Below are 55,640 nucleotides of genomic sequence, written 5' to 3'. Positions count from 1 at the left end.
AACCCATTGCGCAAAGCCTGCTGGAGGCGATGGGCATGGGCCCGATCACCACCGGCGCCGTCTGCGTTTATCACGAGATGATCCCGGCGGCGGTACGTGCCCTGAACGGCTCCGGCATTCCCGTGGCCGCCGTCAGCACCGGGTTTCCGGCGGGCCTGTCCCCCTTGCACCTGCGCCTTGCGGAGATCGACGAAAGCGTCAAGGCCGGAGCCGCAGAGATCGACATCGTGATCTCCCGCCGCCACGTACTGTCCGGCAATTGGCAGGCGCTCTACGACGAGATGCGCGTCTTCCGCGCCGCCTGCGGAGACGCACATGTCAAGGCGATCCTGGCCACCGGCGAATTGGGGTCGCTGCGCAATGTCGCACGCGCCTCGATGATTTGCATGATGGCGGGTGCCGATTTCATCAAGACCTCGACCGGCAAGGAAAGCGTAAATGCCACGTTGCCCGTCACGCTGGTGATGATCCGCGCGATCCGGGATTATTTCGAGCGCACCGGCTTTCGCGTTGGCTACAAACCGGCAGGCGGGATTTCAAAAGCCAAGGATGCGATCACCTATCTGGCGCTGATCAAGGAGGAGCTGGGCGACCGCTGGCTGCAGCCTGACCTCTTCCGCTTTGGGGCCTCGTCGCTGCTCAATGACATCGAACGGCAGCTCGAACACCATGTGACCGGCAATTATTCCGCCAGCTATCGCCACCCGACGAGTTAGGAAACACGAATGACTTCACCAAGAGAAACACTGAAACCGATGGTGGCAAAAGTTTTGGCGAGCAGTGGTCGACGTATGACTATTGTTGAGGTTGCACAAGAACTCTGGCGGAAGCACGAATTGGACTTCAAAAAAGAAGGAGACCTTTTCTATATCTGGCAATATGAAATGAGGTGGGCAGCTCAATTGCTTGTCGATGAGGGTAAGGTCGAGAAATCCAGAAAAGGATGGATTTGGCTATGACCATCTCCGAGATTTTTGAAACGATGGATTACGGGGTCGCCCCGGAAAGTGCCGCCGAAGCGCTGGCGTGGCTGGTGGATCAGGGGGACCGCTTTGGCCATTTCATCGACGGGGCCTTTACCAAACCCGGCAAAGGCTTCGACAGCCGCAACCCCGCCACTGGTGAGGTCCTTGCGACGCTGACACAGGCCACGCAGGCCGATGTGGATACGGCGGTCAAGGCCGCGCGCAAGGCGCAGCCTAAGTGGGAGGCTTTAGGGGGACCGGGCCGCGCGCGCTACCTCTATGCGCTTGCACGGTTGTTGCAAAAACACAGCCGCCTTTTTGCTGTGCTGGAGACGCTGGACAACGGCAAGCCAATCCGGGAAAGCCGCGACATCGATGTGCCCCTGGCACAACGGCATTTCTATTTCCACGCAGGCATGGCGCAGCTGATGGAAGAGGAATTGCCCGACCGCGAAGCGCTTGGCGTCTGTGGTCAGATCATCCCGTGGAATTTCCCGCTGCTGATGCTGGCGTGGAAAATCGCGCCCGCGCTGGCCATGGGCAACACCGTGGTGCTGAAACCGGCAGAATATACCTCGCTCACCGCCCTTCTCTTTGCCGATATCTGCCGTCAGGCGGGCCTGCCAAAGGGCGTGGTGAACATCGTGACCGGCGATAGCGCCGTGGGCGAGATGGTCGTGGCGGCAGAGGTGGATAAAGTCGCCTTCACCGGGTCGACCGCCGTGGGGCGCCGTATCCGCGAGGCGACCGCAGGCTCCGGCAAGGCGCTGAGCCTCGAGCTGGGTGGGAAATCCCCCTACATCGTTTTCGATGACGCCGATCTGGATTCCGCCGTCGAGGGCCTTGTCGATGCGATCTGGTTCAATCAGGGACAGGTCTGCTGCGCGGGCTCACGCCTTCTGGTGCACGAACCGGTGGCAGAGGTGTTTTACGCCAAACTCCGCGCCCGCATGGACAAGCTGCGCGTCGGCAGCCCGCTGGACAAAAGCATCGATGTCGGCGCCATCGTCGATCCGGTACAGCTCAACGCCATCGCCGGTCTGGTCGCGGCCAACACTGCGGGCGAGACGCATGTCGCGGCCACCGAACTGCCCTCCGAAGGTTCCTTTTATCCGCCCACGCTGATCACCGGGCTGAACCCTGCCGACACGCTCATGCAGGAAGAGATCTTTGGCCCCGTGCTCGTCTCCACCACCTTCCGCACACCGGAAGACGCCATCGCGCTGGCCAACAACAGCCGCTACGGCCTTGCCGCCACGGTCTGGAGCGAGAACATCAACCTCGCCCTCGACATCGCGCCCAAACTGGCCAGCGGCATCGTCTGGGTCAACGGCACCAACCTGATGGACGCCGCCGCCGGATTTGGCGGGGTGCGGGAAAGCGGCTTCGGCCGCGAAGGCGGTTGGGAAGGTCTGTCCGGCTACACCAGAGTAAAAGGCACCAAAAAGCCCCTCAAGGACATCCAGCCCAATCAAGGGGATGGTGCACCAACCGACCCGATAGACCGCACGGCAAAGCTCTACATCGGCGGCAAACAGGCCCGCCCGGACGGCGGCTATTCCGCCCCGATCTGGGGCAAATCCGGCAAACTGCTGGGGCACGCCTCCCTTGCCAACCGCAAGGATGTCCGCAACGCGGTTGAAGCCGCTCATGCCGCGAAAGGCTGGTCCAAAACAACCGGTCACCTGCGCGCACAAATCCTCTATTACATCGGCGAAAACCTCTCCGCCCGCGCGGATGAGTTCGCGAGCCGCCTCGACGATATGATGGGGGGAAAACAGGGCGCAAAAGAAGTCGAGGCCGCGATCAATCGCCTCTTCACCTATGCCGCATGGGCAGACAAATACGACGGCCAGGTACATGGCGTGCCGATCCGCGGTGTGGCACTTGCGATGAAAGAACCAGTGGGCGTGATCGGCGTGGTCTGCCCGTCCGAAGTGCCCCTCCTAGGATTGATTTCCTGCATGGCCCCCGCCATCGCCATGGGCAACCGGGTCATCCTCAGCGCCTCGGAACCCTACCCGCTGGCCGCCACGGATTTCACCCAGGTGCTGGAAACCTCAGACGTCCCGGCGGGCGTGGTCAATATCCTGACGGGCCCGCAGGCCGACGTCGCCACTCCCATGGCCGCACATATGGATATCGATGCGGTCTGGAGCTTCGGGACAAAATCGCTCTCGGGAGAGATCGAAAAAGCCAGTGCCGCAAATCTCAAACGCACATGGGTCAACAACGGCCTGGCCCGCGATTGGATGGGAACCGCCGGTCAGGGACATGAGTTCCTTGAAGCGGCAACGGAAGTCAAAAACATCTGGGTGCCCTACGGCGAATGACGCCTGACCGAGGCGACAGCACTCGACCCAACCGGGTCGAGGACATGGCGTGGCGCGTCAGCGCCTCATTCTGGCAACGGCAGCTCAGTTGGCGGGCGTACTCTCCAGCCCGGTGGGCTGGCCCACAACAACGAAGTGGAGCCCCGCGGGGTCCAGCAGGTCGGCTGCCACACGCTGCACATCTTCCAGCGTGACCGCCTCCACACGATCATTCCGGGTCGCGATGTAGTCAATGGGCAGGCCCAGCATCTGCATACCCACCATGATCTGTGCGATCGGCCCGTTCCCGTCAAAGCGCAGCGGATAGGCGCCGGTCATGTACGTTTTTGCATCATCCAGCTCGGTCTGGGTAAGACCCTCCACGGCAGCTTTCGCCCATTCGTCACGGATCACCTCAATCGCCTCTGCGATCCGGTCATTGGCCGAGCTCACCGACCCCAGGTAGACCTCCGCCAGATCCTTGGCCAGCAGGTAGGAATAGACACCATAGGTCAGCCCGCGTTTCTCCCGGACCTCATCCATCAGGCGGCTCTCGAAACCGCCACCGCCCAGAACCTGGTTGAGCACAAGCGCGGTGAAGTAATCAGGATCGTCCTGTGCGATACCACCATGGCCGAAAATCGCCACGGATTGCGGCGTATCGAAGGGGACCACCGTCACCCCACCGGGGATCTGAACCTCCGCACGCGGCGGGATCGGGGCGCCCGTTTCCGGCAATGCCGCCAGCAGGTCATCCATCAGCACGCCCAATTCCTCCGGCGTGATGTCCCCGACGGCGCCGATATAGATCCGGTCCCGCGCCAGTACCGCGCGGTGCGCGGCCAGCAGATCATCCCGGGTCAGCGCCGCAACGCTTTGCTCTGTTCCACTGAGCGATGTGGCATAGGGATGCCCGGGAAAGGCGATCTGGTCAAAAGCCCGCGACGCGATCTCGTTCGGGTCCTTGGCGTCTGACCGGATGCCCGACAAAACCTGCTCCCTCACACGATCAATGGCATCCTGATCAAAACGCGGCTCTTGCAGCGCGGCCCGCAGCAAGGCGACAGATGCCTCCTTGTTTTCGGTCAGAAAGCGGGCGGAGACCGAAAGCGAATCGTCGCTGATATCAAAGCCAAAAGAGGTCGCCAGCGCCTCGGTAGATCGCGCAAAATCGCGCGCGTCCATGTCTGCCGCACCCTCCTCCAAAAGCCCGGTCATCAGGTTGATGGCCCCGCGCTTGTCCGGCGCATCCAGCGAGGCACCGCCCCGGAACCGGATTTCCAGCGCCACGAAGGGAATGGAGTGGTCCTCGACCAGCCAGGCGGTCAGCCCCGCGTCGGATGTCACCTCCTTGATGTCCACCTCGGCTGAGGCGGGCAGCGCGAAACCGATGACAATACAAATCGACAGGAAAAAGCGGATCATTGGGTGACCTCCTCACGCATCAGCCAACCGGTGACCGAGGCCCGTTTATCAAAGACATCGCGGGCGGCTTCGATGATATCCTCAGCCGTGACGGCCTCCAGCACATCCGGCCACGCCTGCACGTCCTCTACCGTCAGCCCCGACGACAGCGCCTGACCATAACGGTTGGCAATCCGGTCCACATCATCCCGCGCATAGATCTGATCGGCACGGATCTGCAGCTTGATCCGGTCCAGCTGCTCCGGATCCACGCCATCGATCAGGAATTGCGCCACCGCCGCATCCAGCGCGTCTTCGGCTTCCTGCAGGCTGACATCCGGGCGGGGAACAACGATGAGGTTGAACGTCGTGTCATCCAGCGAAACCCCACGGTAGAAAGCCGCGGAATACGTCGCAATCTGTGTGTCGAACTGCAGCGCATCCGTCAGATAGGATGTCGTACCACCCCCCAGAATCTCCGCCAGAAAGGTGAGCGCGGCGGCCTTCTCCTGCGCACCGGGATCGCGTTCCGGCGCCAGATAGGACCGGCGCACATAGGGCTGGGCGACGCGCGCATCGCGGAAGATCAACCGGCGCTCGGCGGTCTGCGGTGGCTCTTCGGTGCGAACACGCTCCGGCAGGTCGGGATTTGCAGGGATCACGCCGTAATACTTCTCTGCCAATGTCCGGACTTCTTCGGGCGTCACATCGCCCGACACCACCAGGATCGCGTTGTTGGGCGAGTAGTAAATCTCGTAGAAGCCCAGCGCGTCCTCCATATCCAGCGTCTGCATCTCATGCATCCAGCCGATGATCGGCACAGCGTAGCGGTGGTTGAGGTATTGCGCCGCTGCGATCTGTTCGCCGAAAAGCGCGTTCGGGTTGTTCTCCGTCCGCTGGTTGCGTTCCTCGATGATCACATCGCGCTCGGTCTCGATGTTCTCGTCGGTCAGACGAATATTGCGCATCCGGTCGCTTTCCATGCGCATCATCAGTTCCAGCCGATCCGCCGCAACCCGCTGAAAATAGGCGGTGTAATCGTAGGAGGTGAAGGCATTGTCCCGTCCACCATTGCGCGCGACGGTCGCCGACAACTCACCGGCTTCCAACGTGTCGGTGGCCTTGAAGAGCAGATGTTCCAGAAAATGCGCCACGCCGGACGATCCCTTGGGCTCATCGGCGGAGCCTGCCCGGTACCACAACATATGTTGCACAACCGGGGCCCGATGATCCTCGACCACCACAACCTGCATCCCGTTGTCGAGGGCAAAGGTCGTCACGGCCTCATCATCAGCGGCCAGCAGACCGGGCAGAAACGAAAGGATGGCAGCAAGCGCAGGCAGTCGTATCATGATCTGTCCTTCCAAAGGTCAAGCACATCGGGTCTGGGCAAGAAATACGCCCCAAGCCGCGCGGTTCAAGTCACGCTGTCACGAAAGTGAGGTGCGCGGCTTGCGCACCATGATCAGTTCGGCGGATAGCTCGGCGTTCGGGCCCCGGCACGACGCCACCGCTCCGCCACATCGCTGGCGTCCAGCGCCTGACGGCGGTAGGCTTGCAGGTAGCGGTCTTCCCGGAACAGGCGGTACTGCGTGAACCGCGACTGCCTGCGGCGGAAATCCGCATCTTCTTCGGCAAGGTTCTGCCGGATGTTCGGTGTCACGCCAAACCGGCTGGCCGCGGTGACCAGAGCACCATCCGTGGCAGGCACCGCGGTTGCGTTCGACGGACGACCGCCCAGTGCCACCACCACATCAGACAGCGGATCATTATCGGTCAGATTGCCCTGACCCGGCGTGGGCGCGGGCAGGCTGGTCAGATCATCAGGCGTCTGCAGCGGCGCCTTTGGCTCAATGATGAATTCATCGGGCCCACGCGTGTTCGACCGCAGATCGCGCAGCCCGGTATTGGCGCAGGCGCCAACAGATGCTGTGATCAGAATGAGGGCCAAAATACGGCTCATGTCAGGTCTCCTCGCGGTCTGCCTGTTGATACGCCATGCAAGCAGGCAATGTCACTGGCCTTTTTTTGGTGTGTCCTTGGGATCGGGTGACAGGAAAACCAATGCGATGGCCCCCCCGAAAATGAACACATCCGCCAGGTTGAACACAAAGGGGTTTTCGATCCCGCAGCAGGACATGTTCAGAAAATCCAGCACATAGCCATAGATCAGCCGGTCGAGCACATTGGCCAGCGCCCCGCCGATCAAGAACCCGGCACCAACCTGCGCCCAAAAACCAAGCTCCTGCCGCCATGCCCAGATCAGAACCGCCGCGCAGATCACAACCGCCAGCCCAATCAGGACCCACCGGCTGGCGTCAGACGCATCGCCAAAAAGGCCGAAATTGATGCCCCGGTTCTCGCCATAGCGAAAATTCAGCACCGGCGGCAGCACGTCAATGGCGCGGACACGCCACAACTCCATCCCATGGATCACCAGATACTTGCTGAGCTGGTCGATGACAAAGGCGATCAGGGCCGCCAGAGCAAGGGCACGCATGACGGCTCCTCTCTCAGTGGCGGAAGTGGCGCATGCCGGTAAAGACCATGGCGATCCCGGCATCATCCGCCGCGGCAATCACCTCGTCATCCCGCATCGACCCGCCCGGTTGAATGAGCGCGGTTGCACCCGCCTCTGCCGCCGTGATCAACCCATCGGCAAAGGGAAAAAACGCATCCGACGCCACGACCGATCCTTGGGTCAGCGGCGCGGGCAAACCCATCGCCTCCGCCATATCCTGCGCCTTGCGCGCGGCAATGCGCGTGCTGTCCACCCGGCTCATCTGGCCGGCGCCGACACCCACAGTAGCGCCATCCTTGACGTAAATGATCGCGTTCGATTTCACATGTTTCGCTACGGTCCAGGCAAAAAGCAGATCGGCCATCTCCTGCTCGGACGGCTGGCGCTTGGTCACAACTTTCAGGTCCTCCACACCCACGTGACCCACATCCTTATCCTGTACCAGATATCCGCCTGACACCTGCCGCACGGCCAGACCCGCTGCGCGCGGGTCCGCAAGGCCGGATGTGGTCAACAGACGCAGGTTCTTCTTCTGGCTGAAAATATCCATTGCGCCCTGATCGGCTCCAGGCGCAATCACGACTTCGGTAAAAATCCCGGTGATCTCTTCTGCCGTTGCGGCATCCAAGGGCTGGTTCAACGCGATGATCCCGCCAAAGGCCGAAGTGCGATCACAATCAAAAGCGCGCGTGTAGGCCTCTTTCAGCGTGGCCCCCATCGCGACACCGCAGGGATTGGCATGTTTGATGATCGCACAGGCCGGACCTTCCGCCGGATCGAAGGCACTCACCAGTTCAAAGGCCGCATCGGTGTCATTGATGTTGTTATAGCTCAACTCTTTGCCCTGATGCTGCTTGGCTGTGGCCACGCCAGGCGCGCTACTGCCATCGGTGTAGAAGGCTGCGGCCTGATGCGGGTTCTCGCCATAGCGCAGAGTCTGTGCCAGCGTGCCGCCAAACGTCCGTCTGCGCGGTGTTTCACCCACCTCTGCCGCCATCCACGTGCTGACAGCCGTGTCATAGGCCGCCGTGCGTGCATAGGCTGTCTGCGCAAGCCGCTGGCGCAGCGCATAGCCGGTCTGTCCGTCCTGCGCGTCCAGTTCCGCCAGCACGGCATCATAGTCTTCCACATCCACGACCACCGTCACGAACCCGTGGTTCTTCGCCGCCGAGCGGATCATCGCGGGGCCGCCGATATCAATGTTCTCGATTACTTCGGCATAGGCCGCGCCCTTGGCCACGGTCTCCTCAAAGGGGTAGAGGTTCACCACCACCAGATCGATGGGCCCGATGCCGTGCGTCTCCATCGCCGCCACGTGATCGTCGTTGTCCCGCAGCGCCAATAGACCACCATGCACCACCGGGTGCAGGGTCTTGACCCGCCCATCCATCATCTCGGGAAATCCGGTCACCTCGGCCACATCGCGCACCTGCAGCCCCGCGTCCCGCAGCGCCTTCGCCGTCCCCCCGGTAGAGAGCAGTTCAACCCCCCGTGCCGCCAGTACCTTGCCAAAATCCACCAGCCCGGTCTTGTCGGATACGGACAGCAGGGCGCGGCGCAGCGGGGCGAGATCGGTCATGGGCAGGATCCTTTAAGGCTCGTCAGTCAGGTCAGGCGCATCTTGGCTGAGATCCCGAATGCCAACCGCAGTTTCCTGCGCCTTGGAGAGAGACCAGCGGACACGCGTGGCGTATGACATAGCCTTGCCCGAAAGAACAATCTGATTTGCGCCCCGGGGCTTCAATCTTCCGGTTTCCAGGTAGACCGACGGCTGCAGGGTCAGATTTTGCGCCCCATCGTGGCGGAACACCCAAATCTCACCGCTCTTCAGCGCCATGGACACCGCGGCCCCGCCCAAATCCAGGGTCGCGTCCACCTCCGGATGCAGATGAAACCGGATGTCAAAGGCGATACCCTGCAGTTTGGTGGCATCCAGCGCCAGATCAAACCGCCGCTTTTCCGCATCATCCAGCGCCAGCAGCATATCCTCGCCCGCCATGGCGCGACCGTCAAAGGTCATCTCCAGCGTGCGGGCATGCGTCAGACCGTGGGTGGCAACAAACCCGTCATGTCCCCCCTGAAATCGCAATCCATCGCTGACGTGACCGATCTCAATCGGTACCTTGGTGGGCGATTCAATCAGCTCCTCGCGGCCCGTGGAGCCCTCTGCATTGCCCAGTCGCGCACTGGAATAGCCATCCAGCGACAGTGTCGAATGTGAGGGTGTGGCCCGACCCGCACGGCGCCAATCCGGCCCGAAGGACCGGCCAGAGCCGCAATTTACGACCAAAGGACGCCGCCCCGAGGTCAGTTCCACCGCCAGTGTCGAGGCATGCGCATTATAGGACGCGCGCCCTGTCGGCGGCTTGCTGGCATCGACGATCACGCTGGTGCGCCCGGCAGAGAGGCGCGCGAACCCCATCGACAGCCCATCGGGCTGACGTCTTTTGACCCTGGCCTGCGCCAGCGCATGGTCCAGCCACCCCTCCTGCCCACGCCCGCCTCCGTGAAAACGCGCAAGCCCCCCATCGGAATGGCGCAGGGTGCGCAGCGTTGGGGCGATACGCTCGATCGCCTCCAGATGCTCCGGCGGCGCGGCCTGACCCGCGTCCGACAAGGCCGCCGCCGCCCAGGTCAAAAGCGTGAAAACCTCCAGAAGCTCCTCCGGATTGCGTGTCGGCAACCCGCCCTGATCATCGATCTGGGTGCGACATTCCTTTGCCAAAGCCTTTACCGCCGGCACCGCCATGCCTTCCATACCCTCCAGCGAGAGACCCGCATAAATCAGACCGGTCAGTGCCTCGAAACGGGGCAGGCCACTGGCCGCGCCCTGCCAGCGCTTGGACAGAAAATACGTCTGTTGATGCAGGCTGCGGTAAAACGCATCGCTGTCCGGCGCATCATTGCCGCGCAGCATAAAGAGCGCATGGTTGATCCAGCGGATAAGCCGCCGCCCGGTCAGATCCGGCGTCCAGCCCGGCCCGCGCCCGCGCCCGTAGCGCTCGATCCAGTTCCAAAGCCAGCGTTGCGCTGCGACGCGGGCGGGCAAATCGCCCACGGCGGCCAGGTCGTCCAGCCAGGCAAACCCATGGATTTCCTGCTCATAATCGGCATTCGGCGCCGGCAGATCCCAAAGATCGCTGTCTTGATGCTCCAGCAAATGACCCGCAAACAGGAAGTTGCCCGCCAGCAGCTGCCGCCCCCGGGCAAAGCTGCCAATGGTGCGTGGTTCGGGGGACGACACAAACCCGACGGCCCGCGCGCGCATCCTGCCCGCGCGCGCGGCATGCCAGCGGTTTAGAAAATGCACCTTGCGGGCGGCCAAACTTCTGTTTTCGGACATGGGGTTCTCTGCCTGAGGACGCTCTGACGGCGCTTTGGCACATGTTACCCCGACTGATGACGTGAGTCACCGCATTATATTGCGCGGATCAGCCGAGAAAACTATCGCGTCTGCTTGTGCAGGCAGGCGATGTAGAAACCATCCATACCCCCGAGATCTTCCCAGTAGTCGGGACGCAGCCGCAGCCCGCCCTCAGCCGTGTGCCAGTCCTTCTCGACACCCGGCAGGTCCAGCGCCGCCGCGTCCACTCGCATGTCGGGGTGACGCAACAGCGCCTCATCGATCTGCACCTCGCCTTCATCAGGCAACAGGGAGCAGGTGCAGAACACCATTCTGCCGCCGGGTTTGAGCAGGCTCCACGCGTGATCGATCAATGTACCTTGCAAATCGATCAGGGCGCCGAATTCGGACCCATCCTTGGCATGGGGCAAATCGGGATGACGACGGATGGTGCCGGTTGCGGAACAGGGCGCGTCGAGAAGGATGGCATCGTACGCGCCCGCATGCGCCAGCGCATCCTGCACGATCAACTCCGCACTCAGCCCGGTGCGTTTCAGGTTTTCCGTCACCCGTGCCATGCGTCCGGCGGAATCGTCCACCGCCGTGACCCGCGCCCCGGCGGCCGCCAATTGCATCGTCTTGCCCCCCGGCGCGGCACAGAGATCAAGCACCTCCTCCCCGGTCTGCGGCGCAAGCACCTGCACGGGCAAGGCGGCGGCGGCATCCTGAACCCACCAGTCTCCCGCCTCAAAGCCCGCCATGGCAGAAACCTGACCCGGATCCGCAATGCGCACTGACCCGCTGGGCAGCACGGTGCCTCCGGTGGCAGCGGCGACGGCTGCAGGGTCACTTTTGACCGTCAAATCCAGCGGCGCCCCAGCGAAATGCGAGCGTTCTATTGCCGCCATTGCGTCCGGCCCCCAGGCCGAAACCAGCGGCCCCCTCAACCACTTTGGCAAGCGCGGCGCGCGCAGGGCATCCCATGCCTCCGGTCCCTCAGCCGCGACTTTGCGTAACACCGCATTGGTCAGGCCTTTCAGATGGCCCAGTCTTTTGTGACGCGCCACCAGTTCGACCATTGCATTGACCACACCATGCGCCGCCTGCCCCTGACACAGCTCCACCGTGCCAACCCGCAAAGCGTTGCGCACGGTGAGCGGTGGATACTTCGACAGGTGCTTTTGCAACAGACGGTCTGCCCGTTCCAACCCCCGCAGCGTGTCCTGCGCCAAGCGCGCCGCCCGCGCCCGATCCGCCACCGGCAGAGCGTCCAGCGCCCCCGCGCCCAACAGCTCTGACATCAGACGCCCTTCACCAAGGATCTGGTCGAGCAGGTAGACCGCGCTTTTTCGGGCGGGAACGCCGGTATCGGACATGCACAAGGCTCCATTGAATGCTGGCGGGTTGTCTGCGCCAAAGAGCGGCGTATATCAAGGTGGCAGATCAAAGAGATGTAGCAATGCCAGACGACGCGCACAGACCGCAGGAAAAACCAAAGCTCCCGCCCGCCGCACAGCGGGCGTTGGCAGAGGCTGAGGAACGGCGACAAAAGGCCAAAGCGCTTGATTTGCCAACCGAACTGGGTGGGCGGGACGGCCCGGAACCCGTGCGCTATGGCGATTGGGAAAAGAAAGGCCTCGCGGTCGATTTCTGATCAACCCACTTGATAAAGGCGCCAATTGCCCGGAACGGGCGTATGTCGTACGCGCGCAGCGCGTGCCTTTGGATCAGGCGGCGACAAAGATTACTTGAGACGAAACTCCGCCGAATCGCCACGCCCCTTGTCGGACGTGAAGCGGATGCGGTTGTCATGCGCCTCGACAGCCTGGCAATTATATCCGAGCGGATCGCCACCCCAGAAGAGATCCCGGCAGAAGTACCCTTCGCGCCAGGTCCAGTTCCCGGTCACAGTCCAAGCCGCACCAATGCCGGAGATATCCCCCTGCGGCGATACTTCGAGCTTCACAAACGGACGTCGCAGCTCTTTGCCGGAGATAAGCGATAGAAACTCTTGCTGACTGTCGACCTTGGTGAACTCAGCCGCCACGGAGGTTGCGGTCAAGACTGCTACACCTGTCACAAGGCTCAAAATCAAGCGCATCGCACATCATCTCCTTTAAGCGTCATGAAAGTACTACGCAGCAGCACGCGACTTGGATGACTCAAAGGACGACTCTCGGCAAGTTATTGCTCAGAGAGACCCAGGACGTCGAGCATATCATAGGCGCCCGGTCGCTTTCCGGCGGTCCAAAGCGCGGCTTTCAAGGCGCCCCGCGCAAACACGGACCGGTCAGAGGCGACGTGCCGCAGGATAATCCGCTCCCCATCGGCAGCGAACATCACGTCATGCTCTCCGATGATATCGCCGCCACGGATGGCGGTGAAACCGATACGCCCCCTGTCACGCGCGCCGGTAATGCCGTCGCGTGCGCGGTCGGACACATCATCGAGATCAACACCACGCCCCTCTGCCGCTGCGTCGCCCAGCATCAGTGCCGTGCCCGAGGGCGCGTCCACTTTCCGGTTGTGATGCGCCTCGATCACCTCGATGTCGTAATCATCGTCGAGGGCGGCCGCGACCCGCTTGGTCAGCTGCACCAGAAGGTTGACCCCAAGGCTCATATTGCCCGCCCGCACAATAACGGTCTGCGTCGCTGGGGCCTCAAGCTGCGCGATCTCCTGCGCTGTCATGCCGGTGGTGCCAATCACATGCGCAACACCCGCCCGTGCTGCCGCCTGCGCAAAGGCGATGGTGGCCGTCGGTGCCGTAAAATCAATGACAACATCCGCGTCCGACAGGGCCGCGTCGATATCATCCGTGACAACAACACCGCTACTTGCCCCGCCCATGGCGACACCCAGATCCCGCCCGATCCAGCCATGCCCCGTCCGCTCAATGGCCGCCGACACCACGGCCCGGTCAGAGGCTTCGATTGTCTCCACCAGCATCCGCCCCATCCGGCCCGACACACCCGTGATCGCAATTCTCATCGGCTTGTCCATTCTGCAATCCCCGCTTGCCTGCCCCGCGCCTTGCTTATCGCGACAGCGCACGCTTGGCAAAGCCCCGGTGACCCCTTAGATGGGGCGCATGGGAAAGAACAAGTTTCACGAGGGCGCAGGTCCGTCGCAACGACAACTCAGGGTAGGCGAGTTGATCCGCCGGGCGCTATCGGATGTGCTGGCGCGCGGCGACGTGCATGACCCTGATCTGAACCGGATGTCGATCACCGTCGGCGAAGTGCGCACGTCGCCCGACCTGCGCATTGCCACGGCCTATGTGCTGCCCCTGGGCGGGCGGGGACAGGAAGAGGTCATCAGCCTTCTCGCCCGCAACAAGGGTGAATTGCGCCGGGTCGTGTCCAAGAAGCTGTCGCTGAAATTCGCGCCTGACCTGCGGTTTCAGCTTGATGAGACCTTCGACCGGATGGATGAGACACGCGAAATGCTGAACCGTGACGACGTGCGGCGCGACACCGGCGCAAGCAGCAGCGAGGAGCCCGATTCGGAATGATCCGCGTGCTGCTTTCCACCGCTGCTTTGTGCCTTCTTGCGCATGACGCGGGGGCGGTGGAGTGTGAGCCCGTGACATTTCAGGACACGCGCTACACCGTCTGTGAAGTGGATGCCGCCACCGAAGCGCTTGAGCTCTTTCTCTATGACGAAGGCGGCGCCCCGTTGGGCCAGTTTTCAGAGGTGGACAGAAAGCTCGCAGCACAGCAGCAAAAGCTGGTTTTCGCCATGAATGCGGGCATGTATCACGACAACCGCGCGCCCGTCGGGCATTACGTCGAAGACGGGCAGGAGATCATGCGGGTCATCGACACCGCAGGCCCCGGCAACTTCGGCCTGCTGCCCAACGGTGTGTTCTGCCTGCGCGAAGATCGGGCGGATGTCTTCGAAACGCTGGCTTTCCTTCAGGCGCAACCCGAGTGCCGGGACGCCACGCAATCCGGGCCAATGCTGGTCATCGACGGCGCGCTGCACCCGCGATTTCTGGAAGACGGCACCTCTGAGTTCATTCGCAACGGTGTGGGGACGTCGTCAGATGGCCGACGGGTCGTCTTTGCCATTTCGGATGAACCGGTGAATTTCCACAGTTTCGGACTGCTGTTTCGCGATCATCTGGGCCTGCCCAACGCGCTTTACTTCGATGGCAAGGTGTCGCGGCTTTATGCGCCTGCTCTGGGACGCAGTGATTTCGGGTTCAATCTAGGGCCCATCGTCGGCGTCGTGACACCGGCAGAGTAGCGGCATCCTGCAGCGCATAACGATTTTGCGGCAAGGCCGCAAAAGAACACTGGCGGATAGCGGCACAGACCGTTATGGCACCGCGCGCAGGAGCACGTGAGGCATCATGGGACGCAGAAAAAACGGCAGAGAGATTTCGGGGTGGCTCGTGGTGGACAAACCTGCGGGCCTGACCTCCACGGCGGTGGTCAACAAGGTCCGCTGGGCGCTGGACGCCAAGAAAGCGGGACATGCGGGCACATTGGACCCCGACGCCACCGGTGTGCTTGCCGTCGCGCTTGGCGAGGCGACCAAGACGGTACCTTATGTCACCGATGCGCTGAAAGCCTATGAATTCACCATGCGGCTTGGCCAGGCAACCAACACCGATGATGCAGAGGGTGAAGTCATTGCGCAAAGCGATCTGCGCCCGGATGACGAGACAATCAAACAGGCGCTCGGGGCGTTTGTGGGTGATATCGAGCAGGTCCCGCCCCAGTTCTCAGCTGTCAAGATCGATGGTGAACGCGCCTATAAACGCGCCCGCGACGGCGAAACGATGGAAATCGCTGCCCGCCCCCTCTATGTCGAAAGCCTTTTGCTGATCGACCGTCCGGACCCGGATCACGTCACCCTTGAACTGGTTTGCGGCAAGGGCGGATATGTCAGGTCCATTGCACGCGATCTGGGAGAGGCTCTGGGCTGCTTCGGGCACGTGCGCGAATTGCGCCGCATCTGGTCGGGTCCCTTCGATGCCAGCGACGGGCTGACCATGGACAAGATCGAAGCGCTTGCCAGGACCCCCGACCTCGATGAACATCTGCGCCCCGTGGCGGAGGCCTTCATCGCGCTGCCCGAAGTCAAGGCCACCCCCGAAGGGGCCGCCCGGTTGCGCAATGGCAATCCCGGCATGGTTCTGGCCAGTGATGTCGACTATGGCGAGGAGGTCTGGGCCTCTTTCGAAGGTCAGGCTCTGGCCATCGGACGCTATAAATCGGGGGAGTTGCATCCCACCCGCGTGCTGAACATTAAGAACTGATCAGTTCCGAATATTTCAATCTGACGCAAACCTCGCGCCGATGTCAGCGAGATCGGGGGTTTGTTACAAAGAATGTTACGAAAATCCGCGCGAAGGTAAGCCTTGTGTGAGGAGGCTGCACAAGACGCGCCAGCACTGCCATATCGGGGTCAGAAGTCGAACCCGTTCCAACATGGAGACCCTGATATGAAACGCACAGCTCTGACAATCCTGACCGCCGGCGCCTTTGCAACCATCGCTTTTGACACCTTCGGACAGGCGCTCAGCCCGCTCTTAGGCTACGCGAAACTGGCACCTGTCGGTCTTGCCGGTGCCACACTGAAATCCGTCTTTGGCGCTGCCCCATCCGGTGCCGCCTATCTGCTGCACACCCTGACCGGCCTCATCTTCTATGTCGTGGGCTATTTCGCCATTGCCCGCCCGGTACAGCGCGCCGTCCTGCCGCAGTTGCACTGGGGCATCACCGCCGTGGTCTACGGTATCGCCCTCTGGGTCTTTGCCCTCTACGGCATGGCGCATCTGGTGGCAGGCATGAAACCCTTCCTGGGCTTCACCGGCATCACCTGGGTCGCGCTCTGGGGTCACATCGTCTACGCCGTGGTTGCCGCCGCAATCCTGGAACTGCGTGGCGAAGTGCTGGAGCTGCCCCGCAAGAGCATCACCGCAGCCGCTTGAACGCAAACATACTTTTCGAAAAGGCCGCCTCACCGGGGCGGCCTTTTGCATGTCTGTCTTGCGGCGCTGCCGACCGGCTGGCATGAAGCCGCATGCTCACCCGCACCCATCAAAGCGCCGACAGCTGGTCCGAAGCGGCCTATTCAGCGTGCAGTGCGTATCGCTACAGCCTGCGCAGGATCTGGCAACCCGAAGGCAGGCGCGTGAACTTCGTCATGCTGAACCCGTCGAAAGCCGATGAGATCAGAAACGACCCGACGGTGGAACGCTGCGAACAACGTGCTCGTAGGTTGGGGTTTGGCAGCTTTCAGGTGACCAATATCTTTGCCTGGCGGGATACTGATCCGCAGGCGATGCGTCGCGCCGACCGTCCCATCGGACCCGAGAACGACGTGGTATTGATTGAAGCTGCGCGACAAGCGGATCAGGTCATCGCCGCCTGGGGTGTGCACGGCGCGCATCTGGCGCGGGGCACGGCGGTCGCCAATCTGCTGATTGATGCGGGATATGACCTCTTTCACCTGGGCCTGTCCAAGGACGGACATCCGCGACATCCTCTTTACCTGCCCTATTCCCGGCAGCCGGAACGCTGGGACAGGCCAGGCTGACGTTAACACATTGGTCAGGATTTGACCCTAAACCAATGTGGATTGCGACGCGGCCCGTGGCGGGTGAACAGTCGGCGTGCCGCAGATGAACGGTAAAAGGTCTTGATCTGATGTTATGGCTGGCCGGATTGATGGGTGTTGCGGGTGTTGGCGCCGCTGCCTTCGTGGGCATCAAAGCTGACGTCGGTGAGGAAGAAGAACACGAAGAGGAACTGCTGTCGGAAGAGAGTGAGCAGACCTCGGACATCGGGAACCTTCTCAGCCAGATCAAGGATCACAGCGAGGCCGGTGGATTGCTGCAGGCCGACACGCAAGTGGCGTTCAACACATCCTCCACAACCGATGCTGCCGGTGGTTGGGGAGATGACGTTCTCAACGAAGTCATGGCCGAAACAGAAGAGGCGACACCGGAAAACCCGGCAGATGCCGCATCTTCGCAAGAGGTCGTCTACAGTTCCGCCATGCTTGAAACGGATGACGTGGCACTGGACACCCCGGCACAGCAGGACGAAATCCTGCTCAGCGACTGGATTGAACAGCGGGACGGTTCCGAAATCCTGGACTACGAATCACAGACAGAGAGCCTGATGCTGGTCTGGGATGACACGCATGAAGACGCGTCAGAACCGGATGTCGGCGTGGCACCGGACCCGGATGACCCGGAGGTGATGCAGGTTTCCATGAACGGAGAGAATGTCGCCGAAGTCTATGGGGACGTTGAATTGAGCGTTGCCGACCTGACCCTGATCCCCCTGAGTTCGGCGATGGCAATCGGCTTGGAAGCCGTTTGAACGAGGGCTAGTGGCGGTTGACGGTCGGTCTGCTGCCCCGTATCGAATTCAACAATTGCCATTTTTGATCAGGGCGCTTATACGCCCGCATCGCCTTGGGGATTCTCTTTCTCACAGGCGGTATCTCCATCGGCCTGTGCTGGACGACATCCCGGCCTGCGCCTTGACCCAAACACTTATTGTATAGGAGCCCCCGATGTCGATCACTGCTGAAGACAAAGCCCGCGTCATGAAGGAATACGGAACCAAGGAAGGCGACACCGGGTCGCCCGAAGTTCAGGTCGCCATCCTCAGCTCGCGCATCGCGACCCTGACCGAGCACTTCAAGACCCACAAGAAAGACAACCATGGCCGTCGTGGTCTGCTGAAGATGGTGGCCACGCGCCGCAAGCTTCTCGACTACGTCAAAGGCAAGGATGAGGCCCGTTACCAGGACCTGATCAAACGCCTGGGCCTCCGGAGATAATTCGCAGAGCGATTTTCTCCGCCTGCGGACAAGTGGGTTTGTACAGCAAACCTGCGGTCCGGCACCCCGCCGCAGCAATGCATTCCAAACCGCGCCCTACCCGGCGCGGTTTTTCTTTACCCGCGCCACTGGCTGCATAGAGTGCCCCCATGCTCACCTTCGCCGCCGCCGTCTTCTTCCTGATCATCACGCCCGGCCCCGGCGTGCTTTCCACTGCGGGTGTGGGCGCTGCCTTCGGGGCCGCGGCTGGCACCCGCTATGTGCTGGGTCTCTTCATCGGCACGAACCTCGTCTCCCTTGCAGTTGTGTCCGGCGTCACCGCTGCCATCCTCGCGGACGACCGTCTGCGCCTTGTGCTCTTCACAGCCTCTGTCGCCTATCTGGCCTACCTCGCCCTGCGCATCGCACTGGCGGGCAGCAAGGTCGCCTTCATCGAACGCGCAAAGCCACCCGGCATCGGCGGTGGCATTCTGCTGCAGGCCATCAACCCCAAAGCCTATGCGGTCAATACCGCGCTCTTCAGCGGGTTCGGTTTCTGGCCGCAGAGCTTTGCCGTTGAAATCGCCCTGAAATTCCTGATTATCAACGCCATCTGGATCCCTATTCACTTCGCTTGGCTCTGGCTCGGCATTGCCCTGCAACGGATGAACCTGCCGCAGCGGACGCAGCGCGCCATCAACATCGCCATGGCCGCCTCGATGATGGCGGTGGTCCTGCTCGCAGCCCTCTCGCAAGCCTGATCGCAGAGCATTGGACAAGCGTCGCGCCGACACGTAAACCATTCCAAACTCTTGTCAAAACCAGTGCGGGGCGCGCCATGCCTGTCCTTCTCGAGATCACCTTCGGCAGCACAGTGCTTTTGGTCTGCGCACTGCTGCATATTCTCAGCGTCGCGCGGCTGATCCGCCATCTACGCGAGAACGACCACTTTCAGCCTGGCCGCACCACGCGTCATCAATTGCTGACCGTCTGTGCTCTGTTTCTGCTCCTGCTGGCCTCGCACACTATCCAGATCTACATCAGCGCCTTTTCCTTGTGGGTCATCGGGGCACTGCCGGGCTATGAGGCTGCGATCTACTATTCACTCGTCACTTACACCACCGTGGGCTACGGCGATGTCGTGCTGGAGCCGGGCTACCGCATCGCCGGGGCGATGATCTCGGTGACCGGCATCCTGATGTTCGGGATGACCACCGCCTTTGTCGTCGGCCTCTTCACCCGCATCCTCGGCGAAAAGGATCTGTGATCGCACGGCCCGCGCGCTAGCTTTGCCGCATGGATGATCTGCCCCGCCTCGCGCTCTCTGTCCGCCAGCCCTCCGCCTGGGCGATCATCCACGGCGGCAAAATCATTGAGAACCGCTCGCTCGGGTCCATCCGTGCGGGCCGCATGACCCCGGGCCCGATCTGTATTCACGCCGCCACCGGCATGAAGGAAGACGAATACCGCTACCTGCACTGGCGCTTTGCGCAGCACGGCACAACCTGTCCGCGCCCGGAGGCCCTGATACGCGGTGCCCTCATCGGCACCGTGGATGTGGTAGAGATCATTACCGAGAGTGACAGCCCGTGGTTTGGCGGCGAAGCGGGACTGCTGCTGGAAAACCCACGCCCCATTGACCCAATCCCCGCCAGCGGCGCGCTGGGATATTTCGAATGGTCCCCAGGCGGCGAGATTGCCCCGCCCAAACCGTGGATGATCCGCTTTGGTCATGCGGAGGGCGCCACCGGTGACCTTTTCCCCGATGCGCCACCCGCCTACAAAACCCCACCCAAAAAGCCATGGGGCTAGGCTCGAACGCTGCGTAAACCCTCCCTTTCCAATGGCTGCGATCTCGTGTACGTACGCGCAATCTGAAAGCCGGCGCCCGGACCTCAGCGCCGCCAAAAGAAGATACCGGGGTCAGGGGGAATACGCCCCCTATGCAAATGGCCAATGGGCCAACTTGAGGAACCTAGATGTTCAACGAAACGAAAAAATCGATGCAGTGGGGCGAAGAGACGCTCACACTGGAAACCGGAAAAGTGGCCCGTCAGGCGGACGGGTCGGTGATTGCGACGCTGGGCGAGACCAGCGTGATGGCAAACGTCACCTTTGCCAAGAAACAAAAGCCGGGTCAGGATTTCTTTCCGCTGACCGTGCACTATCAGGAAAAATACTACGCCGCCGGTAAAGTGCCGGGTGGCTTCTTCAAGCGCGAGGCGCGCCCGACCGAGAAAGAGACGCTGACCGCGCGTCTGATCGACCGTCCGATCCGCCCGCTGTTTGTCCCCGGCTTCAAGAACGAAGTGCTGGTGATGTGCACCGTGCTTTCCCACGATCTGGTCAATGACCCCGACATGGTGGCAATGATCGCGGCCTCCGCGGCGCTGACCATCTCCGGCGCGCCTTTCATGGGCCCGATCGCCGGTGCCCGCGTGGGCTTCGAAGACGGTGAATATGTGTTGAACCCCACCGTGGACGACATGCAGGATCTGCGCCTCAACCCCGAGCAGCGGCTCGATCTGGTTGTTGCCGGCACCAAAGACGCCGTGATGATGGTCGAATCCGAAGCCTATGAGCTGACCGAAGAGGAAATGCTCGGTGCGGTGAAGTTCGCGCATGAGAACATCCAGCCGGTGCTCGATCTGATCATTTCGTTGGCCGAGGAAGCTGCAAAAGAGCCCTTCGACTATCAGCCAGCGGATTATTCCGAGCTGTCTGCGGCAATCGCGGCGGCTGGTGAGGCCGACATGCGCGCGGCTTTCGCGATCTCCGACAAGCAGGAGCGCACCACCGCCGTGGCCGCCGCCCGTGAGAAGATCATGGAAGCGCTGAGCGAAGAGCAAGCCGAAGACCCGAACCTCGGCTCCGCCATGAAAGGCCTCGAGGCCTCCATCCTGCGCGGCGACGTGGTGAAAACCGGCAAGCGGATCGACGGACGCAAAACCGATGAGATCCGTGACATCGTCTGTGAAACCGGCCTGCTGCCCCGCACGCACGGGTCTGCGCTCTTCACCCGTGGTGAGACGCAGGGTCTGGTTGTGACCACGCTGGGCACCGGCGACGATGAGCAATTCATCGATGCGCTGCACGGCAACTTCAAATCGAACTTCCTGCTGCACTACAACTTCCCGCCCTACTCGGTTGGCGAAGCGGGTCGCGTGGGCCCTCCCGGACGCCGCGAAATCGGCCACGGGAAACTCGCATGGCGCGCGCTGCAGGCAGTTCTGCCCGCAGCAACCGACTTCCCGTACACCGTGCGCGTGGTTTCCGAAATCACTGAATCCAATGGCTCGTCTTCCATGGCGTCTGTTTGCGGTGGCTCCTTGTCCATGATGGACGCAGGCGTGCCGCTGAAAAATGCGGTTGCAGGTGTGGCCATGGGTCTGATCCTGGAAGACGACGGCTCCTACGCAATCCTGTCCGACATTCTGGGTGACGAAGACCACCTCGGCGACATGGACTTTAAGGTCGCGGGCACCGAAAACGGCATCACCTCGCTGCAGATGGACATCAAGGTCGCGGGCATCACACCCGAGATCATGGAGAAAGCTCTGGCGCAGGCGAAAGACGGCCGGATGCACATTCTGGGCGAGATGAACAAGGCGCTGACCGGTGCTGCGGACTTCTCGATCCACGCACCGCGCATCGAGACCATGCAGATCCCGACGGATAAAATCCGCGAAGTGATCGGTTCCGGTGGCAAGGTCATCCGCGAGATCGTGGAAGTTTCCGGCGCAAAAGTGGACATCAACGACGAAGGCACCATCAAGATCGCGTCCCCGAACGGCGATTCGATCAAGAAGGCATACGACATGATCCACTCCATCGTGGCCGAGCCGGAAGAAGGCATGGTCTACACCGGGACCGTCGTGAAAATCGTCGACTTCGGTGCCTTCGTGAACTTCTTTGGCAAGCGCGACGGTCTGGTACACGTGTCCCAGATCGAAAACCGCCGCCTGAACCATCCGTCGGATGTGTTGAAGGAAGGTCAGGAAGTGAAAGTCAAACTGCTTGGCTTCGATGACCGTGGCAAGGTCCGTCTGTCGATGAAAGTCGTCGATCAGGAAACCGGCGAAGAGATCAAAAAAGAAGAAGCGCCTGCAGACGAATAATCTGCGTAGCGTTTGAAAGTCAGGGCCCCGGTGGAAACGCCGGGGCCTTTTTCGTGACGTAGCGTCCAGGACACTTTCCGTCAGGTCAGGCTAGGCGGAGGGCCAAACGGTGGTACCCTTTCAGTCGATTCCGGCTTGGGAGGGCCATTATGAAACAGCAGATATTATCCTTTGGGCTGGCCGTGGGATTGGCCACTGGCGCGCACGCCGGTCCGCTCGATTTCACCAGCTACTACGCCTTTGGCGACAGCCTGTCCGACGATGGCAAGCTGGTTCAGCTTGCGCCGCCCAGTGTCGGCGGGCGCTTTTCCAACGGCCCTGTCTGGACCGAAATCATCGCCGACAGATTCCGCGACGCACGCCGGGAGACACAGAACTATGCACTGGGCGGCGCGACCGCGGGTGATACCAATACCACCGACTACAGCGCTGGCGGCACCGTGCCACCGGCACAGGTTGCGGCTCTGACCGCACTCTCGACCTTCAAGAACCAGGCCGCCAGCTTCGCGGCCACGGTTGGCAACGCCGGGTCCAACCCGCTGATATCCGTCCTCTTCGGGGCCAATGACTTCTTCCAGCAGTTGGGCACGCCGGAGTTCAACCCGATCAGAACCGCCAGTGAGGTGATCGACGGCATCCGCGCCGTGGCCGCAACCGGGGCGCAGTTCGACGATTTCCTCGTTTCCAATCTGCCGGACATCAGCCGCACACCGGCGTTCAACGCAGAGCTGGTCTTGGCGCAGGCAAGACTTGCCGCCCTTAAACTGGACCCGGCAGCCGACCCTGCGGAAATCGCCGCAGCCGAGGCTGCCGTGGCCGCACTTAGCGGTGTCGCGGCGGCCATTCAAGGCGCATCGCTTCTCTTCAACGCGGAGCTGGAAGCCGGCCTACAGAAACTGGAAACAGATGATGGGTTGACCATCATGCGGATCGACCAGTTCTCGTTTTTCAATGAACTGATCGACCGGGCAGACAGTCTGGGGATTGTCGATACGATTTTTCCCTGCACCACAAGCCTGCGTGTTCTGCAGATTGAAGGAAACTGTTCCTTTGTCGGCTTGAATGGCGATGGCCAGCCAATCTTTGACCCAACACGCGCCGATCAGGTGCTTTTTGCGGATGGCGTGCATCCGAACCGGATCGCGCAGTCTGAATTTGCCGAATTCGCGCTTTCCCGCATCGAAAGCCAGATACCGGCAGCTGTACCGCTGCCTGCAGGTCTGCCCTTGATGCTTGCGGGGCTGGGTGCCTTCGGGGTGATCGCGCGACGCCGCCGCGCGGCCTGAACCGGTACGAGACAAGGAAAGCCCCGGTTTTCAATCGGGGGCTTTTTTCGCGCCACGCGACAGGTTACGAGTAATGATCTCGAACTTGGGTGCGAATATGAAAATTTCTGGCACGGATGCCCAGTTGTTGAAAGAAATCCAGCGTGATGCTGCCTTGTCTCTGGCGCAACTGTCAGAGCGGTGCGGCATGGCGCAAAGCACAGTCTGGCGAAGGATGCAGGAGTTCGAAGCCAACGGGTTGATCACAGCGCGGGTGGCCTTGCTTGATCCGGCCAAGCTCGGGTGCAAACTCTGTGTTCTGGCGTCTATCACCCTGCGGGATCACGCAGAGGAAACGGTGTCCGGCTTTGCCCGCCTGATCGAAGGTCACCCGGAAATCGTCGAATGCTATGCGACGTCAGGCACTGCCGACTACCAGCTGAAAATACGCGTCGCAGATGTCGAAGCATATGAAGCCTTCATGACCCACACATTGCTGCGCAACACCATCGTCCGCGAGGTGCATTCCAGTTTCGTCCTGAAAGACCTGAAGTCCACCACTGAGCTGCCGATTTGAGGCGACGCCCGAAAGCGCCGCCTCAAGGTTGATTACTCGGGTGCCTTTGTCGTGCGCAGATAGGGAAGGATCTTGTTGAATTCGCCGAATTTCGCCTTGGCGTCTTCATCGGAAACCGTTGCCGGGATGATCACATCATCACCCACGTTCCAATTGGCGGGTGTCGCCACCCCTTTGCCAATGGACATCTGCAAGCCGTCCAGCGCGCGCAGCACTTCGGCAAAGTTACGGCCCACCGTCATCGGGTAGGTCATGCTCAGCTTGAGCTGCTTGTCCGGCCCGATGATGAAGACCGAACGCACCGTGGCGCTGTCGGCGGGGGTGCGGCCATCCGGCAAATAGGCTTCCGCAGGCAGCATGTCGAAGGCTTTCGAGACCTCCAGACCATCATCCGCGATGATCGGAAAACCGGCCTTGGCGCCGCCGAAGGTCTCGATGTCGGTTTTCCACTTCTTGTGATCCTCGACGCCGTCCACCGACACGCCGATCACCTTGGTGCCCCGCTTTTCCCATTCATCCGCCAATTGCGCCACGGCGCCAAATTCGGTGGTGCACACGGGTGTGAAGTCCTTGGGGTGCGAGAACAGGATGGCCCAGCTATCGCCGATCCAGTCGTGCAGTTGTATCGTGCCATGGTCTGTTTCGACCGTTAAATTCGGCACAGTGTCGTTGATGCGCAAGCCCATAGTGTCCTCCGGTGCAATGCTGTGAGTGACTCGTGCCGTTAACCTAATACCTTCGCCCGCGTCTTTCATCCCCTCTCTTGCAGAGGGTCGTCCCCGGTGACAGAGTGCCGCTAAATGATCCGCGCCACAGGGATCAGCGCCACAAAAACAGGAGAGAACCCATGTTGGAAAAACGTGATTTCTATATCGACGGCCAATGGGTCGCGCCCGCCAAAGCAAATGACTTCGCCGTCATCGACCCATCGACGGAAGAGCAATGCGCCGTGATCTCGCTGGGTGATCAGGCGGACACAGATGCGGCCGTCGCGGCCGCCCGCAGCGCTTTCGAGAGCTGGTCACAGACCAGCAAAGAAGAACGCACAGCCCTCATGCAGCGCCTGTTGGAGGTGTACAAGGCACGGTCCGAGGAAATGGCGCAGGCCATGTCGATGGAAATGGGCGCACCGATCGATCTCAGCCGGGCACAGCAGGTGGGGGCGGGCAGCTGGCACCTTGAAGGTTTCTTGAAGGCTTTCGAGGATTTCAGCTTTGACCGAGACTTCACCGCCACGGAAAAGACTCTGCTCGAACCCATCGGCGTTTGCGCGCTGATCACGCCGTGGAACTGGCCGATGAACCAGATCATTCTCAAGGCGGTGCCCGCGATGGCGACCGGTTGCACCATGGTGCTGAAGCCGTCGGAAATCGCGCCGCTCTCCGGTCTGCTGTTCGCCGAGTTCGTGCATGAGGCGGGCTTTCCGGCGGGCGTCTTCAACCTGGTCAATGGCGACGGTGCGGGCGTCGGCAGCCAACTGTCCGCGCATCCCGGCGTCGATATGGTCAGCTTCACCGGCTCCACCCGCGCAGGCATCGCCATCTCGAAAGCCGCGGCTGATACGCTCAAGCGGGTCAGCCTCGAGCTCGGCGGCAAGGGCGCCAATATCATTTTCGAAGACGCGCACCCCAAGGCCGCCAAGGCCGGGGCCATCCGCTGTTTTCGCAACACGGGACAGTCCTGCAACGCGCCCACCCGGATGCTGGTGCACAAATCGCGCTATGATGAAGCGGTCGAAATGGCGGCCGAGACGGCGCGGAATACGCATGTGGGCCCCGCCTCGGAAGAGGGCAAGCATATCGGTCCATTGGTCTCCAAGGCGCAGTTCGACAAGGTGCAGGCATTGATCGAGACCGGTATGGGCGAGGCACGCCTGGTCGCCGGGGGTCTGGGACGCCCCGATGGGCTGAACCGCGGCTACTACGCCAAACCGACGGTCTTTGCCGATGTCACTAACGAGATGACCATCGCGCGCGAGGAAATCTTTGGCCCAGTGCTCTCCATCATTCCTTTTGAGAGCGAGGAGGAGGCGGTCGCCATCGCCAACGACACCCCCTACGGTCTCACCAACTACGTACAGACGGAGGATGATGAGAAACGGCGGCGCGTGGCGCGGCGCCTGCGGTCCGGCATGGTGGAAACCAACGGTCAGAGCTTTGCGCAGGGCTCGCCCTTCGGCGGTTACAAGCAGTCCGGCAATGGCCGCGAGGGCGGCACCTACGGGCTGGAGGAGTTCCTCGAGGTTAAAGCGGTGTCAGGCTGGGCGGCGGAATAGTTCAACGCTAGCTTACGGACATGCGTGCGCCTGCCGCGCTACCGTCCTGACACCCTGCGGGATATCAGGATGGTACCCAACCAAGCCGCACAGCCCCACATGGGGACCGGAAGCGGCCCATAGACTTATGCGTGTATCGGCGATGCAATCTTGTACCGCCGATACCGTGCAGGTCGGATGATTTCAGCTGAGATCAGCGGGATAGAGCACGACGCGGCTGTTCATTGGCACGCGGTTGTAGAGGTCGATCATCTGATCATTCACCAGCCGCGCGCAGCCGTTGGAAACACGCTGACCAATGGTCTTGGGTTCATTCGTGCCGTGGACGCGCAGGAAGGTGTCGCCAATGCCAGGCTGGAAGAGGTACAGACCGCGTGACCCCAATGGATTGTTGATACCGCCCGCCATACCATCGGCAAAACGCGCATAGCTTTCTGGATCCCGCTCGATCATGTCAGGCGTCGGCGTCCAGCTGGGCCATTCCTTCTTTGCACCGACGTAAAATTCGCCTGCCTCATACAGCCCAGGACGCCCGATACCAATTGAATAGCGGATCGCCTTTTGGTCGGGCAGCGTCCAGTAGAGCGCAAACTGCGCCGGATCCACGTGGATTTCATTGGGAGCAAAGTCGTTCTTGATCCGCACTTCCCGCGGCAAGAACTCTTCCGGCATGTTGTAGTCCGGCAGGCTGGCCGGAACAGAGGCAAGCGCACGACCGGCACCGATGGTCACAACGCTGGCACTTGATGCCAAGATAAAATCACGACGTTTCATAACAATTCCCTCACTATACATTCCCCTACACGCCAAAGCCTGGCTGGTTTGAGTATATCGCAAAGCCTTACAAAAAGGTTCCCTTGAATATTCAACTTACCAAAGCGTTACCAGATCTGATCCGGCGATATTTCCCCTGAGAGCGTCAAAGCCACAATTCGACCACATTCCGAGATCGACAATATGTCTGCGATCACCAGAAAGCGTCTCCAAAAACAAGCAGTTGATTCGCTCGCATCGTCGTTTTTCCACCGTCACGCGAAGTTTTTTAGCGCAGTCAAAGCCCCTGCTTAAGTATTTACGAAATATGAATTTTAGAGGCTTTCCACCACTAGTTGCACGCCTGTTAATCATCCCCCACGGCCCTAATCCGGCCCACGGCGAGGGAGTGTTTCCAGGGCGGAGACGATCTCGACCTTGTGTTGAATTCGAGCAGAAATATGGCATAAGTTGGGCACAGTTGGCGTGTCGCATCTATTTGGGACGCCCGCTGCAATCGACATCTGGGTGGGGCAAGCTTGGGAGTTGGTTGAATGCCAAAACGGATGAAACAGACCTGTCGGGCTGGTACGGCGATAGAATCGTCGGCAGTTTTTATCGATGGATTCGGTGCATCCGGCCTCTCCCAAACAGTTGTTAACGAGAGGATCGCTTTATGACATTGGAACGTGCACGCTCGGGGCGCATTGCCGCGCTGGCCCATCTGAATTCTGACCGCATTTTGGTCAAACCTGCCAACCACAAGGGGGATGTGGCGTTGCCCGAAGACGGCACCGTGGCCGCTTACCTGATAGACGCATTGGGCCAGGGCTCTTCGGTCGAACAGATCGTGGCCGAAACCGGATGGTCGAAATCCATGGTGATCGTCAACCTCTACAAGGTCGCCAAGAAGTCGGGTGTGGGCATTCGGCGGCGCAATGCGGTGATGCATCTGCTGGTGCCACAAGGCGCGGAAAACGTCTATCCGCGCAAACAGGTCGTGCCGACCGCCGGAGACGGGAGCAAGCGTGTCGGGAAACCCCATACGGTTCCGTTCAGGGTGCACTGAGACCACATAGGGCAGGTCGCCGCGCCTGTCCGGATGTGTGGTTCAGGCAGTCATCTGGGCAATCAGCTCTTTGTAGAGGGCCTGAATGCGCGCGGTTACGGGCCGCGCGCCGTCTCCGATCTCTTTGCCATCAATGCTGGCAACCGGCGTCTGCGCCCCGAATGTGCCCGTCAGGAACGCCTCATCCGCGCCGTAGGCTTCATAGAGCGAGAAGTTTTTCTCGAAGACAGGAATATGATTGGCGCGGCAGAGGTCGATCACCTTTTGCCGGGTGACGCCGTTCATGCAGTAGTCTCCGGTCGACGTCCAAACCGCGCCCTTGCGGACGATGAAGAAATTGCAGGCGTTGGTCGTGTTCACAAACCCATGCGGATCCAGCATCAGTGCCTCATCCGCGCCCGCCTCTTCGGCTTGCAGGCAGGCGATCACGCAATTCAGCTTGGAATGGCTGTTGAGCTTAGGGTCTTGCGATGTGGGCAACCCACGCACCTGCGGCACGGAAGCGAGGCGGATGCCCTTGGACTGCAGGCTGTCGACGGGCCTGGAGTGCTCCATGATGATGACCAAGGTCGGGCCGCTGCGACTAAGCGAGGGGTGCTGAAAAGGTTTTACCTTGACGCCCCGTGTCAGCATCAAACGGCAATGCACATCGGTGGTCATCCCATTGGCCTCAGCCGTGCGTGTCAGCGCCTCAAGAATACCGGCGCGGTCCATGCCGACATCCAGAGATACGGCTTTGCAGGAGGCAAAGAACCGGTCCATGTGCTCGTCGAAAAACGCCCATGTGCCATTATAGAGCCGCATGCCTTCCCACATGCCATCCCCCAGCAGAAAGCCGCTGTCATAGACGGAGACCTTTGCCTCATCGCGGTGCACAAGATCACCGTTTACGAAAATCTTGATGTCCCGGTTGCGGGCATCTTCGGCGGCGTCATGGGTGGTGTGTGTATCCATCATGTCCGGCCCCCGTCAGACAATGACGTCCTGCGCGACCTGATCGCCCACCCCGAACACATGTTTGTAGCGGTCAATCTCGGACGCAGGGCCCATGGCCTTGTTCGGATTGTCGGAGAGCTTCACGGTTGGCGTGCCGTTCGCCTCGACGGCCTTGCAGACAAGCGAGAAGGGCGCCAGCCGGTCATCGGGCACCAGATTGCGGAAATCATTGGTCAAAAGCGTGCCCCACCCGAACGACACATTGGTGCGACGCGCAAACTGGTGGTGCAGGGAACGGATTTTATCCACATCCAGACCGTCACTGAAAATGATCCGCTTGGTGGCGGGGTCTTCGCCCCGTGCCTTCCACCACTCAATCGCATGTTGCGCGGCAACGGCAGGATCACCGCTGTCAATGCGGATGCCTGTCCAACCGGCGAGCCAGTCGGGCGCTTTTTCCAGAAATCCCTTGGTCCCGAAGGTGTCTGGCAGGATGATGCGCAGGTTTCCCTCATGCTCATCGTGCCAGTCCGACAGAACGTCATAGGGGGCTTGCGCCAGGTCTTCGTCGGTTTTCGCGAGGGCGGCATAGACCATGGGCAGTTCATGCGCATTGGTCCCGATCGCCTCCAACTCGCGGTTCATCGCGATCTTGCAATTCGACGTCCCGGTAAAGGCCTGACCGAGACCTTCCTGCATCGCCTGTACGCACCAATCCTGCCAGAGGTAGCTGTGCCGCCGCCGCGTGCCGAAATCGGCAATCGACAGGTCCGGGATGTCGCGCATCGCCTCGATCTTTTCCCAGACGCGGGTCATGGCACGGGCATAAAGCACCTGCAGTTCGAACTTGCCCATCTGGTCGAGAACCGCACGGCCCCGCAATTCCATCAACACCGCAAGCGCCGGGATTTCCCAGAGCATGACCTCGGGCCAGTTGCCCTCGAACGTCAGCTCGTACTGGTCACCCTTGCGCTCCAGATGGTAGGCTGGCAGGCGCAGGCTTTCGAACCACTCCATGAAATCCGGGCGGAACATCTGGCGCTTGCCGTAAAATGTATTGCCCCGCAGCCAGGTGCTTTCCCCCCGCGACAGCGACAGCGAACGGATGTGGTCCAGCTGCTCGCGCAGCTCGCCCTCGTCGATCAATTCGGCCAGCGGCACATGTTTGGAGCGGTTGATCAGGCTGAAGGTGACCCGCGTGCCGGGCTTGTTGCGGAACACCGACTGGCACATCAGGAGTTTGTAGAAATCCGTGTCGATCAGCGAGCGGACAATCGGGTCGATCTTCCATTTGTGGTTCCAGACGCGGGTGGCGATATCAACCATGCGCTGTCTCCAGCGTCACGCCAGCGGCGCGCATGCCGTCCCGTGCGGCGGCCAGTGATCCGTCCAGATCGATGGCGCGGCACAGGTCTTCACGTACCTGCACGTCAAAGCCCAGCTTGGCGGCATCTACGGCAGAGAAATTCACGCAGAAATCCAACGCCAGCCCCACCATCGTGAGTGTTTCGATACCACGGGTGCGCAGGTAGCCTTCGAGCCCGGTGGGTGTCGTGTGGTCGTTCTCGAAGAAGGCAGAATAGCTGTCGATGGCGGGGTTGTAGCCTTTGCGAATGATCAGGTTCGCGCGATCCGTGTGAAGCTCAGGATGGAACTGCGCGCCAAGGCTGCCCTGAATGCAGTGATCGGGCCATAGCACCTGCGGCCCATAGGGCATCTGGATCATGTCATAGGGGGATTTCCCGTCATGCGAGGAGGCAAAGGACGAATGCCCCGCCGGGTGCCAGTCCTGCGTCAGGATGACGGCATCCGCTTCTGCGATCAGGGCGTTGACCGGCCCCACGATGGCATCGCCGTCAGGCACGGCAAGCGCGCCACCCGGACAGAAATCCTTTTGCACATCGATCACGATCAGAGCATGGGTCATGCGCACCTCTCCACTTGTCACGCTGTGGGTAAGCGTCGGCGGTCGGGGCGTCAATGGCAAGTGGCCAGATGCGCGTGGCTGCGCAATCCATCTCTGCTCTTGCCTGCTCTGCGCGCAGGGCCTATCTGAGCGGCCATGTATACCATCGCAGCACTCTATCACTTCACCAGGTTTGAGGACCCCGCAGCACTCAAACCGGACTTGCTCGCGCTGTGCGTGGAGCAGGACATTCAGGGCACGCTGCTGCTGGCCCACGAAGGGATCAACGGGACGATTGCCGGCCCCCGCGTCGGGATCGACGCGGTGATCGCGCATCTGCGCGCGCTGCCCGGCTGCGCCGATCTGGAATGGAAAGAGGCGGTGAGCGATCACGCGCCTTTCGGCAAGATGAAGGTGCGGCTGAAACGCGAAATCGTCACCATGGGGCAACCGGATATCGATCCGCGCGCCCGGGTGGGGCACTACGTCGATCCGCAGGACTGGAACGCGTTGATCTCGGAACCGGATGTCGCCGTCATCGACACGCGCAACGATTACGAGGTGGCCATCGGCACGTTTGACGGGGCCGTCGATCCCCAAACGGAGAGTTTTGGCGATTTCCCCGCGTGGTGGGCGGCGAACAAGCAGCGCTTTCACAACAAGAAGGTTGCGATGTTCTGCACTGGCGGTATCCGCTGCGAGAAATCGACAAACTATTTGCTTGGGCAAGGTGTCGAGGAAGTTTACCACCTGAAGGGTGGCATCCTGAAGTATCTCGAAGAGGTACCGGAAGAAGACACCAAGTGGCACGGCGCCTGTTTCGTTTTCGACAATCGCGTCAGCGTGGAACACGGGCTGCGCGAGGGGCCACATATGCTGTGCCATGGCTGCAGGCGGCCCATTTTGCCGGAAGACACGAAGCGCCCCGAGTATGAAGCGGGGGTGAGCTGCCACCAGTGTGTGGCAGAGACATCAGCGGCCGATAAGGACCGGTTTCGCGAGCGCCAAAAGCAGATGACGTTGAAAAAGGCACGCAAAGCCTCTGCAGGCTAGGCTGGAACGGCTGTGGGTGTGCGCGGTCTGCTGCGCGACAAGAGCCAGAGCATGATCGCGATGTTCAGACCGTTCCAGAGAATGCCGTTGATGAACGCCAGTTGGTAAGAGCCGCTGACATCGTAAATCCAGCCGGATATCCAGCCGCCCAGCGCCATCCCGAGGATCGTCGCCATCATCACGAACCCGACCCGCGCCCCTGCTTCGCGCGCGGGCATATATTCCCGCACGATCAGCGCGTAGCTGGGGACAATGCCGCCCTGGCTGAGCCCAAAGATCAGGCTGACCACGTAGAGAGACACCAATCCACCCGAGGGCAGGTACAGGAATAGCGCAAGACATTGCAGGGCCGACCCGATCAGCAGGGTTTTGACCCCGCCCAACCGGTCGGCAATCAAACCGGACACGATGCGCGACCCGACCCCGCCCAACAGCATCAGGGCGAGCATCTCAGCCCCTACTGCCGGGCCATAGCCGAGATCGACGCAATAGGAGACGATATGCACCTGCGGCATCGACATAGCCACACAACAGCCGATGCCTGCCAGACCCAGCAGGTATTGCAAAGCGCGGGGCGACAACCCGGCGGAGCTGGCGTTTTGCAGAGATCTTGTCTGCGCCGCGGCCTGCGCCTCCTGCGGCAGGCGGCGGCGCAGCGCCATGGACAGAGGGATGACGCCTGCCAGCGTGACAACGGACATGAACAGATAGACACTGCGCCATCCTGTGTCCTCCAACATGCCCGCCAGAATCATGGGCCAGATTGCGCCGGACAGGTAGTTGCCACTGGCAACCAGGGCCACCGCGATGCCGCGACGCCGCACGAACCAATGCGAGATATCCGCAATCAGGGGCCCAAACCCCACGGCCGAGGCAAAACCAACAAGCAGCTGTGCCAGCGACAGCATCGCAATGGACTGGCTCAGGGTCGCCAGGCCGAATCCGACAGCGATGCCAATGGCTGCGGCCACCAGGGATGCGGTTACACCGTAGCGGTCCACGGCTCTGCCGATGGCAAAGTTGCCAACCGCAAAACCGATCATTGTCAGCGTATAGGGCATGGAGGCGTCAGCCCTGCCTGCGGCAAATTCCGTCTCCACGGCGGGCATGATGACGATGATCACCCACATCCCCGCATTGGCAACCATGGCGATCGCAAGGGTCAGCAAGAGTCTGACCCAGGAATAAGTGCTGTCTGTGATGGTGTCGGACATCCTGCCCCCCTTGATCGACATCTGCCAGCAAGGCCGTCGCGGAGACAAGCCAGAAAAACTAAGCCTCCATTAAGGAGGTGGAAACACCTTTTGCGCTATCCCTGCTGTCGGGTGAATATGAGAGTGGTGAGTTATGGCTGCGCAGAGCAATCTGGCACCAGTCATCATCAAACGAAAGAAGGTAATTGCCGGCGGCCACCATGGTGGTGCCTGGAAGGTCGCTTATGCGGACTTCGTGACGGCGATGATGGCCTTTTTCATGATGATGTGGCTGTTGAATGCAACGACCGAACAACAACGGCAGGGGTTGGCGGATTACTTCTCGCCGACCATTCCGATCAATCGCGTTTCCGGTGGCGGGGACGGATCCTTTGGGGGTGAAAGCATCTTCTCAGAGGAAACGCTGCCGCAGAACGGCTTGGGCGCGACCACGCATTATGCAGCCCAGCAGCAGCAGTCCCGTGGCGAATCCGGCACCAGCGACGAAGGCGGTGCCCGCGACATGACCGACGAAGAGTTGCAGGAAATCGTCGAAGAGTTGACCGCGCGTGGCGGCGAGAGCACCGTCATGGAGAATGCGCTCAAGCATGTCGTGACGCGGATCACCGACGAAGGTCTCGTCATCGAACTCTTTGCGCTTGACGGCCTGCCCTTGTTTGATGAGGGCACGGACAATCCCACCGACCTCATGCAAACGCTTGTCCAAATGGTGGGCGACATTGCCCAGAGCGTCACGAATGATGTTGCCATTGGCGGACATGTGCGTGCTGGTCCGATTGTTCTGGCGGACAACCCGGTCTGGGATAACTCCGCCGCGCGCGCCACAAGGACACGGTTGATGTTGCAGGAAAACGGCCTGTCGGCCGAGCGGATGCAGCGCGTGACCGGACATGCCGACCGTGAGCCAGTGCACCGCAATCCGATGGCCACGCGCAACGACAGGGTGGAAATCGTGCTGCTGCGGTGAATTGTGGCATAAATAGGGCGCATTTTATATGTTAGCGCGGTGTTAAGTCCGGGTGTCTATCTGGGTGGTCAATGGATGATCACATCAGAAAGGCGTGCCCATGACAATTTCATCATCGCTCAACGCAGGTGTTGCAGGGTTGAGAACCAATGCGCAAAGGCTAGCGTCCATCTCGGACAATATCTCGAACGCATCAACCTTCGGCTACAAACGCGTGCAGACGGATTTCGAATCCATGGTTCTGTCCTCGGGCGGCGGTTCCTATGCAGCGGGTGGTGTGCGCGCCAATACGCAACGGCTTATCGGCGAAAACGGTACGCTGCTGGGCACGTCCAATCCGACGGATCTTGCGGTGCGTGGCGGCGGAATGCTGCCGGTGGCCCAAGCTGCCCAAGTACAAACAGCAGGCACCGACGCACCGATGTTTCTGACAACGACCGGCTCTTTCCGCACCGACGCGGAAGGATATCTGACATCGCAATCGGGCCTCGTGCTGATGGGATGGCCGGCCGCAGCGGACGGCTCGATCCCGGCGCAACCGCGCGATACCGCCGATGGGCTTGAGCCTATTCGCATCAACACAGGCCAGCTGGCGGGGAATCCGACACTGAACATGAGTTTGGGGATCAACCTGCCTGCGACCGAAACAGAATTCGGCGCACCAGCACTGACCGAGCAATTGTCCGTCGAATATTTTGACAACCTGGGGACGTCGCAAAGCATCAGCATCTCGTTTCAGCCAACGCCACCCGCCGCAGCCGGCGACCCGGCAACGAACGAGTGGACGATGGTCATGACCGACTCCGCCCAAGGCGGGGACGAGATTGGCCGCTACACCGTGACCTTCACAGACGCACGGACGGGCGGTGGTACATTGGCGACGGTAACGCCGATCGCGACAGTAGCCCCCGCAGGCCCAAGCCCTGCTTACGATCCGGCGACAGGTCTGATCAACGTGAACGTGGCCGCTGGCCCGATTGCGGTCGATATCGGCACAATCGGCGACACCGAGGGTCTTTCTCAGCTGTCCTACAACTTTGCACCGATTTCCGTGACCAAGGATGGATCCGCAATTGGTAACTTCATCGGGCTGGATGTCGATGCAAACGGATTTGTGCGCGCGAACTTCGATACAGGCGAAATTCGTGTTGTGTATCAAGTTCCCCTGATCAACGTACCGAACCCCAATGGGTTGCAGGCCTTTGACAACCAAACTTATCTGCCGTCCCGGGCCAGTGGATCGTTCTTCTTGTGGGATTCTGGTGATGGCCCAACAGGCGATATCGTGTCGTTTGCACGCGAGGAATCCAAAACGGATGTGGCGGGTGAGCTGACCGACATGATCAAGACACAGCGCGCCTATTCATCGAGCGCGAAAGTGATCCAGACCGTCGACGAGATGTTGCAGGAAACAACCAACATCAAGCGGTAAACTGGAACTGGTTTCGTGAATAGAACAAGAGAGAGGGCCTGATATGACAATCTCGTCTGCGTTATCCAATGCCATGACAGGATTGCGCGCCGCGGGGCGCAATTCGCAAACGATTTCGGCAAATATTGCCAATGCGATGACACCAGGCTACGGGGTTCGCTCCGTAGATCTGACGTCTTCACAGCTGGGCGGTGTTCGGATCGATGGCATAACACGCAACGTGAATCCGGCCCTCTTGGTGGATCGCGGGCTCGCAGAGGCGGCGTTCAACAATGCCAGCGACCGAACGCAGTTCCTCAAAAGTTACGAGGACTTTCTTGGCATCCCGGACGATCCGAATTCACTGTCTGCACGCATCGCCCAGTTCGAAAGCAGTCTTGTCACTTCGACAAGCCGACCAGACGCGCCCGAGCGTCTTGATGCATCCGTCAATGCGGCGCGAGATCTGGCGACCCTGATTTCATCCGCCTCACGCGATATTCAGGAAGCCCGGAGCGAAGCCGACCGCAATATCGATTTTCAGGTGAAGAAACTCAATTCATCGCTGGTCAGCGTCCAGGAGTTGAACCGTCAAATCACAAAAACTGCTGCTTTGGGGGGTGACACCTCCGCGCTTCAGGATAATCGCCAGGCCTTGGTCGATGAAATCAGCGCTATGGTGCCAGTACGGCAAGTGCCAAGGGATAACGGGCAAATCGCACTCTACTCAACCGGAGGGGCTATTTTACTGGACGGCGGAGTTGCAGAGATTGAATTCAACGCAGTCAACCAGGTTACGCCTTACATGACACTCGGCGGCGGGACACTGTCCGGCCTGACCGTAGATGGCTATCCCGTACAGACCGATAGCACCCGCGGTGCTTTGGGGGGTGGATCGCTCGGCGCCCAATTCGAGATCAGGGATGAGCTTGGCGTTGAAGCTCAGACTCAGCTGGATGCTTTGACCCGCGACCTCATCGAACGATTCCAGGATCCTGCCGTCGATCCCACGCTGGCAGTTGGAGATGCAGGCATCTTCACTGACTCAGGCATCGCATTTGATCCGCTGAATGAAGTCGGCATCTCTGAACGCCTGTCAATCAACGCCGCAATCGACGATCGTCAAGGGGGCGAATCCTGGCGGCTGCGCGACGGGATAAACGCTGCGGTCCAAGGCGACGTCGGTGACTCCCGCCTTTTGCAGGCCTTGTCCGAGACATTGACCGCCCGGCGTGTTCCAGCCTCTGGTGATTTCGGCAGCGGCGCGCTTTCCGCGATCAATCTCGCATCGACGCTGACATCACAGCTCGGCGCGGACAGAGCACAGGCAGAACAAACGCAAACCTTTACGTCGACTCAATTCAATGAACTGACCCAACTGGTTCTCGCTGAGGGTGTTGATACGGATCAGGAATTACAAAAGCTACTTTTGGTTGAACAGACCTATGCCGCAAATGCGCGGATGATCGAAGCGGCAGATGAAATGATGCAAACAATTCTGAGGCTATAAAGATGAAATCGACTTCATTGGGTGATTTGGCGCAATCCTTTATGCTTCAGCGCCGCAGCGTCGAACTGCGACAGGAGATAACCCGCCTGACAGACGAGATGTCCAGCGGAAAGGTATCAGATATCAGACAGGTTCTATCTGGCAATCACAACTACTTGACCGGTTTGGAAAGGTCACTGGAAGTGCTGGACGGGTACTCTGTTGCAAACACAGAAGCCACGTACTTCACCAGCGCCATGCAATCCGCACTTGAGCGCGTTCAGGATTTTGGCGGCGACCTCGGACTAGATCTTCTGTTAGCGAGCGGCGGTCCGATCGGTGCGACCTCCGGAAATCCTTCGGAAAACGCGCGTACGCAGTTGACAGGCATGATCAACTCACTCAATGGCGATATTGCCGGGCGTAGCCTATTTGCAGGGACAGCCACCGACAGTGCACCGCTGCCGGATGCAGATGATTTAATTGCCCAGGTTCGTGCAGTCGTCGCTGGACAGCCCACACCAGAAGACATTATTGCGGCCGCCGAGACTTGGTTTGCAGATCCAGCTGGGTTCGATGCAACCGTGTATGCGGGATCGAACACTGCTCTGGCCCCTTTCGTTTTGTCAGATACTGAGCGCGTCACACTTGATGTTCGCGCGAATGAAGATGCGATCAAGAATGTGCTGATGCACACCACAATCTCTGCCCTTGCAGATGATCCAGCACTTGCTCTGGATGTTCCGGAGCAATCAGAGCTGTACGGTCTGACGGGTATCGGGCTTCAGTCCAATCAAGATGAGCTGACCAGCCTGCGATCGAGTATTGGATTCACCGAAGAGCGTATCGCGATGATCTCCGCAAGGAATCAGGCCGAAGAGACGAGTACGGAGTTTGCCCGCAACGCCTTACTTGCCGCCGACCCGTTTGAAACAGCAACCGAGCTGGAAAGCGTGCAGTTCCACTTGCAAAGTCTCTATTCCATCACTGTCCGCAGCTCTCAACTCTCCCTGGTGAATTTCCTATGAGAATTTTTTTTGCAGCATTGATTGCATTCGTCACCGTGTGTCAAAGCGCGTACGCGGGCCCGGTTCGAATTAAGGACTTGGTTGAATTTGATGGCGTGCGTGGCAATGACCTTGTCGGGTATGGGCTGGTTGTGGGCTTAAACGGCACAGGAGATGGTTTGCGGAACGCTCCCTTCACCGAAGAAATCATGTCCAATATTCTCGAACGTCTCGGTGTCAACGTGGCCGGTGAACAGTTCCGACCGCAAAACGTCGCTGCGGTCTTGGTAACTGCGGTACTACCTCCATTTGCGCGGGGTGGCAGTCAGATCGATGTTACAGTCTCAGCCATTGGTGATGCAGACAGCTTACTCGGCGGCACGCTTGTTATGACGCCGCTCAATGCGGCGGATGGTCAAATCTATGCCGTCGCACAGGGAACAATAATTGCAGGCGGAGCCGTTGCTCAAGGGGATGGCGCCACAGTAACGCAGGGTGTTCCCACCGCAGGTTTGATTCCTTCTGGTGCTCGTGTGGAAAGGGAAATCGAATTTGATCTTTCAAGTCTCACCAACCTCCGGCTTGCGCTCAGAGATGCCGATTTCACCACTGCTGCCCGAATAGAGCAGGCAATCAATTCGGACTTTGGCAGGCCAGTTGCGTTCATGCTGGACTCAGGTACTGTCACTCTGGACATTCCGCAAACTAGAATGGCATCAGTTGCTCATGCCTTGGGTCGGATTGAAAACATCTCAGTTCAACCCGAACGCAAAGCACGTGTTGTGGTAGATCAGCGTTCCGGCACTATCGTTATGGGTGAAGACGTTCGAATTTCGAGAGTCGCTGTTTCGCAGGGAAATCTGACGTTGCGCATTCAAGAGGCACCCATTGCCGTCCAACCAAATCCATTTGCAGAAGGTGAAACAGTGATCGTTCCAAGAACGAATGCCGAAATTGAAGAAGAGCCAGGTATTGGGCTGGCAGAAATTCCAACTGGCACGTCGCTGTCCGAAGTGATTTCAGGTCTGAATGCGCTCGGAGTAGCGCCTAGAGATATGATTGATATTTTAAAGAGTATCAAGGCCGCAGGTGCACTACATGCGGAATTCATTGTACGTTAAATAGCCACGAATGAACGCTTTTATTCAAATATATTGACATGGAGGACGGAGGCTCCTTTTGAAGTTATGGCCAAGAAAACACTTCTCCGTGGACAAAATAAAAAATATTCTCTTTCCAATAGGTAAAGCAGGTATCACTCGACACTATAAAATGGGTGGTCTAAATAAAAAAAGGCAATGCCTTTTCTCTATCTCCTTTTACAAAGCTCAAATTGAGTAGTTACGGATTTTGGAGTACAGAGATCGGAAGAATCTCAAGTAGGGATGTATGGAGGATCAATGGTTAACAAAAGTTTAGTTACTCGCCTTCCACTGTAATCACCTCTTCACGCATATATTTTTTTATAACCTTAAAATAGTCTAAGGCTGTAAATACAACTCAATTTCGAATAATATGACCTACTACCGAAGTATCAAATCAAAGAGCTCTTATAAATTTACCTGCACAACTGAACTAGTAATAAAATACTGATGGCATCTAACTAACCAAGCTCATGAACCCTTCATTCACTTAGGATCCTAAATAAAGATCGAACACAGATAAGCTATTTTCATTTAACGGTATATAAATACTAAATAACATAAAACTCGGCAAACTGTAAACTATTTACAATTAGAAAAATCTGCATTTTCTGACCGTTTCCTATGGAAAAGGCATGTTTGCACACAAAATTGGAATAAACTTTTTATTATTGAAAGTGGTCTAGATTCCACGCACTCTAAATTTCGCTTCTAACAACTTAACTGGACTTTATCAATGCTGAGCGGAGTTTTAAATCAAAAATAGCTGCGAACCAAGCTACCAGCGATCAGGCTCCATCCATCTGCGATGACAAAGAACGCCAGTTTAAATGGAAGTGAGACAATAACCGGCGGCACCATCATCATGCCCATTGACATGAGCACCGCTGCAACGACTAGATCAATGATCAAGAACGGAAGAAAAATCAGAAAACCGATTTGAAATGCGCGCGAGATTTCGGACAACAAAAAGCTTGGCACTAGAACCGATAAAGGTGCTTCAGGGTTTGGAACCGCATCTATAGTATCTGGTCGCAACTCAGCCATCGCATAAAAGGTTTCGGGATCTAGACGACTGGCCATAAATGTCCGAAACGGCTCAAGCGTACGTACAAAAGCCGTTTCGACATCGATTAGCTCTTCTGTTAGTGGAGCAATGCCATTGGTCCAAGCCTGAGTAAATACAGGCTCCATTATGAAGTATGTCAAAAATAGTGCCAGGCTTACAATCAACATATTGGGTGGCGATTGCTGCAGTCCGATCGCCTGTCGTAAGATAGACAAAACAGTCACCAAAAACGGGAAGCATGTGACCATTATCGCAATACCCGGTGCCAAGCTCAGCACTGTTATAAGCGCGAAGAGCTGAATGGTTCGCGCGCTTATCGAGTCTCCATCGCCCAGGGAAAGCGATAGATCCTGAGCGCCCACCTGTCCTGGCATCAAGACACAGCAAACCGGAATTATGATCAGAAGATAGTAGTTTCTCATGAATAGACTAGTGACCCGACTGCAAGTCGACAACTTCTGTCAGCCTGACAACCAGTTGCCCGTTTTGGTCACCTTCCTTCTCTTCGAGCATACCACGTGCAATCAACCGATCGCCGACGTATAGTTCGACTGGATCGTCCACAGATTTGTCCAGCGGTAACACTGCATTCTCACCCAATGCGACCAACTCCCGGATCAGAGGTCGTGCTTTTCCGACACATACGCTCACCTCAATAGGAACCGACGTGAAAGGATTGCTTGTTTCACTCGTTGCGCCGCGGGCCGCGGGGGATTCATCCATTTTCTTTCTCCTGCTCAGCTTCGTGGAAAAACGCTGCAATGGCTTTGCCGATACCCGCAAGCACCCCGTCCAGATCGATGCTACGTTCCACCGATCCGATACGCACAAAGGCTTGCCCATCGCCAAGAGATTGTTCAGCGACGACCTCAAACGGATCGGTTAGCTTGCCCTCCGCTAGATCCTGAATTGTCTCGACTTGTGAAGGGGCGACAACGATTTGAATGGGTTGGTTGGGCTGCTCTTTGATCATCTCCATGAGCTGATCAACAATGTGCATACCAAGTGAATCGCGCGTCAGTGGTGGCAGAAGCTTGTCCACGATCTCCGCCATGACAGGCTCCATCGAAGAAGTGAGTTTGGACAGAGCTTCATGATATGTGAACGACATATCATGCAAGTTTTGGCCGAATTCAGCACTGATTTTGGCAACTGAATCTGCCTGCGCCTTCACTGCGTCATCCCATCCCGCCTGGTATCCGTTTTCGAAGGATTGCAGTTGCTGATCTTCAGCAATCTCTGTGCTTATCTCTTCTCGCGGCGCGTCGGTGGGTTTGACCCCGCCGAAATTGCGGTACCTATGCGATAAAGACATCAGGCGCTCTCCTCTTTGTCTTCCAGCCAACTCCTCAGGATTTCAACGGTTTCTTCCTGCCGTTCGCCGATCATAGCCCTCAGACGGTCAACGGGATCTTCGGACATGTTCCCGCCCATCTGAAGATCAGGAAGTTCACCAGGCTGATCGCCACCGCCAAAGCCGGAAATAATAGGCAATTCAGGTAGTTCGAAATCATCGGACGCCAGCTCTCCGGTCAAACCCTGCTCATCCGCTTGTTGATCTTCTGCGGAAGGCAGCGCCGGTACATCCTGTTCCAACGGCACAGCAGGCCTACTTAGAAGTGGGCGCACAACGAATAGCCCCAAGATAAGCGTGACGACTGCGAGCACGGCCATTTGGATTGCAGACATCAGGTCGATATTAAAGCCATCCATCAAGGAAGTACCTGCGACCGTTCCCTGCGGGGCCACGCTCTGCAACGCCATGGACTTAATCGTGATGATGTCTCCTCGTTCTTCGTCAAAACCAACCGCAGACGCGACCAAATCCTTCAACGCGTCCAATTCGACTTCTTCTCGCGGTGCAAACGTCTCGGCACCATCTTCACCAATAATTGCTGCCTCATTGACCAGAACCGCAACTGTCAGACGTTTGATTGCACCAGGCACCCGCACGATCTCACGCTCGGTCTCAGAAACTTCGTAATTGACGCGTTCCCGAGATTCACTGTTCTGGGAGGACGAGTTTTCGCCGTTTCCGCCTTCTTCGTCCGGCAGGTTCGATGCGACGGTCACATTGCCACCCCCCGCTTCGTTCGATGTGTTGCTGCGTTCTTCGGTGTCCGTGCTGATCGCAACGCGGCTTTCCGGATCAAAAATGCGCTCCCGAATAGCTTCGCTTTCGGTGACGGTATCGACGCTCACTTCGACAACGGCGTTCCCAAAACCAACACGTGCTTCGAGCAGCCTTTGCACACGGTCACGCAGAAGCTGCGCCTTGTCGTCAGCCCCTGCAGGTGCGGCCTCGTCTGTGGTCCCGACCAGGGCACCATTGGCATCGATAACCGCGACATCTTCCGAAGCTAAGCCGGCAACGGCAGACGACACAAGAAACCGGATCGCTTTGGCTTGCTGCGGTGTTATTGCCGCCCCATTCGGCGTGACAGAGACAGAGGCTTTCGGGGTAACGCCGCGTTGAAACGGGTTTGATCCCGTGCTGGCGATATGCACCCGGGCCAAGGCGATATGCGGGCTCGACACGATTGTCCGGGCAAGCTCCCCCTCCTTGGCACGCCAATACGCCGCGTCAAACATCTGTGACGTGGTGCCAAAGCCCGACAAAGTGTCCAACAACTCATAACCGCGGTTGGAATTCGCTGGTAATCCTTCGCTCGCCAGCGTCATGCGCAATTGATCACGGTCCTTGGAGGAGACAAAAATCGATCCTCCGCGGACTTCAAAGGCTGCGCCGCGCTGTTCCAGCGCCCGCACAACGTCACCAGCGGCACCGTTTTCCAGTCCCGCATAAAGCAACGTCATGGTTGGAGCAGATGCCATTCTGGACATTGCGAGAACCGCAAAGAACATGGCCCCAGTTGCGACAATCACAATGATCTGACGGCGTAAATCCAACCCCGTCCACGCATTTAATAGTTGCTGCACAATCGCCTCCGTCAAGCCGAACGTTCTGTTCAGCGGTGACAACAGCAATGAACGATCTGGCTTAACAATCGGTTAGTGCAATCGCGTCTATAAGCATTTTCGTAACCGAAGATGGGATTATCATGGCTGACGCAGAACCTGATGAAACTGAGATTGAACCAAAATCGTCGAAAATGCCCTTAATTCTTGGGCTTGTTTTTCTTTTGGTCGGCGGCGGCGGTGGATTCTATGCGACATGGAGCGGTTTGATTTTGGCCGGCGAATCGGTCGAAGCCGAGGTCGAAGAGCCAAAGATGGATGAAGCGCCCGCCGTCGCATTTGTGCCAATTGAGCCGATCACAGTATCACTTCCACCCAATAGCGCCCAAAAGCACCTGAAGTTCCGTGCGGAGCTCGAAGTGGCTTACGGCTATACTTCGGAAGTGGAAAAGGTTCTGCCACGCGTCATCGACGTATTGAACAGCTATCTGCGCGCAATTGAAGTCAGCGATATTGAAAACCCGTCGGCGTTGACGCGGCTACGGTCGCAAATGCTGCGGCGGGTTCAGGTCGTTACAGGACCAGGGCGCGTCAATGATCTTCTCATCATGGAATTTGTACTGAACTAAGGAGGGTGACATGGAAATGATCGCGGACATTTTACTTGCGGCTGGAGCGCTCGGCGCCGGGCTGTATTGCTTGGTGCTTGGGCGTCGGCTGAACCGATTCAATGATCTTGAAAAAGGGGTGGGTGGCGCTGTCGCGGTGCTATCTGCCCAGGTTGATGATCTTACAAAGACCCTGTCTGCTGCGCAGGCGACGGCTGCGACTTCCGCGCAGACCCTGACGGATTTGACGCAGCGTGCAGAAAATATGTCGCGCAAGCTGGAGCTGCAAATGGCATCGCTGCATGATGTCCCAGACGCTCCCCCGGCGCCCAGCCCCACGCCACAACCTTCACCGGTCGCAGCGCAAACAGTAAGCGAGCCCATGTTCGTACGCCACCGAGGCGCGGAGACACACCAATGAAGCCGTGGGCGTTTTTGACCGGGCGAAACGGGCGTGGCTCCATTTTGCTCATCGCAGGACTGTTGCTGGGATCAGCAGTCCTAAGGGTCGGCACCGGAGCGGGACAAGCCGTCGCGACGGAGAACCCTTTGGCCAGCATTCAGGAACCGGAAGTGCGGGCAGAGAACAAGGAGCTGACGTCCGAAGCCGACCGTGAGCGAATGTCAAAAATGCTCCGCTCGTTTCAGGAGCGTGAGACACGCCTCGCGGAGCGTGAAGGTCAGATCGAAATGCGGATGAAAGCTCTGACCGTCGCTGACGAACAGATAGAACGCCGCTTGAGCAATCTGCAACAAGCTGAAGAGTCGCTGAGGGAATTGCTGGCCCTGGCAAATACGGCGGCAGAGGACGATCTGACACGTCTGACATCGGTCTACGAAAACATGAAGCCAAAAGATGCCGCGGCGTTATTCGAGGAAATGGAACCGGCTTTTGCCGCCGGTTTTCTGGGGCGCATGCGTCCGAACTCCGCTGCGGGAATCCTGGCCGGACTCTCTCCTCAAGTCGCGTACTCAATCAGCGTAATTCTCGCGGGGCGGAACGCGGACGTGCCAAAAGGCTGACTGTGCAGAGGCTTTCTTAACTTACTTTTGCAACAGTGGCTTTCGATAAACATTGGGGATCGAAATGATCGGAATCATCGGCATTGTAGTCATTTTCGTCATGGTCTTCGGCGGCTATCTCGCCGCTGGCGGCAAGATGGGTATTATTTTCAAAGCACTCCCCTTTGAAATAACAATGATTGGTGGAGCGGCACTGGGCGCATTTCTGATCAGCAATGATTTCTCCGCCATCAAACAGACTGCGCGGGACATGGGCCGTGTTTTCAAGGGTCCCAAATGGGCTCATGAGGACTATAAGGATCTTCTCTGTCTGCTGTTCGAACTTATTCGATTGGCCCGCCAAAACCCCGTCGCCATTGAAGAGCACATCGAAGCGCCTGATGAGTCATCTATTTTCTCGAAGTACCCAAAGATTTTGAAGGACCGCGAGGCCATCGCGTTGATTTGCGACACTATGAGATCGGCTTCGATGAACTACGATGATCCGCATCAAGTTGAAGAAGTGCTTGAAAAGCGCATGGAGGCAAACATGCATCATGCTCTGCATTCAAGTCACGCGCTCCAGACTGTGGCCGATGGTCTGCCAGCTTTGGGGATCGTTGCGGCTGTGCTTGGCATCATCAAGACTATGGGATCCATCGACCAGCCGCCAGAAGTGCTCGGAAAGCTCATCGGTGGCGCGTTGGTAGGAACATTTCTTGGTGTTTTTCTGGCCTACTGCTTTGTCGGACCTTTCGCGGCAAAAGTGAAAACCGTCACTGAAGAAGACGGTCATTTCTACCAGTTGATAAGAGAGGTTCTCGTCGCAAACCTCCACGCACATGCAACGAACATTTGCATCGAAGTTGGGCGCCAGAATACGCCATCGCATTGTCGCCCAAGTTTCTCGGAGCTTGAAGAAGCGCTAAAGTCGGTCAAGCAAGGTGCCGCGTGATGAGACTTGCTGGGTTTGCGAGCCTGCTTTTGGCAATCTTTGCAACTGTGGCATCCGCCAATCCAATTATTGTACGGTCTGGCGATCACAATGGCTTCACCCGGTTGGTGATGAGGTTGCCGGAAGGTGTCCAATGGCAGGTCGCCGAAACGCGTGGTCTGAAGACTATCACGGTCACCGGTCATCAGGCAGGTTTTGACACCAGCCGTGTATTCGATGTTATCCCACGAAATCTGCTGACAGGTGTGCGTGACTACCCATCACGCCTGGAACTGGAGCTTTCATGCGATTGCGAGCTGGACACCTTTGTAGAGCAAAACGAATTTCTAGTCTTAGATATCCTTGATGGACCAGCTTTGCCGCCTTTGGAAGTTCGACAGACTCCGCGGTTCGTCGCTACCCAACCTGCATCCAGATTCAATTTCGGTGATCTGCTCTGGTCTGAATATGCGCCGGATGAACGTGGGCAGCCACTGAAGGGCAGCAAGGTTGAGGAGGAGTCGGACGCAAATGAAACTTCTGAAGTCAATCTGGACGCGCAAACGGCACTAATTGAGGAAACTAGGCAACGGTTACTGCGTGGGATTGGTGATGCCGCGTCACGCGGCATTCTCGAGCCTTCAACACCGGACATGCAAGCATTTGAGCAGCAACCACAAGTGCCTCAAGACCGTGAGATATTTGATTCTTCAGAGCAGGAAGTTGTCGCGACGATCCCCGGAACAGGTAACATTCGAATCACGAATGCGAGGGATGTTCCAGCAACTGATGAGCTAAACAACCTCATGCTGTCAGGTGAAGTATGTCCCGATCCAGATGGTGTGGCAGTTTCCAGCTGGGGCAATGATACCCCTTTTGGCTCGCAGTTTTCCGACCTTAGGAATACGCTCTACAGTGAAGTTGATCGGCTGGACACCGCTACAGTATTGAGACTTGCCCGTAGCTACTTGTACTTTGGGTTTGGCGCAGAAGCAAAACAAGTACTGCGACTCTCCGACGAGGTTGTGGCAGAAAACCCAGAACTGATGGATTTGGCGGACATCATCGAATATGGATTTGCACGAAATCCGCGTTTCGTTCATCGCTTTGCAGATTGCGATTCTGATCTTGCACTTTGGGGCACGTTGGCAGCCAAGAAAATTCCAGAAGACAAAGTCATTAACGAGAATGCAGCTCTTCGAGCGCTTGCTAAATTACCCGAACACCTGAAAAGGTTCTTAGCACCTGCCTTGAGTTCGAGGTTTTCAGATCGTGGAGATTTGGAATTTGCATCAATCGCATTGAGAAACGTTGAGTTAGGTAGGGACGCCGTGCAGGCAGATGCCGGAATTGCCAAGGCAAAAATTGCGAAGAATTCTGGAGACACAGAATTTGCGGAAGGCCTCCTCAAAGAGGTAATTGAAGACAATGCGGCAGAAACACCAGAAGCTTTGATTGCCTTCATTGATAACCGCTTGGCAGAAGAGAAAAAGGTACCTGCAGATATCGCACTCCTAATTGAAACGTATGCTTTCGAAAGACGGAATGATCCAATTGCAAAGGAAATCATGCGAGCACACGTTATCGCATCATTGTATTCAGATCAGTTTTCAAAGGCATTTGAGGCGATGGAAAATCCAACCATCGCAGCGGATGAAGACCTGACTGCGGAGTTACTATCTCATGCATTTACATCTCTATCGAAGAACGCGGATGACATTACGTTTCTTGAGAAGTTTTATGCCGAATTCCCCAGTTCCACCGAACAGATGATGTCTAAATCAGTGTTCATAACTGCCGAGCGGCTCTTGAAACTGGGATTTCCCATAGAAGCTGAACAGTTGCTATCAACCATCAACGAAAATAGTCGAACCAAAGAAGTGAGTTTACTTCACGCAGAGGCGTTACTCTTGCTTAAAACTCCTGAATTGGCCATGCCTTTACTGGAGAGTATTGAGGGGGAGCGGGTAGATCATCTTCGGGCTAGAGTGCTGATGGAGATGGGGCAGATTCAATCTGCGTTCGAGTTGTTCCAAGCGGCCAACACACCGGATGAGGTTATCCGATCGGCTTGGTTGGCAAACAATTGGTCTGATTTGATGCCATCGGATGCTCCCGTCCTTAGTGAGGTTAGTTCACTCGCAAAACAACCTGTATTAGACATTGAAGCGGAAGATGGAATGTTGGCAACATCCAGTTCAGCTCTTGAACAAAGTGCAATGGCACGGGAGACTTTGGAAGCCATGCTGGAACGCTTTGCGATCTCTCGCTAGCCGATCTCTTCGAGCTATCGGGAAAAAGATCATGGCCAGTTACTTAAAATAAACCTCGAAACGATATCAATTCGGTGCCGCAGTACGCGGCTATGAAGAGGTGCAGAATGCCGTTCAACCGTAAGCTTTTAAGATTAAAGAATGCTCTGCTCATCGCACTAGTAATTTCTTTCAACCTAGGGGATGCGGATTGCGCAACGGCTACCGAGGGCTGTGACCATTTGGCAGCTACGGTGTCACAGGAATACGACGTTCCTCTTTCCGTCCTGCGGGCAATCCCACGAACAGAAACAGGGCGGAAAGGGAACGGCAGTCTGGAACCCTGGCCTTGGGCAACAAGAGCTTTGGGTCAAGGGTTTTGGTCCGAAAGCAAGACCTCAGCGGTCAACAATACGCAACGTCAAAATAATGGCGAAGTGACCAATGTAGACATCGGTTGCTTCCAATTGAGCTATCGGTGGCCTGTGCATGCATTTACATCGATTTCCGAGATGTTTGATCCTGCAAAAAATGCACGATATGCGGCGCAGTTTCTGACACAGCTATACGCAGAAAAGGGACGTTTGATACAAGCTGTCGGCGCCTATCGCTCTCTCACCCAAGAACGTGCAGCACGATGTAAGGGAAAGTCTTCTGAAGCACACGCCAATTTTGCAAGCAGCGACACGAGTGCGTCGCCCAAGGCACCTGCAAATGAGAACCAGTTTCCGCTGTTAAAAAGCTCAAATGCACAGCCAGGCCTTAAATTACTGGTACCCCAGGGCGACCCAACATCGCGGCGCGTATTGGTTCAGTGCAAAGGGGAGATATGATCTTGCAAAATCTAACTGCCAAAGCCCTGTTCAATCCAACGATCATGCTGGCTGTAGCTCTCATGGCCGTAATTGTCATGATGATCCTGCCAATGCCGGCTTGGGTGCTTGACGTTGGCTTGGCCGCGTCTTTTGCCCTGGCAATTCTAATTTTTACAGTAACCTTGTTTATTGAACGACCGTTGGATTTCTCAGCTTTTCCAACAATTCTGCTCGCTTCTCTTATGTTGCGACTGTCGCTCAATGTTTCATCGACCAAGCTGATCATTGGCGAAGGACACACCGGCACAGACGCAGCTGGTGATGTCATCGAAGGGTTTGCTCAATTTGTGATGGGCGGTAGTGTATTTCTTGGCCTGGTTGTCTTTTGCGTCTTGCTGATCGTGAACTTCATGGTGATCACCAAGGGTGCCACCAGAATGGCGGAAGTCGGCGCGCGTTTTGCTTTGGACGGCATGCCGGGAAAACAACTCGCGATCGACAGTGACATGTCGGCCGGCGCCATCACACATACAGAAGCCAGAGAAAGAAGAGAGAGAGAACAACAGGAAACCACATTCTTTGGGTCTCTGGATGGTGCATCCAAATTCGTGAAAGGGGATGCAGTAGCAGGCCTGTTGATCACGCTGCTCAACCTGGTCGCGGGCCTTGTCATGGGCATTGCGGTTCACGATATGCCGATCGGCCAAGCTTTCGAGACATATGCAATCCTCACGGTCGGCGATGGTCTGGTGTCTCAGATCCCTGCGGTGGTGATTTCGATCGCGTCAGCGCTATTGCTGGCCCGCGGTGGCGCGCAAGGCGCGACAGATTTGGCGGTCTTTAACCAATTAGGGAGGCACCCTGCCGCGCTGGCAACAGTGTCCGGTTTGATGATTCTCTTTGCCTTGTTTCCAGGTTTGCCATTTGCACCCTTCATTTTCGGGGGCGCAATACTAGGATTAGTGGCTTACTGGTTGCATCGAAAGGCGAAAGCCAAGGCGTCATCAACCGAACTGGCGGCAACAGAAGCAGAATTGCCGAAAGAAAAGCCGCTTGGTGATATCCTTGAGCTTGATGATGTCCATGTCGAATTTGCGCCGGATCTGGTCAACATGGTGCTTGATCCTGGCACCGGCCTCGATGCGCGAATTTCGAATATGCGAACTCATGTTGCTTCCGTTTATGGCTTAATACTTCCGGAAATTCGATTGACGGACAACGCCGCGCTCCCTGTCGGAACGTATGTCATTAGAATTCAAGGCGTGGAACAGGCCCGGGCCGAATTGAATCCGGACCAAATACTCGCTCTGATCCCTGAAGGCGCCACGTCACTGCCAGGAGGCAGTGACACAACGGAACCGGTTTACGGTGCGCCGGCAAGGTGGATCAGTACGCGTTCTCAAGAGCAAGCTGCGCTGGATGGCCTGACATTGGTCACGCCTGCGGAGATCCTGGCGACGCATCTTCTCGAAACCGTCAAACAAAACTTCAGCCGGTTGCTATCCCTGAAATCTTTGAGACGTCTTCTGCAGGAGATGACAAATGTATCTGATCCAACACGCGCAGAGGCGAACCGTAAACTTCTCGATGAGATGATCCCCGACAAGGTGCCAATTGACGTTCTGCATGCTGTACTGCGGCTTCTCCTCGACGAACAGGTCTCGATCAGGAATCTCCCCCTCATTCTCGAGGCGACCGCTGAAGCACGCGCGCAAAATGCGCAACCTGAAGCGATCTGCGAACATGTGCGCCAGCGCCTTGGGTTCCAGTTGGTAGCAGAAATGAAACGGGAGGATGGCACGCTACCGCTCGTACAATTGGCTCCGGAATGGGAAGATACGTTCAATACGTATCAGGTCGAAGCGGATCGGGGTCTCGACATCGCACTTCCGCCAGATATTTTCAATCAACTGGCTGAAAACATGTCGGAAAAACTCCAGGCTGCAAGTCAAAACGGCATAAATGCAGCTGTCGTGACGAATACGCGACGGCGCCGTTTCTTGCGAACTGTGATGCGTGCAAAGGGGATCACCAACCCGGTCCTCTCATTTGAAGAAATCGGATTGGATGCACGTCCATCACTCGTGGGTGTCGTGGCGGCGTGACCGGACTGGCACAACTTTTGCCGTTATTGAACGAAGCGCTCTGGCACGGGTTCGCCGTGTTTTTGCGCGTAGCCGCGATCACATCAATGCTGCCTGCATTCGGTGAACAAACGGTGCCAGCCCGCATAAAACTCGTTCTGGCGCTCGCCTTCACGCTCATCGTGGCACCGGCCGTTGTTCCTTATCAAATGCCGATCAATTTCGGCGACGTCACCCTTTTTATTTTTACCGAAGTTTTCGCGGGTCTGGCGCTCGGCATTGGCATCCGGCTTTTCATTCTCGCGCTTCAGACTGCTGGTACAATTGCGGCGCATTCGACATCGCTCTCGCAAGTCTTCGGCGGGGCTGGTGTCGATCCGATGCCCGCGATGGGCTACATCCTAATTATCGGTGGCTTAGCGCTCGCCGTGATGACTGGTCTTCATGTTAAGGCAGCGGAGCTTGTCATTTTATCCTACGATTTCATGCCGATGGGGCGATTCACAGCCGGATCTGTTTTGTCTGAATGGGGGGTTGCACAGGTCGCGCGCGCCTTCACTTTGGCCTTCACTCTCGCCGCTCCATTTATCATCCTTTCCGTGCTCTACAACGTCGCTTTGGGCGCTATTAACAAAGCAATGCCACAGCTGATGGTCGCATTTGTCGGTGCGCCGGTGATTACTGCCGGTGGATTGTTTCTGCTTCTGGTTTCATCCCCGTTGATCCTGTCGGTCTGGGTTGCGGCAATGGACACGTTTCTCGCAAATCCATTCGGTCCAATTCCATGAGCGATCAAACAGATCAGAGTGACAAGACCTACGACGCAACGCCGCAGAAGCTGCTGGATGCGCGGAAAAAGGGCGAAATTGCAAGGTCCACGGAAGTTTTGACCGCTTGTGCTTACGCAGGTCTATTGTTGGCGCTGGTTTCAGCCGGCAGCAGCGGCCTTCTTCAACTTGGCACGGCGATGATGGTATTGATCGATCAACCTGCACAGCTTGCCACATTGTTTTTTTCCGGAGCAGCGGCAGCGCCAACCGAAGGCATTCTGCGCAGTGTTTTTTGGTCAATATCGCCGATATTCGGTTTGCCGGCCGTGGCTGTTCTGCTCTGCCTGTTTGCAACCAAGGGGATTGTATTTGCCCCAACGAAGATCGCACCGAAACTCTCGAACATCTCTCTTATTTCCAACGCCAAGAACAAGTTCGGCCGACGCGGCTTTTTTCAGTTCGCGGTAAGTTTTGCAAAACTACTGATCTATTCGGCTTGCCTGGCTCTGTTCATTAACGCGCGTTTGGATGAAATGGTTTCTGTACTCCAAACAAATCCGCGCATCGTTGTTGCGTTGCTGGCAGAGATATGTCTTTCGTTTCTGTTTGTGGTCGTAATCGTTTCGGGTGTGATCGGCGCCATCGATGCCGTTTGGCAGCATTTTGAACATCTTCGAAAAAACATGATGTCGCGCAAGGAAATCATGGACGAGACAAAGAATAATGAAGGCGACCCTCATATGAAGCAAGAGCGTCGGCAGCGCGCTCAGACCATCGCCGGTGCCCAGATGATGGCCGATGTGCCTAAAGCTGATGTGATTATCGTCAATCCAACCCACTATGCAGTCGCGTTGAAATGGGAAAGAAAGCCTGGGCAGGCACCGGTTTGTGTCGCCAAGGGTGTTGACGAAGTGGCTCTCAAAATCCGTGAAATGGCCGCTGAAAATAATGTTCCAATACACAGCGACCCACCAACTGCACGTGCGTTGCATGCAACTACTGAAATTGGTGATCAGATCGCACCAGAACACTACAGAGCTGTTGCCGCCGCGATCCGGTTCGCCGAAGCTATGCGTCGTCGCGCGAAAGGGCGTGTGTGATGAAGCTGGAAGATCTTCGGAAACTGCGCGCCCTGGCCGATGCCAAGTACCGAGCCCGGCAACAGCTGTTCCAAAACCTGGTGCAGCGAGAAAACGCATTGCGCGCAGATCTCTCTCGGTTGGAAGAACAATCCAGAGCCGCCAATGTGCATAGTGATCCAGATATGCGCTCCATTGGCGCCGACGTCATTTGGAAAGCTTGGCTGGGAAAGGCAAGAGCATCCCTGAACATGAAACTCGCATTGGTTCTGGCAGAAAAGGACCAACATGTCCGTCAAGTGCGGCGTGCATATGGGAAGGTCCTTGCCGCAGACGGTTTGTTGCAGAAAATTGGGGAAGATAGTGAGCGTAAGCGCAGAGCAGCGGAGCTGGAGAGGGCAATCGAAATGACATTGCCTGCAACCAAGCGCTAGAAATCAGGGAACGAATGTAAGGCAACGATTGCCACTTTGTGATCGGCCATCCGCCGGTTTCGAAGGATAACTGCACTGCTGGTCGTCGATTTAGTTGTGTTTGGGAAGTCTGAAGATGTGTATTCGCTATCTCAATAGTCCGAACATCTCGAAACTGTCTTTCTTCGCAAACTTTCTGTTGGCGTATTGAAAAGCCTGGTCACCGTTCCCGAAAACTTCAAGGAAGCAAGTCAGAGCGGATCATCATCAGTAGTCCTGGCGCGCGACCTCGAAAATCAAGACATCATTGGCAACGTCAGAACCCATGACCTGCTGAGCGACCGCTTTGAGTTTCCGCCTGACGACATCGAGATTTTCATTATTGATAAAGGCTCCGTCAAACCCCCCTATGCTGGCATGATCAAAAAGAACTCTTAGAAATCCATCACGGAGTTTTGGTTCTTTTTCCAGCACATCCTCTCCGTAGCCAGCTACAACTTCAACACTAAGCGCCATAACGACCATTGCGGAGATACGTTCCTTTTCAACCAAAGGAACAACAAACTGATTTGGCAATCGGACATACTCCATACCAGCAGCAGCTTCGCCCGGTTTTGCATGCGCTTTGTCGCTATGATCGTCATGGGTTTTTTCGGCAGGCTCTTCTTCAGATGCCTCGGCACCTGGGTCCAATGAAGCTGTTTCTTCTTCTACAGGAGCCGGGCGCAGGAAAATTCCCGCGCCGACACCGGCTCCGGAACCGACCAATAGCATGATAATCGGGAGCAGCTTTTTCATTTCCAATTCCTTTTAGAAGGGCAGCACACCGTCGAGGACCTGTTGACCCAAACGCGGCTGTTGGACGTCCGTGATTTGACCGCGTCCACCGTAAGACACACGAGCCGTGGCGATCTTGTCGTACGTAATCTCATTCTGTCGCGAAATATCTTCTGGACGCACATAGCCTGATACTAGAAGTTCACGCATTTCGAAATTTACCCGCAGCTCTTGACTGCCTGAAATTGACAGAACGCCATTCGGCAGGACGTTCACGACCGTTGCCGCCACGCGCAGCGTCAGCTTCTCGTTACGCTTGACCGATCCATCTCCGGAAGAAGAGCTGCTGGAGTTGATCGACACAGCCTCCGCAGTAGATGCGCCGTCAGGCAGGCGCTCATCGATACGTTGCGGTAATCCGAAAAGCCCAGGAATACCCAAGCTTTCGGAACCAGAACGAGAGCGGTCCGTCGCGTTTGAAATTTCAGCTTCCTCGTCGATTTCGATGACGACCGTCAGAATATCACCCTGTTGCACCGCCCGGCGATCACCCAACAATGACTGTCTGGCCCCTGACCAAAGGGATGCGCGTTCGGTTGGACCCTTGGCATCCGTCCGCAAAGGTAGCCCCGGTGACATCATCGCGTTGTGTTCCGTGGTAGCTCTCGGAGACGTAAATGACGGTGGCTTGCCCAGATGGTCCATTCGACCGCATGCCGCGACAAGGGCCAAGCAAGCGATTGCAGTGCATTTTTGGAAAGTCATCGGATACCTCTACTGTTTAACTTGAACGGAACCGTCGGGCTGTACCTGCCCGAAGAGCGTGGCTCGGGACGTTAGGTTCATGATCCGAACCCGGTCTCCCACGCCTCCGCGTTCAAGCGACCGACCTTCGGTCGTAATGATCAGCCCCGCGGTTTCGAAGCGGATTGCAACAATCTGATTGCGTGCAACCAATGCGGGGGGGCCAATGTCGTCAACGAGAATGGGCCGCCCGGCGTATAGCGTTGTTCTTGCTTCCTGCCCGATGACATCTGTCACGCGGTCAAATCCATTTGGCACCTGACCTGCTTTTGTGCCAACGTCGATATCGGTAATGATCGCATTCGCCCGAATTGTTCGGATGGGGACGACCATATCAGCCAAGGCATGGCTCGCGGCACTCAGGACCAGCAGGGAAAACAGCAAACGGATCATCGGATTTGCGTCGTTGCGCCCATCATTTGGTCTGCGGCCGAGATCACCTTCGCATTCATCTCGTAGCCGCGTTGTGCTTCAATCAACTCGGTGATTTCACGCACGGCATCAACGGAGCTGTCCTCCAGATATCCCTGCCGCACAGTTCCCAAACCGTCTTCGCCGGGTGTGGAGACAAGCGGTGGGCCAGATGCCTCCGTTTCCGC

58 protein-coding genes (2 of these 58 cut by a window edge) are annotated in these 55,640 nt (G+C 57.8%); 35 read left to right on the top strand and 23 right to left on the bottom strand.

Annotation, left to right across the window (positions count from 1 at the left end):
• The 3 genes in view from deoC to ISX84_RS15010 are tightly spaced (at most 9 nt apart) and all read left to right on the top strand, a layout consistent with a single transcriptional unit that may run on beyond the window.
• Positions 1-716 carry the 3' portion of a deoxyribose-phosphate aldolase gene (gene deoC, locus ISX84_RS15020; protein ID WP_195821192.1) on the top strand. 283 nt of this gene lie to the left of the window's left edge, so 716 of the gene's 999 nt are visible here — the last part of the coding sequence; its start codon lies beyond the left edge, outside the window; the stop codon is at positions 714-716.
• A 9-nt stretch (positions 717-725) separates the two neighbouring features.
• Complete coding sequence (locus ISX84_RS15015) at positions 726-959, top strand: hypothetical protein (RefSeq protein ID WP_195821191.1); 234 nt, start codon at positions 726-728, stop codon at positions 957-959.
• Positions 956-3,298: an aldehyde dehydrogenase family protein gene (locus ISX84_RS15010; protein WP_195821190.1), complete on the top strand. Its 2,343-nt coding sequence runs from the start codon at positions 956-958 to the stop codon at positions 3,296-3,298. The genes ISX84_RS15015 and ISX84_RS15010 overlap by 4 nt, the downstream gene beginning before the upstream one ends.
• Before the next feature lie 84 nt (positions 3,299-3,382).
• Here the strand turns inward: ISX84_RS15010 and ISX84_RS15005 are convergent, their stop codons facing one another.
• The 7 genes from ISX84_RS15005 to ISX84_RS14975 form a co-directional block, all read right to left on the bottom strand.
• The gene (locus ISX84_RS15005; protein WP_195821189.1) at positions 3,383-4,702 is read right to left on the bottom strand and encodes a M16 family metallopeptidase; all 1,320 of its coding nucleotides are present in this window, start codon (positions 4,700-4,702) and stop codon (positions 3,383-3,385) included.
• A complete protein-coding gene (locus tag ISX84_RS15000; RefSeq protein WP_195821188.1) occupies positions 4,699-6,033 on the bottom strand; it encodes a M16 family metallopeptidase in 1,335 nt (444 codons plus the stop codon). The genes ISX84_RS15005 and ISX84_RS15000 overlap by 4 nt, the downstream gene beginning before the upstream one ends.
• Positions 6,034-6,146: 113 nt before the next feature.
• Complete coding sequence (locus tag ISX84_RS14995; RefSeq protein WP_195821187.1) at positions 6,147-6,644, bottom strand: DUF3035 domain-containing protein; 498 nt, start codon at positions 6,642-6,644, stop codon at positions 6,147-6,149.
• Between the two features lie 51 nt (positions 6,645-6,695).
• Positions 6,696-7,181 carry a signal peptidase II gene (lspA, locus tag ISX84_RS14990; protein ID WP_195821186.1) on the bottom strand — a complete coding sequence of 162 codons (486 nt, stop codon included), beginning with the start codon at positions 7,179-7,181 and terminating at the stop codon, positions 6,696-6,698.
• A 13-nt stretch (positions 7,182-7,194) separates the two neighbouring features.
• The gene (gene purH / locus ISX84_RS14985) at positions 7,195-8,781 is read right to left on the bottom strand and encodes a bifunctional phosphoribosylaminoimidazolecarboxamide formyltransferase/IMP cyclohydrolase (protein ID WP_195821185.1); all 1,587 of its coding nucleotides are present in this window, start codon (positions 8,779-8,781) and stop codon (positions 7,195-7,197) included.
• Between the two features lie 12 nt (positions 8,782-8,793).
• Positions 8,794-10,545, bottom strand: a complete 1,752-nt coding sequence (locus ISX84_RS14980) for a heparinase II/III family protein (RefSeq protein ID WP_195821184.1) — start codon at positions 10,543-10,545, stop codon at positions 8,794-8,796.
• Positions 10,546-10,646: 101 nt separating this feature from the next.
• Complete coding sequence (locus ISX84_RS14975; RefSeq protein ID WP_195821183.1) at positions 10,647-11,921, bottom strand: RsmB/NOP family class I SAM-dependent RNA methyltransferase; 1,275 nt, start codon at positions 11,919-11,921, stop codon at positions 10,647-10,649.
• 83 nt (positions 11,922-12,004) lie between these two features.
• On the opposite strand from ISX84_RS14975, the gene ISX84_RS14970 reads away from it, so the two are divergent.
• Positions 12,005-12,199, top strand: coding sequence for a DUF1674 domain-containing protein (locus tag ISX84_RS14970; protein ID WP_195821182.1), 195 nt, complete (start codon positions 12,005-12,007; stop codon positions 12,197-12,199).
• 90 nt (positions 12,200-12,289) lie between these two features.
• Here the strand turns inward: ISX84_RS14970 and ISX84_RS14965 are convergent, their stop codons facing one another.
• Positions 12,290-12,646 carry a dihydrodipicolinate reductase gene (locus tag ISX84_RS14965; protein ID WP_195821181.1) on the bottom strand — a complete coding sequence of 119 codons (357 nt, stop codon included), beginning with the start codon at positions 12,644-12,646 and terminating at the stop codon, positions 12,290-12,292.
• Between the two features lie 83 nt (positions 12,647-12,729).
• Complete coding sequence (gene dapB, locus ISX84_RS14960) at positions 12,730-13,548, bottom strand: 4-hydroxy-tetrahydrodipicolinate reductase (RefSeq protein WP_195821180.1); 819 nt, start codon at positions 13,546-13,548, stop codon at positions 12,730-12,732.
• A gap of 88 nt (positions 13,549-13,636) precedes the next feature.
• Between dapB and rbfA the strand changes: the two genes are divergently transcribed.
• From rbfA to ISX84_RS14895, 13 genes are all read left to right on the top strand, one after another.
• Positions 13,637-14,059 (top strand): 30S ribosome-binding factor RbfA, encoded by a 423-nt coding sequence (gene rbfA, locus ISX84_RS14955; RefSeq protein WP_195821179.1) that lies wholly within the window; start codon positions 13,637-13,639, stop codon positions 14,057-14,059.
• Positions 14,056-14,796: a phosphodiester glycosidase family protein gene (locus ISX84_RS14950; RefSeq protein WP_195821178.1), complete on the top strand. Its 741-nt coding sequence runs from the start codon at positions 14,056-14,058 to the stop codon at positions 14,794-14,796. The genes rbfA and ISX84_RS14950 overlap by 4 nt, the downstream gene beginning before the upstream one ends.
• A gap of 106 nt (positions 14,797-14,902) precedes the next feature.
• Positions 14,903-15,814: a tRNA pseudouridine(55) synthase TruB gene (gene truB, locus ISX84_RS14945; protein ID WP_195821177.1), complete on the top strand. Its 912-nt coding sequence runs from the start codon at positions 14,903-14,905 to the stop codon at positions 15,812-15,814.
• Between the two features lie 186 nt (positions 15,815-16,000).
• A complete protein-coding gene (locus tag ISX84_RS14940; RefSeq protein WP_195821176.1) occupies positions 16,001-16,489 on the top strand; it encodes a hypothetical protein in 489 nt (162 codons plus the stop codon).
• Between the two features lie 92 nt (positions 16,490-16,581).
• Positions 16,582-17,097: a DUF1643 domain-containing protein gene (locus ISX84_RS14935; protein ID WP_195821175.1), complete on the top strand. Its 516-nt coding sequence runs from the start codon at positions 16,582-16,584 to the stop codon at positions 17,095-17,097.
• A gap of 110 nt (positions 17,098-17,207) precedes the next feature.
• Positions 17,208-17,888 (top strand): hypothetical protein, encoded by a 681-nt coding sequence (locus ISX84_RS14930; RefSeq protein ID WP_195821174.1) that lies wholly within the window; start codon positions 17,208-17,210, stop codon positions 17,886-17,888.
• Positions 17,889-18,084: 196 nt separating this feature from the next.
• Positions 18,085-18,354 (top strand): 30S ribosomal protein S15, encoded by a 270-nt coding sequence (gene rpsO, locus ISX84_RS14925; RefSeq protein WP_195821173.1) that lies wholly within the window; start codon positions 18,085-18,087, stop codon positions 18,352-18,354.
• A 149-nt stretch (positions 18,355-18,503) separates the two neighbouring features.
• Positions 18,504-19,094, top strand: coding sequence for a LysE family translocator (locus tag ISX84_RS14920; protein ID WP_195821172.1), 591 nt, complete (start codon positions 18,504-18,506; stop codon positions 19,092-19,094).
• 77 nt (positions 19,095-19,171) lie between these two features.
• On the top strand, positions 19,172-19,600 hold the full coding sequence (locus tag ISX84_RS14915) for a potassium channel family protein (protein ID WP_195821171.1): 429 nt from the start codon (positions 19,172-19,174) through the stop codon (positions 19,598-19,600).
• A 29-nt stretch (positions 19,601-19,629) separates the two neighbouring features.
• The gene (locus ISX84_RS14910; RefSeq protein WP_195821170.1) at positions 19,630-20,145 is read left to right on the top strand and encodes a hypothetical protein; all 516 of its coding nucleotides are present in this window, start codon (positions 19,630-19,632) and stop codon (positions 20,143-20,145) included.
• 167 nt (positions 20,146-20,312) lie between these two features.
• Positions 20,313-22,451: a polyribonucleotide nucleotidyltransferase gene (gene pnp / locus ISX84_RS14905; RefSeq protein ID WP_195821169.1), complete on the top strand. Its 2,139-nt coding sequence runs from the start codon at positions 20,313-20,315 to the stop codon at positions 22,449-22,451.
• Positions 22,452-22,600: 149 nt separating this feature from the next.
• Positions 22,601-23,737, top strand: coding sequence for an SGNH/GDSL hydrolase family protein (locus tag ISX84_RS14900; RefSeq protein WP_195821168.1), 1,137 nt, complete (start codon positions 22,601-22,603; stop codon positions 23,735-23,737).
• Positions 23,738-23,834: 97 nt separating this feature from the next.
• Positions 23,835-24,293: an Lrp/AsnC family transcriptional regulator gene (locus ISX84_RS14895; protein WP_195821167.1), complete on the top strand. Its 459-nt coding sequence runs from the start codon at positions 23,835-23,837 to the stop codon at positions 24,291-24,293.
• 32 nt (positions 24,294-24,325) lie between these two features.
• Here the strand turns inward: ISX84_RS14895 and ISX84_RS14890 are convergent, their stop codons facing one another.
• Positions 24,326-24,979, bottom strand: a complete 654-nt coding sequence (locus ISX84_RS14890; RefSeq protein ID WP_195821166.1) for a peroxiredoxin — start codon at positions 24,977-24,979, stop codon at positions 24,326-24,328.
• Between the two features lie 161 nt (positions 24,980-25,140).
• On the opposite strand from ISX84_RS14890, the gene ISX84_RS14885 reads away from it, so the two are divergent.
• Positions 25,141-26,568, top strand: a complete 1,428-nt coding sequence (locus ISX84_RS14885; RefSeq protein WP_195821165.1) for an aldehyde dehydrogenase family protein — start codon at positions 25,141-25,143, stop codon at positions 26,566-26,568.
• A 183-nt stretch (positions 26,569-26,751) separates the two neighbouring features.
• Here the strand turns inward: ISX84_RS14885 and ISX84_RS14880 are convergent, their stop codons facing one another.
• The gene (locus ISX84_RS14880; RefSeq protein ID WP_195821164.1) at positions 26,752-27,342 is read right to left on the bottom strand and encodes a L,D-transpeptidase; all 591 of its coding nucleotides are present in this window, start codon (positions 27,340-27,342) and stop codon (positions 26,752-26,754) included.
• A 655-nt stretch (positions 27,343-27,997) separates the two neighbouring features.
• Between ISX84_RS14880 and ISX84_RS14875 the strand changes: the two genes are divergently transcribed.
• Positions 27,998-28,390 (top strand): hypothetical protein, encoded by a 393-nt coding sequence (locus ISX84_RS14875; RefSeq protein ID WP_195821163.1) that lies wholly within the window; start codon positions 27,998-28,000, stop codon positions 28,388-28,390.
• A gap of 42 nt (positions 28,391-28,432) precedes the next feature.
• On the opposite strand, the gene ISX84_RS14870 is transcribed toward ISX84_RS14875, so the two are convergent.
• Genes ISX84_RS14870 through pncA form a run of 3 tightly spaced genes read right to left on the bottom strand, consistent with a single transcriptional unit; the run spans position 28,433 to position 31,253 of the window.
• Positions 28,433-29,347 (bottom strand): aminotransferase class IV, encoded by a 915-nt coding sequence (locus tag ISX84_RS14870; RefSeq protein WP_195821162.1) that lies wholly within the window; start codon positions 29,345-29,347, stop codon positions 28,433-28,435.
• Between the two features lie 12 nt (positions 29,348-29,359).
• Complete coding sequence (pncB, locus tag ISX84_RS14865; protein ID WP_195821161.1) at positions 29,360-30,652, bottom strand: nicotinate phosphoribosyltransferase; 1,293 nt, start codon at positions 30,650-30,652, stop codon at positions 29,360-29,362.
• A complete protein-coding gene (gene pncA, locus ISX84_RS14860) occupies positions 30,645-31,253 on the bottom strand; it encodes a bifunctional nicotinamidase/pyrazinamidase (RefSeq protein ID WP_195821160.1) in 609 nt (202 codons plus the stop codon). Before pncA ends, pncB begins: the two co-directional genes overlap by 8 nt.
• Before the next feature lie 135 nt (positions 31,254-31,388).
• Here pncA and trhO point away from each other — a divergent pair, with 135 nt between their 5' ends.
• The gene (trhO, locus tag ISX84_RS14855) at positions 31,389-32,285 is read left to right on the top strand and encodes an oxygen-dependent tRNA uridine(34) hydroxylase TrhO (RefSeq protein WP_195821159.1); all 897 of its coding nucleotides are present in this window, start codon (positions 31,389-31,391) and stop codon (positions 32,283-32,285) included.
• Here the strand turns inward: trhO and ISX84_RS14850 are convergent.
• Positions 32,282-33,499, bottom strand: a complete 1,218-nt coding sequence (locus ISX84_RS14850; protein WP_195821158.1) for an MFS transporter — start codon at positions 33,497-33,499, stop codon at positions 32,282-32,284. The two genes, trhO and ISX84_RS14850, sit on opposite strands and share 4 nt — an antisense overlap.
• Before the next feature lie 133 nt (positions 33,500-33,632).
• Between ISX84_RS14850 and ISX84_RS14845 the strand changes: the two genes are divergently transcribed.
• The 5 genes from ISX84_RS14845 to ISX84_RS14825 all read left to right on the top strand — a co-directional run bounded on the left by ISX84_RS14845 (position 33,633) and on the right by ISX84_RS14825 (position 39,494).
• Entirely contained in the window at positions 33,633-34,466 is an 834-nt protein-coding gene (locus ISX84_RS14845) for a flagellar motor protein MotB (protein WP_195821157.1), read from the top strand.
• 100 nt (positions 34,467-34,566) lie between these two features.
• Positions 34,567-35,898 carry a flagellar hook protein FlgE gene (locus tag ISX84_RS14840; protein ID WP_195821156.1) on the top strand — a complete coding sequence of 444 codons (1,332 nt, stop codon included), beginning with the start codon at positions 34,567-34,569 and terminating at the stop codon, positions 35,896-35,898.
• 43 nt (positions 35,899-35,941) lie between these two features.
• Complete coding sequence (gene flgK / locus ISX84_RS14835; RefSeq protein WP_195821155.1) at positions 35,942-37,387, top strand: flagellar hook-associated protein FlgK; 1,446 nt, start codon at positions 35,942-35,944, stop codon at positions 37,385-37,387.
• 2 nt (positions 37,388-37,389) lie between these two features.
• Positions 37,390-38,394 carry a flagellin gene (locus ISX84_RS14830; protein ID WP_195821154.1) on the top strand — a complete coding sequence of 335 codons (1,005 nt, stop codon included), beginning with the start codon at positions 37,390-37,392 and terminating at the stop codon, positions 38,392-38,394.
• Entirely contained in the window at positions 38,391-39,494 is a 1,104-nt protein-coding gene (locus ISX84_RS14825) for a flagellar basal body P-ring protein FlgI (protein WP_195821153.1), read from the top strand. The genes ISX84_RS14830 and ISX84_RS14825 overlap by 4 nt, the downstream gene beginning before the upstream one ends.
• 777 nt (positions 39,495-40,271) lie before the next feature.
• Here the strand turns inward: ISX84_RS14825 and fliP are convergent.
• Genes fliP through fliF form a run of 4 tightly spaced genes read right to left on the bottom strand, consistent with a single transcriptional unit; the run spans position 40,272 to position 43,524 of the window.
• Entirely contained in the window at positions 40,272-40,958 is a 687-nt protein-coding gene (gene fliP, locus ISX84_RS14820; protein WP_229884349.1) for a flagellar type III secretion system pore protein FliP, read from the bottom strand.
• A 55-nt stretch (positions 40,959-41,013) separates the two neighbouring features.
• Positions 41,014-41,307, bottom strand: coding sequence for a FliM/FliN family flagellar motor switch protein (locus ISX84_RS14815; protein ID WP_195821151.1), 294 nt, complete (start codon positions 41,305-41,307; stop codon positions 41,014-41,016).
• Positions 41,300-41,899 (bottom strand): ABC transporter ATP-binding protein, encoded by a 600-nt coding sequence (locus ISX84_RS14810; RefSeq protein WP_195821150.1) that lies wholly within the window; start codon positions 41,897-41,899, stop codon positions 41,300-41,302. The genes ISX84_RS14815 and ISX84_RS14810 overlap by 8 nt, the downstream gene beginning before the upstream one ends.
• A complete protein-coding gene (gene fliF / locus ISX84_RS14805) occupies positions 41,899-43,524 on the bottom strand; it encodes a flagellar basal-body MS-ring/collar protein FliF (protein ID WP_195821327.1) in 1,626 nt (541 codons plus the stop codon). The genes ISX84_RS14810 and fliF overlap by 1 nt, the downstream gene beginning before the upstream one ends.
• A 122-nt stretch (positions 43,525-43,646) precedes the next feature.
• On the opposite strand from fliF, the gene ISX84_RS14800 reads away from it, so the two are divergent.
• The 10 genes from ISX84_RS14800 to ISX84_RS14755 all read left to right on the top strand — a co-directional run bounded on the left by ISX84_RS14800 (position 43,647) and on the right by ISX84_RS14755 (position 53,481).
• Positions 43,647-44,132 carry a flagellar basal body-associated FliL family protein gene (locus ISX84_RS14800; RefSeq protein WP_195821149.1) on the top strand — a complete coding sequence of 162 codons (486 nt, stop codon included), beginning with the start codon at positions 43,647-43,649 and terminating at the stop codon, positions 44,130-44,132.
• Between the two features lie 10 nt (positions 44,133-44,142).
• Positions 44,143-44,532, top strand: a complete 390-nt coding sequence (locus ISX84_RS14795; RefSeq protein ID WP_195821148.1) for a hypothetical protein — start codon at positions 44,143-44,145, stop codon at positions 44,530-44,532.
• The gene (locus ISX84_RS14790) at positions 44,529-45,134 is read left to right on the top strand and encodes a MotE family protein (RefSeq protein ID WP_195821147.1); all 606 of its coding nucleotides are present in this window, start codon (positions 44,529-44,531) and stop codon (positions 45,132-45,134) included. The genes ISX84_RS14795 and ISX84_RS14790 overlap by 4 nt, the downstream gene beginning before the upstream one ends.
• Positions 45,135-45,198: 64 nt before the next feature.
• Positions 45,199-46,068, top strand: a complete 870-nt coding sequence (gene motA / locus ISX84_RS14785) for a flagellar motor stator protein MotA (protein ID WP_195821146.1) — start codon at positions 45,199-45,201, stop codon at positions 46,066-46,068.
• Complete coding sequence (locus ISX84_RS14780) at positions 46,068-48,320, top strand: hypothetical protein (RefSeq protein ID WP_195821145.1); 2,253 nt, start codon at positions 46,068-46,070, stop codon at positions 48,318-48,320. Before motA ends, ISX84_RS14780 begins: the two co-directional genes overlap by 1 nt.
• A 107-nt stretch (positions 48,321-48,427) precedes the next feature.
• Positions 48,428-49,132: a transglycosylase SLT domain-containing protein gene (locus ISX84_RS14775; protein ID WP_195821144.1), complete on the top strand. Its 705-nt coding sequence runs from the start codon at positions 48,428-48,430 to the stop codon at positions 49,130-49,132.
• Positions 49,129-51,219: a flagellar biosynthesis protein FlhA gene (gene flhA / locus ISX84_RS14770; protein WP_195821143.1), complete on the top strand. Its 2,091-nt coding sequence runs from the start codon at positions 49,129-49,131 to the stop codon at positions 51,217-51,219. Before ISX84_RS14775 ends, flhA begins: the two co-directional genes overlap by 4 nt.
• Positions 51,216-51,986, top strand: a complete 771-nt coding sequence (locus tag ISX84_RS14765) for a flagellar biosynthetic protein FliR (RefSeq protein ID WP_299860020.1) — start codon at positions 51,216-51,218, stop codon at positions 51,984-51,986. The genes flhA and ISX84_RS14765 overlap by 4 nt, the downstream gene beginning before the upstream one ends.
• The gene (flhB, locus tag ISX84_RS14760) at positions 51,983-53,068 is read left to right on the top strand and encodes a flagellar type III secretion system protein FlhB (protein WP_195821142.1); all 1,086 of its coding nucleotides are present in this window, start codon (positions 51,983-51,985) and stop codon (positions 53,066-53,068) included. Before ISX84_RS14765 ends, flhB begins: the two co-directional genes overlap by 4 nt.
• Positions 53,068-53,481 (top strand): hypothetical protein, encoded by a 414-nt coding sequence (locus tag ISX84_RS14755; RefSeq protein WP_195821141.1) that lies wholly within the window; start codon positions 53,068-53,070, stop codon positions 53,479-53,481. The genes flhB and ISX84_RS14755 overlap by 1 nt, the downstream gene beginning before the upstream one ends.
• A gap of 246 nt (positions 53,482-53,727) precedes the next feature.
• Here the strand turns inward: ISX84_RS14755 and ISX84_RS14750 are convergent, their stop codons facing one another.
• The 4 genes in view from ISX84_RS14750 to flgG are tightly spaced (at most 12 nt apart) and all read right to left on the bottom strand, a layout consistent with a single transcriptional unit that may run on beyond the window.
• Complete coding sequence (locus ISX84_RS14750) at positions 53,728-54,258, bottom strand: flagellar basal body-associated protein FliL (RefSeq protein ID WP_195821140.1); 531 nt, start codon at positions 54,256-54,258, stop codon at positions 53,728-53,730.
• Between the two features lie 12 nt (positions 54,259-54,270).
• A complete protein-coding gene (gene flgH / locus ISX84_RS14745) occupies positions 54,271-55,002 on the bottom strand; it encodes a flagellar basal body L-ring protein FlgH (protein WP_195821139.1) in 732 nt (243 codons plus the stop codon).
• 9 nt (positions 55,003-55,011) lie between these two features.
• Complete coding sequence (gene flgA, locus ISX84_RS14740) at positions 55,012-55,434, bottom strand: flagellar basal body P-ring formation chaperone FlgA (protein WP_195821138.1); 423 nt, start codon at positions 55,432-55,434, stop codon at positions 55,012-55,014.
• A protein-coding gene (gene flgG, locus ISX84_RS14735) for a flagellar basal-body rod protein FlgG (RefSeq protein ID WP_195821137.1) crosses the window boundary here: on the bottom strand, positions 55,431-55,640 show its end. 576 nt of this gene lie beyond the right edge of the window; 210 of the gene's 786 nt are visible here — the last part of the coding sequence; its start codon lies beyond the right edge, outside the window; it ends in the stop codon at positions 55,431-55,433. Before flgG ends, flgA begins: the two co-directional genes overlap by 4 nt.

Source organism: Roseobacter sp. MH60115, from assembly GCF_015644665.1.
In the GTDB taxonomy this organism is placed as follows: Bacteria; Pseudomonadota; Alphaproteobacteria; order Rhodobacterales; family Rhodobacteraceae; genus Roseobacter.
The sequence above is the reverse complement of the archived record's forward strand: the minus strand, read 5'-3'. Positions and strand labels throughout refer to the sequence as shown.

What these genes read in the sequence shown, in the direction of transcription:
- ISX84_RS15015 (WP_195821191.1), top strand. Translation starts at nt 726, where the DNA reads ATGACTTCACCAAGAGAAACACTGAAACCGATGGTGGCAAAAGTTTTG.
- ISX84_RS15010 (WP_195821190.1), top strand. Translation starts at nt 956, where the DNA reads ATGACCATCTCCGAGATTTTTGAAACGATGGATTACGGGGTCGCCCCG.
- ISX84_RS15005 (WP_195821189.1), bottom strand. Translation starts at nt 4,702, where the DNA reads ATGATCCGCTTTTTCCTGTCGATTTGTATTGTCATCGGTTTCGCGCTG.
- ISX84_RS15000 (WP_195821188.1), bottom strand. Translation starts at nt 6,033, where the DNA reads ATGATACGACTGCCTGCGCTTGCTGCCATCCTTTCGTTTCTGCCCGGT.
- ISX84_RS14995 (WP_195821187.1), bottom strand. Translation starts at nt 6,644, where the DNA reads ATGAGCCGTATTTTGGCCCTCATTCTGATCACAGCATCTGTTGGCGCC.
- lspA (WP_195821186.1), bottom strand. Translation starts at nt 7,181, where the DNA reads ATGCGTGCCCTTGCTCTGGCGGCCCTGATCGCCTTTGTCATCGACCAG.
- purH (WP_195821185.1), bottom strand. Translation starts at nt 8,781, where the DNA reads ATGACCGATCTCGCCCCGCTGCGCCGCGCCCTGCTGTCCGTATCCGAC.
- ISX84_RS14980 (WP_195821184.1), bottom strand. Translation starts at nt 10,545, where the DNA reads ATGTCCGAAAACAGAAGTTTGGCCGCCCGCAAGGTGCATTTTCTAAAC.
- ISX84_RS14975 (WP_195821183.1), bottom strand. Translation starts at nt 11,921, where the DNA reads ATGTCCGATACCGGCGTTCCCGCCCGAAAAAGCGCGGTCTACCTGCTC.
- ISX84_RS14970 (WP_195821182.1), top strand. Translation starts at nt 12,005, where the DNA reads ATGCCAGACGACGCGCACAGACCGCAGGAAAAACCAAAGCTCCCGCCC.
- ISX84_RS14965 (WP_195821181.1), bottom strand. Translation starts at nt 12,646, where the DNA reads ATGCGCTTGATTTTGAGCCTTGTGACAGGTGTAGCAGTCTTGACCGCA.
- dapB (WP_195821180.1), bottom strand. Translation starts at nt 13,548, where the DNA reads ATGGACAAGCCGATGAGAATTGCGATCACGGGTGTGTCGGGCCGGATG.
- rbfA (WP_195821179.1), top strand. Translation starts at nt 13,637, where the DNA reads ATGGGAAAGAACAAGTTTCACGAGGGCGCAGGTCCGTCGCAACGACAA.
- ISX84_RS14950 (WP_195821178.1), top strand. Translation starts at nt 14,056, where the DNA reads ATGATCCGCGTGCTGCTTTCCACCGCTGCTTTGTGCCTTCTTGCGCAT.
- truB (WP_195821177.1), top strand. Translation starts at nt 14,903, where the DNA reads ATGGGACGCAGAAAAAACGGCAGAGAGATTTCGGGGTGGCTCGTGGTG.
- ISX84_RS14940 (WP_195821176.1), top strand. Translation starts at nt 16,001, where the DNA reads ATGAAACGCACAGCTCTGACAATCCTGACCGCCGGCGCCTTTGCAACC.
- ISX84_RS14935 (WP_195821175.1), top strand. Translation starts at nt 16,582, where the DNA reads ATGCTCACCCGCACCCATCAAAGCGCCGACAGCTGGTCCGAAGCGGCC.
- ISX84_RS14930 (WP_195821174.1), top strand. Translation starts at nt 17,208, where the DNA reads ATGTTATGGCTGGCCGGATTGATGGGTGTTGCGGGTGTTGGCGCCGCT.
- rpsO (WP_195821173.1), top strand. Translation starts at nt 18,085, where the DNA reads ATGTCGATCACTGCTGAAGACAAAGCCCGCGTCATGAAGGAATACGGA.
- ISX84_RS14920 (WP_195821172.1), top strand. Translation starts at nt 18,504, where the DNA reads ATGCTCACCTTCGCCGCCGCCGTCTTCTTCCTGATCATCACGCCCGGC.
- ISX84_RS14915 (WP_195821171.1), top strand. Translation starts at nt 19,172, where the DNA reads ATGCCTGTCCTTCTCGAGATCACCTTCGGCAGCACAGTGCTTTTGGTC.
- ISX84_RS14910 (WP_195821170.1), top strand. Translation starts at nt 19,630, where the DNA reads ATGGATGATCTGCCCCGCCTCGCGCTCTCTGTCCGCCAGCCCTCCGCC.
- pnp (WP_195821169.1), top strand. Translation starts at nt 20,313, where the DNA reads ATGTTCAACGAAACGAAAAAATCGATGCAGTGGGGCGAAGAGACGCTC.
- ISX84_RS14900 (WP_195821168.1), top strand. Translation starts at nt 22,601, where the DNA reads ATGAAACAGCAGATATTATCCTTTGGGCTGGCCGTGGGATTGGCCACT.
- ISX84_RS14895 (WP_195821167.1), top strand. Translation starts at nt 23,835, where the DNA reads ATGAAAATTTCTGGCACGGATGCCCAGTTGTTGAAAGAAATCCAGCGT.
- ISX84_RS14890 (WP_195821166.1), bottom strand. Translation starts at nt 24,979, where the DNA reads ATGGGCTTGCGCATCAACGACACTGTGCCGAATTTAACGGTCGAAACA.
- ISX84_RS14885 (WP_195821165.1), top strand. Translation starts at nt 25,141, where the DNA reads ATGTTGGAAAAACGTGATTTCTATATCGACGGCCAATGGGTCGCGCCC.
- ISX84_RS14880 (WP_195821164.1), bottom strand. Translation starts at nt 27,342, where the DNA reads ATGAAACGTCGTGATTTTATCTTGGCATCAAGTGCCAGCGTTGTGACC.
- ISX84_RS14875 (WP_195821163.1), top strand. Translation starts at nt 27,998, where the DNA reads ATGACATTGGAACGTGCACGCTCGGGGCGCATTGCCGCGCTGGCCCAT.
- ISX84_RS14870 (WP_195821162.1), bottom strand. Translation starts at nt 29,347, where the DNA reads ATGATGGATACACACACCACCCATGACGCCGCCGAAGATGCCCGCAAC.
- pncB (WP_195821161.1), bottom strand. Translation starts at nt 30,652, where the DNA reads ATGGTTGATATCGCCACCCGCGTCTGGAACCACAAATGGAAGATCGAC.
- pncA (WP_195821160.1), bottom strand. Translation starts at nt 31,253, where the DNA reads ATGACCCATGCTCTGATCGTGATCGATGTGCAAAAGGATTTCTGTCCG.
- trhO (WP_195821159.1), top strand. Translation starts at nt 31,389, where the DNA reads ATGTATACCATCGCAGCACTCTATCACTTCACCAGGTTTGAGGACCCC.
- ISX84_RS14850 (WP_195821158.1), bottom strand. Translation starts at nt 33,499, where the DNA reads ATGTCCGACACCATCACAGACAGCACTTATTCCTGGGTCAGACTCTTG.
- ISX84_RS14845 (WP_195821157.1), top strand. Translation starts at nt 33,633, where the DNA reads ATGGCTGCGCAGAGCAATCTGGCACCAGTCATCATCAAACGAAAGAAG.
- ISX84_RS14840 (WP_195821156.1), top strand. Translation starts at nt 34,567, where the DNA reads ATGACAATTTCATCATCGCTCAACGCAGGTGTTGCAGGGTTGAGAACC.
- flgK (WP_195821155.1), top strand. Translation starts at nt 35,942, where the DNA reads ATGACAATCTCGTCTGCGTTATCCAATGCCATGACAGGATTGCGCGCC.
- ISX84_RS14830 (WP_195821154.1), top strand. Translation starts at nt 37,390, where the DNA reads ATGAAATCGACTTCATTGGGTGATTTGGCGCAATCCTTTATGCTTCAG.
- ISX84_RS14825 (WP_195821153.1), top strand. Translation starts at nt 38,391, where the DNA reads ATGAGAATTTTTTTTGCAGCATTGATTGCATTCGTCACCGTGTGTCAA.
- fliP (WP_229884349.1), bottom strand. Translation starts at nt 40,958, where the DNA reads ATGCCAGGACAGGTGGGCGCTCAGGATCTATCGCTTTCCCTGGGCGAT.
- ISX84_RS14815 (WP_195821151.1), bottom strand. Translation starts at nt 41,307, where the DNA reads ATGGATGAATCCCCCGCGGCCCGCGGCGCAACGAGTGAAACAAGCAAT.
- ISX84_RS14810 (WP_195821150.1), bottom strand. Translation starts at nt 41,899, where the DNA reads ATGTCTTTATCGCATAGGTACCGCAATTTCGGCGGGGTCAAACCCACC.
- ISX84_RS14800 (WP_195821149.1), top strand. Translation starts at nt 43,647, where the DNA reads ATGGCTGACGCAGAACCTGATGAAACTGAGATTGAACCAAAATCGTCG.
- ISX84_RS14795 (WP_195821148.1), top strand. Translation starts at nt 44,143, where the DNA reads ATGGAAATGATCGCGGACATTTTACTTGCGGCTGGAGCGCTCGGCGCC.
- ISX84_RS14790 (WP_195821147.1), top strand. Translation starts at nt 44,529, where the DNA reads ATGAAGCCGTGGGCGTTTTTGACCGGGCGAAACGGGCGTGGCTCCATT.
- motA (WP_195821146.1), top strand. Translation starts at nt 45,199, where the DNA reads ATGATCGGAATCATCGGCATTGTAGTCATTTTCGTCATGGTCTTCGGC.
- ISX84_RS14780 (WP_195821145.1), top strand. Translation starts at nt 46,068, where the DNA reads ATGAGACTTGCTGGGTTTGCGAGCCTGCTTTTGGCAATCTTTGCAACT.
- ISX84_RS14775 (WP_195821144.1), top strand. Translation starts at nt 48,428, where the DNA reads ATGCCGTTCAACCGTAAGCTTTTAAGATTAAAGAATGCTCTGCTCATC.
- flhA (WP_195821143.1), top strand. Translation starts at nt 49,129, where the DNA reads ATGATCTTGCAAAATCTAACTGCCAAAGCCCTGTTCAATCCAACGATC.
- flhB (WP_195821142.1), top strand. Translation starts at nt 51,983, where the DNA reads ATGAGCGATCAAACAGATCAGAGTGACAAGACCTACGACGCAACGCCG.
- ISX84_RS14755 (WP_195821141.1), top strand. Translation starts at nt 53,068, where the DNA reads ATGAAGCTGGAAGATCTTCGGAAACTGCGCGCCCTGGCCGATGCCAAG.
- ISX84_RS14750 (WP_195821140.1), bottom strand. Translation starts at nt 54,258, where the DNA reads ATGAAAAAGCTGCTCCCGATTATCATGCTATTGGTCGGTTCCGGAGCC.
- flgH (WP_195821139.1), bottom strand. Translation starts at nt 55,002, where the DNA reads ATGACTTTCCAAAAATGCACTGCAATCGCTTGCTTGGCCCTTGTCGCG.
- flgA (WP_195821138.1), bottom strand. Translation starts at nt 55,434, where the DNA reads ATGATCCGTTTGCTGTTTTCCCTGCTGGTCCTGAGTGCCGCGAGCCAT.